Here is a 50,433-nt window from a genome sequence, read left to right as displayed (position 1 = left end):
CACACGACCGGCGTGGTGTCCCACGAAGGAATCCTCGCGCTTCAGCGCGGGGAGGATGTCAACGACGCTCTTCCGTCGGGAAAGCGATTATACCCGCGCGTCGCCCACGTCCACGCATGAGTCTCTCCCTCGATTCCACGCAGCTCGACCGGTACTCCAGACACATCATCATGGAGGAGGTCGGCCCGGAGGGCCAGAAACGACTCCTCGAGGGTAGCGCGCTCGTCCTGGGGGCGGGCGGGCTCGGCGCGCCCGTCATCCAGTACCTCGCGGCCGCGGGCGTCGGAACCCTCGGGATCGTCGACGACGACGTGGTGGAGCGCTCGAACCTCCAGCGACAGGTGATCCACGGGGACGACGACGTCGGCGAGCCGAAAGTCGAGTCGGCCGAGCGGTTCGTCGACCGGCTCAACCCCGATATCGAGGTGGAGACCCACGAGGTGCGCCTCGACGTGGACAACGCCCGCGAGCTGATCGGCGCGTACGACGTCGTCGTCGACTGTGCGGACAACTTCCGGACGCGGTACGTCGTCAACGACGCCGCCCGGATCGAGGAGGTGCCGGTCGCCCACGGCGCGATCTACAAGTTCGAGGGACAGGCGACGACGCTCGTCCCCGGCGGGCCCTGCTACCGGTGTCTGTTCCCGGAGGCCCCCGAGCCGGGCACCGTCCCCGACTGTGCGACCACCGGGGTGCTCGGCGTACTCCCCGGGACGCTCGGCTGTATCCAGGCGACGGAGGCGGTCAAACTCCTGCTCGACACGGGCGAGCCGCTCGAGGGGCGACTGCTGTTTTACGACGCCATGGACATGACGTTCGAGACGGTTCCGTACCAGCGGAACCCGGACTGCCCGGTGTGTGGCGAGGGCGGGATCGAGACGATCGAGGGGGTCGACTACACCGGCGGCTGTCGGATCGAGGCGGAGTGAGCGACTTTCGGAGACGTCTCCAGCGCCCCGGCCGTTCGGTTCCGCGAAACGGGTCGGCGGTTCTTCACACCGACTACTTGATCGGTGTCGCTGAACACGCACGGGGCGGCTTCCTCGTTGAACAGGGCTACTTCACCGCCCTCGAGACGTACTTCGCGAAAACTCACGTCTGTAAGCGGGAGTACGATGGTCTCGATATCGACGATGTCGATACGGGCGTCGACGTCGATAATCCATACAGCGGGATGTAGACAGCGATCTTCGAGATGCTTGAGGAACGGGGGCGACTCTATCGATGGACCACCGAGGACGACCTCGCCGAACGTGCCGAAGAGGTCCCGTGACCCAGCAAGAAACCGGTTCGTTGAAACGCTCTTACGAATGCCCGAAGACGAGTCGGAAGCGCGCCCGTCACGTAGCCCGTCCGCCCCCTCGTCTCAGTACGAGGCGGCGCGCTTCTCGAGGCCCGCGGCCGCGATGTCCTCGCCGTCGACGGAGGTTCGGAGGGCGTCCATCCCGTCGTCGCGGTCGACGCCGAAGTTCCGCGCGTACAGCTCCTCGAGCCGGTCGTACTCGGCGTCGGAGAGCGGGGGCACGTCGCTGGCAGTGCTCCACTCCGCGATGTCCTCGCCGTCCCGGAACGTGGGCGTCACCGAGGCGACCTCGTCGTGGGCGAGCAGCCAGCGGATCGACGCCTGGCTCAGGGTGCGCGTCCCCGCGGCGTGGTCGGGCTCCTCGAGGAAGCGGATCGACTCGACCTTCTCCCAGCCGGTCTCGTACCACTCCTTCGGGCGGTGGGCGCGGTGGTCGCCGTCCTCCAACACGGTGTTGGGCGTCACCTGCTCGTTGAGCAGCCCGGACGAGTGTGGGACCCGCGCGATGACGGACGTGTCGGACCCCGTCTCGCGGATCGTGTCGACGAAGTGGCGACCGGGCTCCTGCTCGAAGAGGTTGAAGACGGTCTGGACCGCGTCGAACTCGTCGTACTCGACGGCAGCGTCGCCCTCCGCCAGCCAGCCGATGGAGGGACCGAGCGCCCAGCCGAGCGCCCGGACGCGCCCCTCCGATTTCCACTCGCGGAGGAGGTCGCGGACCTCGGGCGTGACCTCGTCGACGTTGGCGTTGTGTAACTGGAGGAGGTCGACGTAGTCCGTGTCGAGCCGGTCGAGCGAGGCCTCGAGCGCCTCGCGGAGGTACTCCTCGTTCAGCTCCTTCGGGAGTTCGCCGTGGCCCGCCTGCGGGTTGTCGTAGAAGTCGTAGCCGACCTTCGTCGCCAGCGTGACTTCCTCGCGGCGGTCAGCGATCGCCTCGCCGACGATCCGCTCGGACTCGCCGTGGCCGTACACGTCGCCGGTGTCGACGTAGGTGATGCCCGCGTCGAGGGCGTCCCGGACCATCCCGACCGCCTGCTCGTCCGAGCGGTCGCCCCACCAGTCCGTCCCGACGACCCACGCGCCGAAGCCGATCTCCGACACCTCGACGCCGGAGGTCCCGAGTTCTCGGTGTTGCATGAACCGTCGTTGGACGCGGGGACACTTATCGGGCGCGGTCGTCCTCGGGAACTGAGACCGCCGGACGTGCCGGAGTCGTCGCTGTGTCTCGAACCGGTCGGTGCCGCCCGCGTCGTGGCGGTCGCGTCGCACAACCGAACCCATTTGAGGCTTCCCGGCGAACGTTCGACGATGACAAAGCGACACGTGTCCCTGCCGACCGACGCGGAGGCGTCGATTCAGGGGTTCATCGACGAGGTGGACGACCGGCTCTCCTCGACGGAGGACACCTGCGACGTCGTTCGGGACACGCTGATCGACCTCCACGGCGACCGCGAGCGCTGGGAGGCCTGGCAGGACGGCGCGGACGTCTCGAAGGCCGAGCGCGTCCGACTCCAGGGGTACGACCCGTGTAACGCCACGCTCGAGTCCGAGTACTACGCGGAAAAGGACGAGGAGCGGTTCCGGCGGTCGAAACACCTCCAGTGGCTCTGGCGGCAGTTCGACGCCACGCCCATGGCCGACAACGTCGAGTTCGCCCTGCGGTTCCGCCGGATGCTCGGGAAACACCTCTTCGCGGAGTGTGGCGACGGCTGTCGCTTCTTCAAGGGGATATCGTTCACGTACGGCCACAACATCGAGATCGGCGACAACGTCGTGATCCACGACGACGTCCACCTCGACGATCGTGGCAGGCTGACGGTCGGCGACCGCGCGTCCATCTCGGACGGCGTCCACGTCTACAGCCACGACCACGACCTCGTCGACCAGACCGCGGTCCGGAACTTCCACACCGTCGTCGGCGACGACGCTCGCGTCACCTACGACGCGATGGTGCGCGCCGGCTGTCGTATCGGCGAGAACAGCGTCGTCGGGGCACGCGCGGTCGTCCAGGGCGACGTCCCGGACCATCACGTCGTGGTCGGAACGCCCGCGCGTAGCATCCGCGTGAAACCCGGCTGGGAGGAGACTGCCGAGGCGCTCGAGGACGGCCGGCTCCCCGACCGGAGCGACGAGCGGGAGATCCCGTACGAACTCCCCGAGGATCTCGACCGCTTCGACGAGTTCGATCGTGACCTCCGCCCGCCGGGAACGCCGGAGTAGCCGTCTCGGGATCCCTCCCAATGACCCGCGCCGTCGCCGTCAACGTCGCCGCCAACACCAACGAGCCGGGGTTTCGCGGGCCGGTGTACCCCGACGGATCGTTCGCGTACGTCCCGATCCCGGAGTCGGCCGTGACGCTCCCGCCGGACCGCTTCCCGGTCGACGAGCCGATGCCGACGTACGCCGACCTCGACCTTCCCTTCTCGCTTCCCGAGCCGCTCCGCGACCGGCCGGTCCACATGGACCCGGAGTTCCCCGGCGTTCACGGCCGCGAGCACGCGACCTACGGAGACCCCTACGCGATCAAGGCCGCGCCGATCGCCGACCTCGAGCCGGGCGACTGGCTGCTGTTCTACGCGACGCTCGCGCTCCGACCCCATGGCTGGCGTGGGCCGGGGGCGGACGACCCCAACGACGATTCGACGGTCGCCGACGCGTCGGCCGTCGCGGACGACCTCGCGCCCGACTGGGGCGCGTACCTGTTCGCCGGGATCCGGGTCGGTCGCGTTCTCGACGCTCCCGACCGTGAGACGGCCGCCGACGTCGTCCCGACGAACGCCCACCTCAAACGCGACCCCTTCGACGCCCGGGTCGCCGTCGCGGGCGACCCGGACGAGTCGGGACTCTTCGACCGCGTGATCCCACTGAGCACGCCGACAGCGGGGTCGGACGCGAACGGGCTCGTCACCGAGCTGTCGAGCGACTCGGGGAAGGGACCCTGGTGGCGACGGCCCATGCGGTTCGACGAGGCGGCGACGGCGACGGTGCTGGACCGGGTCCGGCGGTCGTGACCGCGGCCGGTCGTCGCCTCCCGTTCACTCGTAGTCGTCGTAGGTCGGCAGGCCGGACTCGGGCGGGAACTCGTCGACCGGGGCGGTCGTCTCGTCGCCGCTCTCCATGTCCTTCACGGTCACCTCGCCGTTCGCGAGGTCGCGCTCGCCGACGACGACCACGGTCTCCGCGTTGATCGAGTCGGCGTAGCCGAGCTGTGCGCCGAACGAGCGGTCCGAGACGTCGCCTTCGACAACCACGTCGTCGGCGAGCGCCCGGAGGTCGCGGGCGATCTCGGCGGCTTTCCGGCGGGTGTCGCCCACGGAGAGGACGTAGTAGTCGGTCGAGAGCGCCTCGTCGGGCCAGACGCCGGCGCGCTGACACAGCAGCTTGAGCGTCGCGTGGCCGGGTGCGACCCCGACCGCGGGGGTGGGCTGACCGCCGAAGCTCTCGATCAGGTCGTCGTAGCGGCCGCCGCCGAAGACGGAGCGGGAGACCTCGCCGGTGGAGTCGAAACACTCGAAGACGACGCCGGTGTAGTAGTCGAGCCCGCGGGCGGTCGTGAGCGATATCTCACAGAACTCGCCCGCGCCGAAGTCGGCGGCGGCGGCGAGCACGCTCCGGAGGTTCTCGACGGCGGCCTCCACGTCCTCCCCGCCTGCCTCGGCGACAGCGTCGAGGTCCTCGGGCGCGTCCACGTCCGTGATCAGGTCGTCGAACTCGCGGGCGGTCGCGCGGTCGAGCCCGGCGTCGGAAAGCAGGCCGAAGTACTCGCCGTCGTCCACCTTCGCGCGCTTGTCGACCGCGCGGATCGCGGCCGGCGTGTCCACCTCGTCGGGGTCGTCGGCGAGCGCACGGACGAGCCCGCCGAGCACGTCGCGGTGGGAGACACGGAACTCGAAGTCGTCGCCGGTGAGCCCCAGCTCCGTCAGGGCGTCGGCGGCGACCGCGAGTACCTCGGCGTCCGCCTCCGGCGCGGACGACCCGAAGATATCGATGTTGGTCTGGTAGAACTCGCGGAACCGCCCCTGCTGGACCTGCTCGTAGCGCCAGAACGGCCGGGTGGAGACCCACTTGATCGGCTTCGAGAGCTCCTGGCCCTTCGCGACGACCATCCGGGCGACCGTCGGCGTGAGTTCGGGCGTGAGCGACACCTCGCGGCCACCCCTGTCCTCGAAGGCGTACAGCTCCTCGACTATCTCCTCGCCGGACTTGTCGACGTACATCTCCGTCCGCTCGAGCGCGGGCGTCGCGACCTCGCGGAAGCCGTACCGCGCGGCTGCCCCTTCGATCGCGTCGGTCACTTCCCGGCGGGCAGACTGCTCTCCCGGATAGAAGTCGCGAAACCCTTTGAGTCCCTCGTACATGGAGGCGGGTTCGGCGAGCGGCCGCTTGAAACCATCCTTTCGGGAGCGGGTGGGACTGGCGACGGCGACCCGCGACCGCTCAGACGGGGACTCGACTACTCTGTCCGGTACTCCTTCTGGAACCCGCGGAACTCGGTTCGGTGGGCCTCCTCGTCGGAGAGGAGCGTCACGGCGAGGTCCTCGGTCACGGGGTCGTTCGCCGCCTCCGCGGCGTCGATCAGGTCCCGGTAGGTCGCGATCGCTCCCTCCTCGGCGTCGAGGACGCCCTCGATGACCGCGAGCACGTCGGTCGAGTCCTCGGGCGGCTGAAGCGAGTCCTGTCGGGCGGTGAACTCCGCGGAGCCCGGCGGCCGCGCGTCGAGCTGTTTGAGCCGCTGGCCGAGCTGCTCAGCGTGGCCGAGCTCCTCCTGGATGTCCGTCTTGAGGCTCTCTTTGATCTCCTCGGCTCGGACCCCATCGAGGACGATCGCGTTCGTCTGGTAGTTCATCACGGTCTCGATCTCGTCGGCGTACGCCCTGCGGAGCAGGTCGATGACGCGGTCGGATCCCATGTCACAACGTTGTCGTCCCAGACCGAAAGCCGTTCCGACTCTCTTCGTCGGGGGGGCCTCGGCTTTCGTCCGAACCCGAGCTCTCGGCTGTCGTTCCTCCCCGCCGGCCGCGTTCAGTCGTTCCGCCCGTGTACGTACGTCTGGTCGTGGTCGGGGAACACGTCCTCCACCGTCTGCTCGCCGTGTTCCTCGGCGATGAGCGCCCGTAGCTCGTCCTCGTAGTCGGCCTTCGGGACTTCCTCGCTCGGCCCCTGTTCGACCTCGAAGGTGGCCTCGACGAGCCGGTCGACCGCGTGCCGCCCGAACCCCGAGAGCGGCGAGATGTAGTCGACCCCGTGGCGGTCCTCCAGGCTCTGTGCCTGTGCGCGCGAGACCGTCGGGACCCGGTCGTCCCGGCGGCTCCCGTCGGCGATCGCGTCGACCTCGCGTTCGGCGATGGTCTCCAAGGCGTGCTCGTGAACCCGCTGGATCCCGTTTCGGGGGTAGCCGTCGGCGATCATGCGCTCGACGGCCTCCTCGGCGACCGCGCGGTCCAGTTCGATCCGCTCGAACGGGAAGCCGATCTCCGCGGCCGCGCGCTCGGCGTGCTCCCAGTCGTCGGTGAGCCCGAAGCTGCCGGTCACACACCGAACGTCGTAAAACCGGTCGAGCAGGGCGGCAGCGAGCGAGGAGTCCTTTCCCCCGCTGTACAGCAGCGCGAGCTCCATCTACCGTCGCCGGATGTCGAAGCTCTTCTGCTCGGGTTGGAGCTCCTTGAGCAGGTCGCGCATCTGGTCCTCGTCGATTCGCCCCTGGACGCGGCCGCTCTGTGCCAGCGCCGCGACCTGCTGTTTGACCTTCTTCGCGAACTCCGGTTTCGACATCTCGACCGCGTTGAGTCGCTGGCGCGCGCCGTCGGTCAAGTGCTGTTTGAGCACCGCCTCCTGTTGGGCCTCCGCCCGCTGTTGGGCCTCCTGTTGGGCCTCGGCGTCGCCGCCGCCCTCGCCAGCCCGGTCCTGGAGCTCCTGGAGCTTCTTCTCGCGCAGTTCCTCGAGCCGTTCGTCGTCGGGGTTGCCGCTCATACCCGTCCTTCTCGGTCCGGGCGAAAAACGATTTCGGAGGATCGACCGCGTTCCCCCCCGACCGAGCGATCTCGGAAGCCGGTTCGGGCTGTTTAAACGGGTCACCGTCGTATCCGCGGTCATGAGCGAATCGCGGGAGTTCTGTCCCCGGTGTGGCGACGCCGTCCCCGAGCGTCGCGACCCCTTACCCGGCGATCCGGCGGGGCGGGACGCGCTGTTGTGTGACGACTGCTACTTCGAGGACTTCGAGCTCGTGGACGCGCCGGACCGGATCGAGGTGCTCGTCTGCTCGGGTTGCGGGGCGGTCCGCCGCGGGGAGTCCTGGCGGGACGTGGGCGCGCGCGACTACACCGACGTCGCGGTCGACGAGGTCGCGGAGGCGCTCGGCGTTCACGTCGCTGCCGAGGACGTCCAGTGGAGCGTCGAGCCCGAGCAGGTCGACGAGAACACGGTCCGGATGCACTGCCGCTTTTCGGGTGTCGTCCGCGGAACGCTCCGTTCGGCGGCGGTCACGGTCCCGGTGAAGGTGTCGCGGGGGACCTGCGACCGGTGTGGTCGGATCGCCGGCGGCTACTACGCCGGGGTGATACAGGTTCGTGCGGACGGCCGCGACCTCACCGCCGAGGAGCGTGCCGAGGCGCTCGACATCGCCGAGTCGTACGTCGCCGACCAGGAGGCGAAGGGCGACCGGGAGGCGTTCATCACGGAGGTGAACGAGACCGACGAGGGCCCCGACGTGAAGGTCTCATCGAACCGGCTCGCGGAAAACGTCGCGGCGCGGGTCACGACGGAGTTGGGGGGGAGCTTCGAGTCGTACCCGACGCTCGTCACCGAGGACGGCGACGGCAACGAGGTGTACCGCGTGACGTTCGCAGTCCGGCTCCCGCGGTACGCCCCGGGCGAGATACTCGATCCCGGGGACGGCGACGGTCCGGTGCTCGTCACCGGCGTCTCCGGTCGGATCCAAGGGATCCGGCTCGCCACCGGCGAGGAGTACACCTCCGCGTTCGACGAGGGCGGGACGCCCGACGCGACCCGGCTCGGCACTCGGGACGACGCCGCGGAGACGACCGTGGTGACCGTCGAGGACGAACACGCGATCCAGGTGCTCGACCCGGAGACCTACGAGGCGCGGACGGTTCCGAACCCCGCGTTCGTCGACGACGACGCGGACACGGTGTTGGCGTTCAAACACGGCGGCGACGTCCACCTGGTTCCCCGAGAGTAGGCCGTCACGGTCGTCGTTCGGAAGACGCCGGGAACCGTCGAGAGTCGCCGGGAGGCGGCGACCGTGACGGCCGTAGGAGTGGAGAGACGCACGATCGAAGGGAGGGAACGGAGGCTCCGTTGGAATCTTCAGCCGGTGATAGTGGTACGTATCCTCTATTTATGACTCGTCACTCCGTGTTGGTGGTCGATTTTCGCCGCCGTCCGTGGCACTGACCGGCTGCGTCGCGCTCGATGTGTCGGGAGACATCGCGTCGGCCGTTGCCGTAGTGTCGAGTTCGAACGCTGCGACCTGCTCCCGGAGCGTCTCCGACGCCGCCGAGAGCTGCTCCGCAGTCGACGTATCCGAGAGGTTCGACAGGTGTTCAGCCGTTTCTGCGACCTCCGACAGCGACGAAGTCTGTTCCTCCGTGGCCGCCGAAACCGTACTCGCTTCGTTTGCGGCCTGATCGCTTACGCTCGCTATCTCCTCGACCGTCGAAACGACCTCCTCGGTCGAGGCAGCCTGATCGTCGGTCGCACTGCTGATCTCCTGGACACCCGATTCAGCTTCGTCGACTGCCTGTGCGATCTCGTCGAACATGTCGATCGCGTTCTCGATCGTTTCCGAGCCCCGATCGACGCGTTCGGTCATCGTCTCCATTCCCTCAACCGTCTCGGTCGTCGTCGATTGGATGTCTTCGATCTGGGTTTCGATCTCGGTCGTCGCCTCCCCGACCTCTTCCGCAAGCGTTTTGATCTCGTCCGCGACGACGGCGAATCCTTCGCCGGCTTCGCCGGCGCGAGCTGCCTCGATCGAGGCGTTCAGCGCGAGCAGGTTCGTCTGCTCGGCGATATCCGTGATGAGATCGACGATTTCGTTTATCTCGGTAATCTTGTCATCAAGTGCCTCGACCTGTGTGGCTGCTTCATCCGCCTGTGATTCGATCGCGGCGATCTCTTCGGTTGCCTCGGAGGCCGCCGCTTGCCCCTCCAGACCCCGCTCGACAGCATTCTGTGCGGTTACACCCACTTCTTCGGCCGAGGAGGCGACTTCTTCGACGGCCGCCGACAGATCGCTCATCTCGTTGGCCACACGCTGGAGGTCGTCGCTTTGCTCGTTGGCTCCGGTGTTGATCTCCTGAACCGATCTTGCGATGTCCTCGCTCGCCTGCTGGAGCTCTTCGACGGAGGTCGCGACTTCAGCACTCGCCTCGTCGAGTTCGGTCGCGGTCGTTGCCGTCTCCTCGCTGGCCGCTGCGACCTCATCGGTGATCCGTTGGACGGCCACGAGACTCTCGTTGAGTTGGTCGATTCCGGTGTCGAGTGAGACCAGTATCTGACCGTAGCTGCCGGGCTTGTCGGCGTCGATGTCCTGATCGAGCCGACCGTTCTGGAGGTTCTCGCTGGCCGTCCGTATCTCTTCGAACCCGGTGACCACTTGGTTGGCACCGCGATCAAGATTGGTCATGATGTCGCCGTACCGTCCCGGAAAGTCCGTGTCCCGCTCGCGAGTTCGAAGCTCGTCGTCGCCAGTTGCTAGGTTGTTACTGAACGTGTCGATTTCACCGAACACCGATTTGAGATTCGCCTGCATCTCCCTGAACGAATCGACCATTCGACCGAGCTCGTCGTTTTCGACGTGGTCGTCGATATCGGTATCGAAGTCGCCGTCGCTGGCGGCGACGGCGGCCTCGGAGAGTTGAGAGACCGGTGCTGTGATCCGCTTCGTGACGAACAGCCCGATCACGACCGCGACGACGAACGCACCGATCGTGAGTCCGATGATCTCCATCTGTGCCGTCTGCGTCGTGCTATCGGCGATCGCAACTTGGGACTCCAGATCGGCTTGGGCCGATTCCTCGATCGAGTGCGCATTTTCCTCCATTGGGGCTCTCAGTGACTCCATCTCTTCGGCCTTCTCAGTAGCCAGTTCGGCGTCACCTTCTTGTTGTGCTTCGAAAAACTCGCTTCCGAGCGCGTTGTACTCCTCGTGTTGAGATTCGAGGGTTTCGAACTGTTCTTCTTGCTCTGGGCTCAACTCCGTTTCTTCGAGATGCTGTGCCTGTTCGGTGAAGAGTTGGTTGGCCTCCTCGAATTCTTGCTGGGCGTTTTCGTCACCGAGTTGGGCGGCCTGTATCGCCGCACGCTGCTGTTCGATGCCTACAATCATCACCGCGCTCGCGTCCATCTTCTGTCCATCCTCCGCGATAAGATGTGCTTCCTCGTCGACTGCGGCAACCGAGGTGTAGCCGACCGCCCCGGTGACGGCAACCAGGGCAGCGACGAGGACGAACGCGAGTATGATTTTCGGTCGAAGGTCGGTGTTGCTTAGTCGAATCTTGTTGAGCATACACACGAGCCCGTCCCATATATTATATAACTGTCTCCGAAATTATCGAAATCAATATTTGAACACGTGGCTCCGTTGAAAACCTCAGAGAGTTACTGATCCGATAAAACGGGGGTGAACGCGAGTCGGCGTGGGGGTTCTTCGTCGGGTCGGTACCGGGTCGGGAACCCGCTCGGCTGCGGTTGGGGGTCCGGTCAGTCCGCGCGCGCGGTGTGGTCGCTTCCGGACGCTGCCGAGCGCTCGGCTTCGGTTACCTCGATGCCACGCCGTTCCAGTTGCCGGATGAACTCGGCCTCGCTGACGCCCGCCTGCGTCGCCGCCTGCTCGAGCGTCAGCGTTCGCGCACCGTACAGCGTCAGCGCACTCGACAGCGCGTTCGTTGGCATACACACCCGTCTTGCGTGAACGATTATGAACCTTACTACTTCATTCAGGACCCTGATACACCTTATACGATATAATGTATCACTGAACTGCGGTCGACATGTATAATGGACGGTCGTGGCGAACGCTCGTCGACGACGGCCCGGAGGAATTATGAGTCTCTACGGTCGAGTTCGGGTATGGACAGACAGCAGGCCATCGCGCTGTTCTTCGCGTTCCTCATGGTGAGCTCCATGGTCGCCTGGGGGATCAGCTTTCTGTGACCCCGCTCGGACCGTTCCTGGCGCACGGTCCGTAGCGATCGTCACCCACCAGCCGTTCGTCCGTTCACCCGTCGCCCCAGACGTCGGAGAGCGGGTGATCCTCCCGCCGTTCCTCGTCGGCTTCCGACCGGGTTCGCGTCGTCCCCCCGTCCCCGGTCGACCCGGGACGGCCCGCCGTTCCATCGCCGATCGCCTCGCCCGTCCGCCCGGACGACGTGGCGTTCCGCGACCCACCTTGGCGACGTCCGGCACGGCCGGGGCCGGACGGCTCGGCGTCGATCCCGGCGAGCGCGGCCGACGGGTCGAACGCGGGGAGATCGGGGGTCGTCATCGCGTCGATCTGGTCGCGGAACCACGACGGGGTGTCGGCTACTGCCCGGTCGAACAGGTCGAGGAGCGAGTCGTCCGCGAGGTACGTCGCCCCGTAGTCGTCGGGCGCGCGGACGACGCGGCCACACGCCTGTATCACGGTGCGTAGCGCGGTCCGATGGTACCACGCCCACTGGCCGTCGGCCAGCCGCCGAGCGACCCGCGAGTCGTTGGTGTTTCGGTACGGCGCTTTACACACCACCTGCCAGCGGCAGAGGTCGCCCTCCAGGTCGAGCGCCTCCTCCATCTTCACGGCGACGAACACCTCGGGGTCCGGACTCGCCTTCCACGCCTCGAGTTCGGCGTCGCGGTTCGCCCGCGTGTGCCGGCGGACGCGCGCTGTGACGCCGAACTCGCCGAGACGCTCGACGAGCCGTCCCGCGATGTCGTAGGAGTGTGCGTGGATCAACCCCTTCTCGTCGGGGTGTTCGGCCATCAGCCGGACGAGCAGTCGGGCGATCTTCGGCACGGTCTCGTCGCGGTGCTCGTAGGTCATCGACCCCTGCGTCACGTCGAAGAGCGGCCGGTTCGCGAGCGGGAAGGTGTGCTCGACGTCGACGAGCGCGACCTTCCCGGGGTCGAGGCCGACACCCCGACAGAACGCCTCCTTCGAGAGGATGGTCGCCGACAGCAGGGCGAACTTCTCGCCGCGGTCCCAGACGGTGTGTCTGAGGTAGCGCGCGGGGTCGAGCGGCTTGATCGCGATGGCGGACCCCTCGCCGTCGGGCTGGTCGACGACCCAGGTCGTCGGCGAGTCGAGGTCGCGGTAGTCCTCGAGGAACCAGCCGAGCTCCGAGATCAGCTCCCCGAGCCGGTCGCGTCTCGCGACCTCCTCGCGGCTCAACTCGGGTCGTCCCGTCAGCTCGTCTTTCGCCCGTTTCGCCACGTCGCGGAGGCTCTCGACGAACCGGGCGGTTCGGTCGAGCGCGTCCTCGTCCGTGCCGGCGTCGCGTTCGACGTCCGGGACGCCCACGTCGTCCCAGACCGGGACGCGCTCTGGCGAGAGGTCGATGGTCGCGTACATCTCCGCCCACTCGGCGAGCCCGTGAGCCTCGTCTATCACGACCACGTCGCGTTTGCGGAACACCTCCGACCCCGCGGTCCGCATGAAGTACGCGAGCGTCATGGCGGCGAACCGACCCGACGAGGCGATCGCTCGGTCCGAGAAGTACGGACAGCGGTGTTTGATGCTGCAGTCGAACCCCTGCTCGCGGGCGCAGGGCGCACGGTCGACCGGCGTGTCGTGCTCGCCGGGGAGGACGCAGTCGTAGTTCGACTTCCCGCGGATCACTTTCAGGTCCTCGAGGAGGTCGTCGCTCGCGACGTCGTCGAGCTGGGAGACCTGCGGGGTGGTGTAGTACGCGTCGGTCGGCTCGCTCGGCGCGGCGTCGGCCACCTCGCGGGCCGACCCCATGACGGCGCGCGCGAGCAGGGACTTGCCGCTGCCGGTCGGCGCGCGCACCAACACCACGTCGTTGCCGGCAGCGAAGGCGTCGCGGACGTCCGCGAGCGCGCGCTCCTGTGCGCCGCGAAAGCTCGGGGCCGGGAACTCCGCGGGGATCCGGTCGGGGTCCACACGACCCCCTCGCGCGCTCCGGGAATTAAACCCTCGGAGTGGAGGGTCAACTCGGAGCGGATAATCGAGTTAGAGCGGGCAATCGAGTTAGAGCGGGACAGTCGAGTTAGAGCGGGACAGTCGAGCGAAAGAAACGAACAACTACCGGATCGTTTATGCCACGTCCGCGAGTCGGTGTGGTATGAGTTGGCAGGAAGCCGAGCGGCGGTTCGCGGACGACGTGGTCGCCCGCGAGACCCTCCCTCGAACGTTCGAGCGCTCCGCTGTGCGCAACGCCGACCGGGTCGCCCAGCGCTACAAGGGCGGGGTGTACGACCGGTCGCTCGTCTCGGCGGACGTCCTCGACCCCGCGCCCGTCGGCGACTACGCCGACCTCACCTACGCAGCGATGCGGGACGTGGTCCGGAACCTCACGGCGGGGTTCCGCGAGGTCGGCGTCGCGGACGACACCCGGCTCGCGGTCTACGCGGGAACGCGCATGGAGTGGGCGCAGGTCGACTTCGCGGCGCTCGCGGCCGGCGCGGTCGTCACGACGGTGTACGCCTCCTCGTCGCCGTCGCAGGTCCGCTACCTGCTCGAGGACCCCAAGGCGACGGTCGTCGTCGTCGAGAACCGCGGCCTCCTCGAGGAGGTGCTCGGCGTTCGCGACGACCTCGCTCACGACCTGGACGCGATCGTGACGATGGACGAGGTAGCCGTCGCCGACGCGGACGAGGCGACGGACCTCGACGTCGACCCGGCGAACGCGGACGACGTGTACACGCTCGGCGAGCTCCACGAACTCGGCGCGGACGCATTCGAGGAGGCGACCTACGAGTCGTGGCTCGATTCGACCGCCGTCGACGACCTGGCGAGCCTCATCTACACCTCCGGGACGACCGGGCAGCCGAAGGGCGTCCGGCTCACTCACGGGAACTTCCGCTCGAACGTGAACCAGTGTTATCGGCGGTTCGCGGACCGGCCCGACCGCGACGCGGGGATCCCCGGTATCTCCGTGGCGACGACGACCCTCTCGTTTCTCCCCCTCGCGCACGTCTTCGAGCGGCTGGCGGGCCACTACATGATGTTCGCGGCCGGCGCGACCGTCGGCTACGCGGAGAGTCCCGACACGCTCCGGGAGGACTTCGGGCTCGTCCGGCCGACGACGACGACCAGCGTCCCGCGGGTCTACGAGAAGCTCTACGACGCGATCCGCGAGGAGGCGAGCCAGTCCCCGGTGAAAGAGCGAATCTTCGAGTGGGCCGTCGCGGTCGGACGGGCACACCACGAGGCCGACGACCCCGGCCCGATCCTCGACGCGAAGCGCGCGCTCGCCGACCGACTCGTCTTCTCGTCGGTGCGGGAGGCGCTCGGCGGGAACGTCGACTTCTTCATCTCCGGCGGGGGGTCGCTCTCGGCGGAGCTGTGTGCGCTGTATCACGCGATGGACCTCCCGATACTGGAGGGGTACGGGCTCACGGAGACGTCGCCGGTGATCACGGTCAACCCGCCCGAGGATCCGAAGGTGGGAACCATCGGGCCGCCGGTCGTCGACACCGAGATCGCGCTCGACGGCCGGCTCGTCGGCGAGGAGGCTGTGGACGTCCCGGGCGACGTCGGCGAACTGCTCGTGCGGGGCCCGCAGGTGACCGACGGGTACTGGAACCGCCCCGACGCGACCAGGGAGGCGTTCTCGGCACACGACGCGCTTCCCGCCGAGGCAGTCGTGGCCGGCACCCCGCCCGAAGCGCGCGACGGCGACCCGGAGGAGCCGTGGTTCCACACCGGCGACGTCGTCCAGCTTCGTCCCGACGGCTACGTGGCCTTTCGTGAACGCGCCAAACAGTTGCTCGTGCTCTCGACGGGGAAGAACGTCGCGCCCGGACCGATCGAGGAGCGCTTCGCCGCCAACGAGTTCGTCGAGCAGTGCGTCGTGCTCGGCGACGGCCGCAAGTTCGTCTCGGCGCTCCTCGTCCCGAACTTCGGGGCGGTCGAGGCGTGGGCGGACGCGGAGGGGATCGACCTCCCCGCGGACCGACGGGCGATCTGCCGTGACGAGCGCGTTCTCGAGCGGTTTCAACGGGAGGTCGACGCGGTGAACGAGGCGTTCGAACCGTACGAGCGGATCAAACGGTTCAGGCTTGTCGAAGAGGAGTTCTCCGTGGAGAACGATCTGCTCACGCCGACGATGAAGAAGAAGCGCCGAAACGTCCTGGAGCGGTTCGCCGACCAGATCGAGATGATATACGAGGAGACGTAGGAACGCCGATCCGACGCCGTGGACCGCCTCTCTTCTGAGCCGACGCTACGGGCCACCTCCCGGCAGGTTACACCTCAATTTTAAATAGTTATAGATAACTGGTAACGTGTAACATGTCGATAGACCCCAATTTCGAGGAGAACAGGGAGATCGTCGACGAACACGAGGGACACGACGTCTGGGGGCCCGTGGACGAACCGGAGCAGCTGGGGATACACGGCACACACGTCGCGGTCGACTTCGACATCTGTCTCGCCGACGGGGCCTGTATCGAGGACTGCCCCGTCGACGTGTTCGAGTGGGTGGATACGCCCGGCCATCCCGAGAGCGAAATAAAGGCCGACCCGGCCAACGAACCGCAGTGTATCGACTGTATGATCTGCGTCGACGTCTGCCCCGTCGACGCTATCGACGTCGACGCGGGCCGGGCCGGTCGGACGTGAGCCGGGCGACAGAACTCACGAATTCAACACGATCAACAAACACGGAAACACTCGTCGGATCGAACACGAGAGGATGTAACAATGAACACGATCGTTCTAACGAAAGGCGTACCGGATTTCCGGGAGGGACAGGTCTCCTTCGACGAGGACGGACACCTCGAACGAGGAGAAACACCGACGGTGATGAACCCGAACGACGAGCACGCGCTCGAAGCCGCGCTACAGACGAAGGTTCGGCAGGGCGGCACCGTGAGCGTGATGAGCATGGGACCGCCGGGCTACGGGGACGTCCTCCGCGAGGCGATGGAGTCGGTTTACGCCGACGACCTCTACCTGCTGTCGGACCGCGAGATGGCGGCCGCGGACACGTGGGCGACGGCGATCACGATCGCGACCGCCCTCGAAGGGATGGACCCCTCGCCCGACCTCGTCTTCGCGGGCTTCAAGACCGCCGACGGGGAGACCGGCCACACCGGGCCACAGACCTGCTGGGCGTACGGGATGCCGATCGTCACCCACGTCGTCTCCCTGGAGATCGACCCGGACGAGGAGCGCCTGCGGGCAAAGCGGCTCGTCGAGGGCGACATCGCGGAGATAGAGACCGTCGAGACCTCGCTTCCGGCGTTCGTTGTCGCGGACCCCGAGTTCGAGCCGTCCTACCGGCGGGCCGAACACCGCCTGCGACACAGGGACCTCCGCGAGGAGACGCGGGAGCGCGCCGCGAACTACGAGGAGCACATGACGGTGTGGGACCACACCGACCTCAACCTCGACCCGGACTACATCGGCCTGGACGGCTCTCCGACGGTCGTCTCCTCGGTCGATCCCATCCCGAAAGCCCCCGCCGAGCGCGAGGCCACGATGGTCGACCCCGAGAGCGACGAGGAGATGCGGCAGGTGTTCGAGGAGATGGCACCGCTCGCGGGAGGTGAGTGAGCATGGCGGAACCTCCGCTCGACCCCAACGAGTACACGATCCAGGAGCTGGGTCCCGAGATCCGGACCATCGAGGACGTCGACGGACTGCGGGCGGTCCTGGCGGCCGAGGAGGCGGGTGAGAACCGCGCGGGTGCGAAGACGCTCATCGAGAGCCGGATCGAGAAGTTCAGCGAGGACGAGGGGGAGGCCGGCGAGGTCGACCCGGCCGAGATGACGGCTGCCGAGGTGGGTAACGCGCTCCAGGACATCGAGGACCCGGACGAGCTGGAACGGATCCGCGACGCCGAGACGGCCGGCGAGAACCGCGACAGCGTGCTCACGCTCGTCGACAACCGCCTCGACTCGGTGCGCGGCAGCGACGAGGAGGCGGCGGCGGTCGTCCCGCCGGAGGAGAAACACCCCGACCTCGACCACCCGACCGCGGACAAGAGACACGTCCGTGCGCTGGAGGACGGTACCTACGGCGACATGTGGGTGTACTGCGAGACGCAGGCCGGCGATCTGATCGACGTCTCCCTGGAGATGCTCGGGAAGGCGCGCGAGCTGATGGACGGCTACAACGACGAGTACGACGCCGAGGAGAAGGTCGTCGCGGTGCTCGTCGGCGACGACGTCGCGGGCCTCGCCGAGGCGTGTATCGAGCACGGTGCCGACGTGGTCGTCTACCACGAGGACGCCCGACTGAGTCGGTTCCGACACGAGCCCTACACTCGCGTGTTCTGTGACATGGCGCGCTGGGGCGGCGATCCGGGAGCGGGGGATCCCGACCCTGCGGAGTGGCGCGACTACGACGAGCCCCGGTACGTCCTGTTCCCGGCGACGCACAACGGCCGCGACCTCTCGGCGCTGGTACAGGCCGAACTCGACTCGGGGCTCGCGAGCGACTGCTCCGGGCTCTACATCGAGAACGCGGTCATCTCGAACCCCGCGAAGACGGGCGGCGAGGACCGGGAGTTCGAGCGCGTCCTCCACATGAAGCGGCCGGACTTCAGCGGTTTCGAGTACTCGACGATCCTCTGTCTCGACAATCCGAGCCGCGAGTTCCACCCGCAGGGTGCCTCGGTCATCCCCGGGAGCTTCGAGATTCCCGAGCCGGACCCCGAGCGGGAGGGCGAGGTCGTCGAACACGAGTTCACCCTCGACGAGGAGTGGTTCCGCGTCGACGTTGAGGAGTTCGACCGCCTGGAGGGCGGCGTCGACCTGACGGGTCACGAGGTGGTCGTCGCGCTCGGTCGCGGGATCGGCGCGGACCCGACGCGAGGGATGGAGCTCGGTCTCGATCTCGCCGACGCGTTCGAGGACGCGGCTCTAGGGATCTCCCGTGGGATCGTCACCTCCTCCTACCAGTTCGAGGGCCACGTCGAGCGGTACGCCGCCGAGGATCGACAGATCGGCGAGACCGGCCAGGAGGTGGAGCCCGACCTCTACGTCGCCGCCGGCATCAGCGGCGCGATCCAGCACAAGGTCGGGATGGACGAGTCCGACACCATCGTCGCGATCAACACCGACCCCGAGGCGGATATCCGTGAGTTCTCGGACTACTTCATCGACGGCGATCTCTTCGAGGTCCTACCGCGACTGACCGAGGCGCTCGAAAGCGGAGAGCTGAACGCCGAGGCCGTCGCCGACGGGGGTGAGAGCGAATGACCGAACGCGAACACTACGAGGCCGTCGTCGTGGGCGCGGGCCCCGGCGGCGCGGCAGCCGCGGCCGCGCTCGCCCGTAACGACGTGGAGACCCTCGTGTTGGAGCGGGGCGTCGAGGCCGGGTCGAAGAACGTCTCCGGGGGTCTCCTCTACGCTGAGGAGTCGGCTCCCTACACCATGGACGACCTGTTCGCCGGGTTCCGGGAGGCCGCCACCGAGCGTCCCGTCACGGACTACTACCTCCACAACCTCGCCGGCGATCGGGTCGAGACCTTCGACATCACCGACCTCCACGAGCACGACACCGAGTGGTCCGACGCCGTCCTTCGCCGGAAGATGGACTCCTGGCTCGCCGAACGGGTCCACGAACTGACCCGCGAGACCGGCGGCGGGCTACTCACCGACGTCCGGGTGAACGGCCTGCTCCGGGAGGAAGGCGAGATCGTCGGCGTCACCTGCGACGAGCTCGACCCCATCGAGGCCGACTTCGTCGTCGCCGCCGACGGCGTGAACAGCGAACTCGCTCGCGATGCCGGGCTGATGGACTGGGAGGAGCCGGAGGAGTGGTTCCAGGGCGTGAAGGCGGTCGTGGACATGCCCGAGGGAGCGATCGACGACCGGTTCGGCCTCGACGGCGAGGCGGGCGAGGCCCACCTGTTCTCCGGCGACCTCTTCGAGGGCGTCCGCGGCGGCGGGTTCCTCTACACCAACGAGGACACCCTCTCGATCGGCACGGTGTTCCACCTCGACAGCCTCGTCGCGGAGGAGGCCGAGCCCCACGAGCTGCTCGACGCGCTGCTCACGCATCCGCTTCTGGCCCGCTGGCTCGACGACGGGTACGAGGAGCTGGAGTACGCCGCGAAACTCGTCCCCGACTCGAAGAAGGTCGCCCACCCCTCGCCACACGAGGGCCGCCTCGTCCTCGTCGGCGACGCCGGCGGGCAGATGCAGGCACAGGGCCCGATCATCAAGGGAATGAACCACGCCGTCACGGCCGGCGCGCTCGCCGGCGAGGCGTTCACGGAGGCGCGTTCGCGGAACGACCCGGACGCGGCGGGCGACCTCTACGAGCGGAAGCTCCGCGACGAGGGAGTGATGAAGAAGCTCCGTCCCCCGCGGTACCGCGCGGTGCGGGCGCTCGCGGAACACGGTCCGGTCACGGGCGCGCTGGACGCAGTGCTGGAATCACCGGTCGGGCGGTTCGGCGTGCGGGCGCTCGGCGACCGCTTCGAGACGCTGTACGGCTCGCCGTTCCTCTCGATGATGGTGCCGGACACCCGGACGCCGTACGTGACCCTACCGACGGTCATCGCGGAGGAGCTCGGCGAGCGGATCGGCGGAGAAAACGACGTGACTCCGCCGGACCTCGCCGATCGGATCGGCGACCTCACCTACGACGTCGACGTGGGCAACCCGCACATCGAGGTCGTCGACGACTCCTTCGCAGTCAGCGGCGACGCCGTGACCGCCTGTCCGGTCAGCGCCCGCGATTTCGGCGGCGGTTGCTACCGCGAGGAGACGGTCCGCACGAACGGCGAGGAGCGGACCGTCGTGAGCCTCGACACTCAGCCATGCGTCGAGTGCGGCACCTGTGCCATCGTCGCGGACACCGACTGGGAACATCCCCGCGGCGGGAAGGGCGTCGAGTTCCGGCAGGGATGAGATGACGACCTCACAGTACGCCGAGCGGATCGCCGACCTGGCCGATCGGGCTCGCGAAGAGCGGGAGTCGTTCGACCCGCCGACGTCGCCGCCGGCCGAAGAGCGTGGTCTCGAGTATCTGCGGGAGGGGCTCGGTCCGACGATCGCGGTGTACCTCCGCGCCCGTACGGGCGACGAACACGTCCGGCTCTCCGAGGTCGAGCTGTCGATGCTACAGGCGGCGGTGAACGACTGGCTGGCGCTGTATCTCCGGTATTACGGCTCGTCTCGCGACCCCGACGTGACCGTTCGGGAGGCCGCGGAGTTGCTGGTCGAGACGCACAACGTCCGCGATACCGCCCAGTTGCTCACCCACGTCCCGCCGCGATCGGGTACTAGTATCGGATATTAAATATAATTTATAATTAAACATAAGTGGTGGTGAGTGGTAGTGTCTAGCATGATCCGGCAAGTAGAACACAAGGACCGTCGAGACATCTACGAGTACGTCCAGGAGCGGGGTCGCGTGGATTACGAGACGGCCCGGGAGGATCTGGGGTTCGATCCGACGCAGTTCGGACACCACGTCACGATCCTGAAGCGTGACGGGCTGTTGCGGGAGGCGGGTGACGACCTCGTGCCCGGCATCGAGGACGACTTCGGGGGCGGAGCCGAGGAGGAGTTCACCGGCGAGGAGGTGTCGTTCAACATCCGACCGGCGCGACAGTCCGACCTCTCCGGACTCCTCGGGGTGATACGCGACGCCGTCGAGGACGGCAACGACGTCGTCGCGGAGACCATCGCGGACATCCTCGACGAGGAGCAGGTCCTCTACCAGCGGGGCGGGGTGAAATCCCGCGTGTTCTTCGTCGCGACCGTGAACGGCGACGTGATCGGCTGGGTCAACATCAGCCATCCGGAGCTGGAGAAGCTGAGCCACACCGCGGAGCTCACGGTCGGCGTCCTCCCCGAATACCGGCGAAACGGGATCGGAAGCCACCTCGTCGAACGCGGTCTCGAGTGGGCGGTCGAGGAGGGATACGAGCGGATCTACAACAGCGTTCCCTCGACGAACGGGGAGGCGATCGCGTTCCTCGAAGCACACGGCTGGGAGGAGGAGGCAACCCGTGAGGACCACTACCGGATCGACGGCGAGTACGTCGACGAAGTGATGATGGCCGTCACGGTTTGACGGGAAGTAGGCGCTAGGTCCCCTCCCTCGAGGATCGAACGGTGCCAGCCGTGACCGAGTAGGGTGGGGTAGTTGAGGTGCTCGCGTGACGTCGTGATGTATTCATGGGGATAGAAACTCCGTCCCGCCGGCGAAACGACGGTGGCCGCCGCGGACCCGCGGTGTCCGCCGACGGCAGATTCAACCGTTCGGCCCGCGGAGGGGTCCCCAGTGATCCGGGACCTCCTCGTCGTGCTCTTCGGCGACCCGTTCGCAGTCATGAACACCGTCGGGCTCGTCGCGTTCGCGCTCGTCGGCTCCACGAAGGCGATCCGCGAGGACTTCGACCTCTTCGGGATCGTCGTCGTCGGGCTGGCGATGGCGTTCGCCGGCGGGGTGACGCGTGACGTCCTCGTGACGCGAACGCCGTTGGCGCTCCAGTCGCCGGTCGAGATCGGGCTCGGACTCTTCGGCGTCGCGCTGGCGATGGCGTTACGGCTCGTGCTCGTGTCGCCGGACACCCACCCGATCACGCTCGTGGCCGACGCGATCGGGCTCGCCGCGTTCGCCACCGCGGGGGCGATCGTCGCCACGGAGGCGGGCGTCTCCGCGTTCGGCGTCATCGCGCTCGCGGCGATAAACGCGGTGGGTGGCGGCGCGTTCGCCGACCTCCTCCTCGACCGCGCGCCGTTCGTCCTCTTCGAGGACTTCTACGCCACCTGTGCCGTGTCCGGCGGGCTCACCTACGTCGTGGCCGGAACCGTCGGCGTCGCCGGGGGCACCGCAGCCGCGCTCTGTGCGGCGGTCACCGTCGCGACGCGGCTCGCGGCCGTCACCTACGGGTGGGAGCTTCCCACGGCCGAGGACCTGGAACCGCCGACGCGGTGACCCGCGCCGGTCGGCTCGCCGAACGCGTAGACGGTGTTGTGGCCGGTCACCTCGACGGTCAGGAAGTCGCCGACCTCGACCCCGTGGTCCGACGCCCGCTGGACGATGATCTGTCGGTAGGCGGAGTCGCGACACTTCACGGAGTCGCCGGTACCCTCCTCGACGACGAGGACCTCGAACGTCTCGCCGACCATCGACTCGTACGCCTCGCCGACGACGTCCATCTTCAGCTCGGACATCGCCTTCGAGCGCTCCTTCTTTACGGTCCCGCCGAGCCCCTTCATCTCCGCGGCGTCGGTGCCGGGGCGCTTCGAGAAGCGAGTGACGTTGACCTTCTCGGGGCGGACCTCCCGGAGGAGGTCCATCGACCGTTCGTGGTCCGCGTCGCTCTCGGTCGGGAAGCCGACGATGAAGTCGGTCGAGAGCGTCCAGTGGTCGAGCCGGCCGTCGAAGGTCTCGACGACCTCCCGGAACTTCTCGACGCGGTGTTGCCGGCGCATGTCGGCGAGCACGTCGTCGGAGCCCGACTGTACGGGGGCGTGGATGAAGTCGTACAGCTCCTCGTTCCGCGCGAAGACGTCCGCCAGCTCCTCGTGGATGCCGTGTATCCCGCCGGGGTTCGCCATCCCGAGCCGCACCCGGAACTCGCCGTCGATGGCGCAGATCCGGTCGAGCAGTTCGGGCAGTTTTCGATCGCCGGTGTCCCAGCCGTAGACGCCCGTGTCCTGGCCGGTCACGCGGATCTCCTTCGCGCCGGCGTGGACCAGCGCACGGGCCTTCTCGACGTTCTCCCCGATCGACGGGGAGTCGACGCGCCCGGTCGCGAACTTGGTGATACAGTACGAGCAGTTGCTCATACAACCGCGCGCGATGGGGAGGATGCCGATCACGCCGTCGAGGACCGGCTCCGTGTCGGGGGTGTGTGTCGGGCACTCGCCGTTGAGCACGTGCTCCGGGACCGCGTCCCAGTGGAGCACCTCGGCATCGATCCCGGCCTCGCGGAACTCCTCGCCCTGTGCCAGCGCCATACAGCCGGTGACGACGAGCTCGGCGGTCGTCGCTTCGAGCTCTTCGGCGCGGCGGAGCATGTTGCGCTCGGTCTTCTCGACGACGGTACAGCTGTTGAGGATGGCGACGTCGGCGTCCTCGGGGCCGTCGGCCGGCCGGTGGCCGCCGTCCCGGAGGGCGCGTTCGATCGCGCGGCTCTCGCCCCGGTTGGACGTACAGCCGTACGTCTCGATGTGGTACGTCGCCATCGGTTACCGGTCATACCCGGCGGGCGGGCAAAAGGCCCCCGGATCGGGATCGGATCTCCCCCGGATCGGGATCGGATCTCCACCCGAACTCGACCGGTCTCGGCGCGGTGGCTGGGAGGATCGGAACCTCGGGGACCTCGCGGCTCCTGCGCTTCGGGCACCGTCGTCGGCCCGCGTCTCAGAGCGACCTCCCCGAACTCGACGGGCGCAGACGCGTCTCCGGTCGCGGTCGGTCCGCGAGCCCGCCAGGACGTCTCATAGTGATTATTGCGACTCTTTACCGCTATACTGGAACGAGACGACTGTCAAACGGCCTGAAACACCGATATTTGTGACGTGGTCAGGAAAATAATCGCAATAATCACTATCAGTCGTCGTCGACGAGCTCGAAGAGGTTGCCCCAGTTCTCCGTGGTCTCGCTCCCGGGAAGCATATCACGGAGCTGCTGGAAGTCGGACTCCGGGACCTCCTCGTGGACGAGGTCGAGGACGACACGGGCGTGATAGGCCGCGTCGGCCGGCTCCGACCCCTCGATCTCGCTCACTCTCTCGACGAACTCCTGCCAGTCGAAGCGCTGTCCGTGTTCGTCGACTGCCCCGGTCAGATACCACTTGATCTCGATGGGAAGCGACGCCGCGAGGTCCGCCGCGTTCCCCTCGGGAATGCGCTGACCGAGCGTCATGAGTGTCGCCCGTATCGCTCGGACCGTTTCGCCCGTTCCGGGCGTTTCGAGTCGGTGCTGGGCTTGGCCAGTGAACTCGTCGAAGTTCATACGTTCTTGTTGTCGCTCATGGCATATCAATATACTTGTACTTCCTCGGCGGGCAAACACGGCTTCGGCGTCCCGCCGGTCGTGACACGTCGATGCGAAGCGTCCCCGACTACTGGGTCGACTCGTAGATAGCCACCCCGGACGAGGCTCCGATACGGGTCGCTCCCGCCGCGACCATTTCGAGCGCCTGCTCGAAGGTGTCGATCCCACCCGATGCCTTGATCTGGGTGTCCGGGCCGATCCCCTCCCGGATCGCCGCCACCTCGTCGGGGTCCGTCGGACCGTCGTATCCGACGGCGGTCTTAACGAAGTCCGCACCGCCGCGTTCGACGAGTTCGGCGGCTCGCCGGATCTCCGACCGGTTCAACGCGGGCGATTCGATGATACACTTCAGCGTCTTCTCGCCGACCGCGTCCTTTACTGCTTTGACGTCGTCGACCACGGTCTCGTCGTCGCCGTTCGCGAACGCCGTTCTGTTCAGCACCATGTCGAGTTCGTCGACGTGTTCGAGGAGCTCCTCGACTTCGGCCCGCTTCGCGTTCGAGTGCTGTATCCCGTAGGGAAAGCCGATAACTGCGACGACGTTGGCCCGGTCGCCGACGAGTTCGCTCGCGAGTTCGGCGTGATACGGCACGACCACGGCGGAACAGAAGCCGTACTCGAGGACCGCTTCACAGAGGTCGTGGATCTCCGCCTCTGTCGCCGTCGGATCGACGTTGGTGTGATCGATTATCGAGACGATCTGCCCGGGATCGGTTTCTAACGTATCCTGTAGGGACATACCGACGGTTCTCGGTCGATTCAGGTAAACACGCCGGTCGTTCGAGACGATCGCGGTCGGCTCGAGGAGGTCGATCCCCACAGCCGGTGCGGGTCGCGACGGCCGGCGGGGAGCGAGTCAGTCCTCGGCAACGACCGCGGACGGCACGACTCCACGGGCGGACTCCGCGTCCACGGGGTCGGCCGGTTCGTACACGGAGCGGCGCGCGTCGGTGGGACAGAACCCCTCCTCGACGAGGTCGACGTCGACGAGCTTCTCGATCGCGAACCGGACCGTGCGCGTCGAGAGCCGAGTCTCCGCCGCGAGCCCCGTCTGGTCGAACCGTCCCTCGGCGTCGAGCACGTAGTACACGAGCTTGGCACTCGGCGGGAGCGGTTCGAGCCGTTCGCGTACGTCGTCGTCCATATGGATCGATGGGGTGACCCGGGCATAACCGTGGTCCGGGTGTGCGCGGACTACGCACTTCCGAGGGCGCGTTGGCACCTGTATTCGCGGACGTTCGGGGACGCGTACGGCGTCCGTACTCGGGGACGGAGGGGTCGTCCGCTCGTCGCCGTCGTTCCCAGGTCCCGCGGACGAACCGGGGCCGGTACGTTCGGCGGGGGAGACCGGTCGCCCCTAGAGGAAGCTCTCGACGTGGTCGGCGACTTCCTCGGGGGTGTCGCCGACGGGGACGCCCGCGTCGTTGAGCGCGTCGATCTTCGACTGGGCGGTGCCCGTCCCCGACCCGGAGACGATGGCGCCCGCGTGGCCCATGCGCTTGCCCGGCGGGGCGGTGCGGCCGGCGATGAAGCCGGCGACCGGCGTGTCCATGTGCTCGCCGATGAACGCCGCGGCCTCCTCCTCGTCCTCGCCGCCGATCTCGCCGCACATCACGACCGCCTCGGTCTCGGCGTCGGCCTCGAACGCCTCGAGGGCGTCGATGAAGGAGGTGCCGATGATCGGGTCGCCGCCGATGCCGATGGCGGTCGTCTGGCCGATGCCGCGCTCCGTGAGGTTGTCGACGACCTGGTAGGTCAGCGTGCCCGAGCGGGAGACGAGCCCGACGTTGCCGTCGGCGAAGATGTTGCCCGGCAGGATGCCGAGTTTCGCCTCGCCCGGCGTGATGATGCCCGGACAGTTCGGTCCGAGCAGGCGGGTGTCGACCTCGCCCAGCCGCTTGTTCACCTTCGCCATGTCCTGGGTCGGGATCCCCTCCGTGATCGCCACGACGAGGTCGAGGTCGGTGTCGAGCGCCTCGAAGACCGCGTCGGCGGCGAACGCCGGCGGCACGAAGACCACGGAGGCGTCCGCGTCCTCCGCCTCGACGGCCTCGTCGACCGTGTCGTACACCGGGACGCCGGCGGCCTCCTGGCCGCCCTTGCCGGGCACCGCGCCCGCGACTACGTTCGTCCCGTACTGGATCATCTGTTCGGCGTGGAAGTTCCCCTCCCCGCCGGTGATCCCCTGGACCACCACGCGCGTGTCGTCGTCGACGAAAATGCTCACGCGAACCACCCCGTGGTGAGCGTGAGGTTATGCTTCGTGAACGAGCGACCGTCGGGAGCGAGTGAACGTACGATAGAACTCATTGGGCCACCTCCTCCGCGTTCTTCACCGCACGCTGGACCGCGGCCTCCAGCGTCTCTTCGACCTCGATCAGGTCGGTGTTCAGGATCTCCATCCCCTCCTCGGCGTTGGTCCCCGCGAGCCGGACGACGACCGGTTTCGGGATCTCGTCGAACTCGGCGAGCGCCTCGTTGATCCCCTTGGCGACCTCGTCGCCGCGAGTGATCCCGCCGAAGATGTTGAACACGACGCTGTCGACGTTTGGGTCGGAGAAGACCATGTCGAGCGCCTTGGTGACGCGCTCGGCCTTCGCGCCGCCGCCGATGTCGAGGAAGTTGGCGGGTTTCCCGCCGTAGTAGTCCACCAGGTCGAGCGTCGTCATCACCAGCCCCGCGCCGTTGCCGATGATGCCGACGTTCCCCGACAGGCGGACGTAATCGAAGCCGTACTCGCCGGCCTTGCGTTCGAGGTCGTCCTCGTAGGACGCCTCCGCCAGCTCCGCGAGGTCGGGCTGGCGGAACAGCGCGTCCTCGTCTATGTTCATGACGGCGTCGGCGGCGACCACGTCGCGGTCGCTCGTGACCATCACCGGGTTGACCTCGATCTCGGAGGCGTCGCTGTCCTCGTAGAGGTCGTACAGCGTCGAGAGGATCGACGCCACGTCCAGCGCGACGTCGGCGTCGACGCCGGCCTCGTAGACGACCTTGCGGGCCTGATACGGGTGGAGCCCGAACGCGGGGTCGACGTGCTCGCGCGCGATCGCGTCGGGGGTCTCCGCCGCGACCTCCTCGATGTCGACGCCGCCCTCCGTCGACACCATCAGGACCGGTTTTCCCTCACTGCGGTCCATCGTCACGCCGACGTACAGCTCGTCGACGAAGTCGACGCCGGCCTCGACGAGGACCTGGTCGACGGTGTACCCCTTGAGGTCCATCCCGAGGATCCGTTCGGCGTACGCCTCTGCCTCCTCGCGGTCGGTCGCGATCTCGATCCCGCCGGCCTTCCCGCGACCTCCGACGTGGACCTGCGCCTTGATCGCGGCCGGGTAGCCGATCTCGTCGACGGCGTCGAGCGCCTCCTCGACGGACGTCGCGAGCCGGGAGTCCGGCACCGGGATCCCGGCGTCCGCGAAGATAGACTTCGCTTGATACTCGTGAAGTTTCATCCGTTTCGAAGGGCGTTCGACGGCGGCTTAAATGGTGCCGATCCGGCGCGAGCGACGGATACGACGGAAGACGGGCACGAGGAGGGGGCGTCATCGTCGGCGACACGTCGGACGGGTCGGCTGATCGATCGCCTCGTCGACGCCGGATCGATCGCCTCGTTGACGCCTGATCGAGGCGACGGATCCGTCGAGGTACCGTTCGGCGATCGGCTCGACGGTCGATCACAGCGGAACACGGAGGAAGCCCACGACTTCAGTCGTGGGAGAAGTCACTGACGGGCCGTCCGTCGGATTTATCCTCTCGTACGGACTCTTGTCACTAGCTACCAGTTCGCAGATAATGAACGGCTCAATCAGCGTCCTTCACGTCGATGACGAGGCGGAGTTCGCGGAGCTGACCGCCACCTTCCTCGAACGGGAGGACGATCGCCTGGCGGTCGAAACGGCGACGAGCGCGGACCAGGGACTCGATCTCCTCGAGGACACGGAGTACCAGTGCGTCGTCTCGGACTACGACATGCCGGGAAGAAACGGGATCGAGTTCCTGCGTCGCATACGCGAGCGGTGGTCCGACCTGCCGGTCATCCTGTTCACCGGCAAGGGCAACGAGGAGGTCGCCAGCGACGCGATCTCCGCGGGGGTCACCGACTACCTCCAGAAGGGTTCGGGTACGGACCAGTACGAGCTCTTAGCCAATCGTGTCACCAACGCCGTGAGCAAGCTCCGGGCCGAACGGCAGGCCGAAGAGGAGCGCCGACGGTTTCGGACGCTCTTCGATCGGCTCTCACAGCCGACGGTGGAGGTCGAATACGAGGCCGACGTCCCCGTCGTCAAACGGGTCAACCCGGCCTTCGAGGAGACGTTCGGCTACGACGCCGACGAGATCGTCGGCGACTCGCTCGACAGCTACATCGTCCCCGAGGGCGACGCCGACGAAGCGAAACGGATCAACCGGCACGTCCGGTCCGGCGGGCTTCTCAACTCGGAGGAGGTCACGCGTCGAACCGCCGACGGCCTCCGGCCGTTCCTCATTCAGAACGCCGTCTATGACGACGGCTCGGGCGGGTTCGCGATCTACTCCGATATCAGCGAACGGAGGGAGCGCGAAGCGGAGCTCGAACGGAGACGCGAGCTGTTGCGGCAAACGGAACAGCTAGCGGGCGTCGGCGGCTGGGAGAGCGACGCCGAGCGTGACGAGCTACGGTGGACGCGGGGAACGTACGACGTTCACGACCTCGATCCCGACGGTCCGTTCCGCCCGACGATCGAGGCGGCGATCGATTTCTACCATCCCGACGACCGGGCGACGATCGAGACCGCGCTGGAGGACTGCTACGACGCGGGCGAGCCGTACGAGCTCGACCTCCGGCTGATCACTGCCGAGAACGAACGGAAGTGGGTTCGCGCGAGCGGCGAACCCGTGTACGACGACGACGACGAGATCGTCAAGCTACGGGGCGCGATACGCGACGTCACCGAGCGGAAGCGCCGCGAAGAGGAGCTCCGACGCTACGAACGGCTCGTCGAGTACTCTCCCGAGATACTGGTCGTCATGAACGAGGACATGACGGTCGAATATCAGAGTCCTCCGTCACCCCTCTTCGAGTGGGATCCGCTGGCCATCACCGGTGACAACCCCCTGGAACACGTCCACCCGGACGATCGGGACGAGATCCGCCGACAGTTCGAACGGTTGAAGAGGTCTCCCGGTCGGATCTCGACCGCCGGGTTCCGGGCTGAGGACGCCGCCGGCGACTGGCGCTGGATCGAGAGTCGCGCGCAGAACTTCACCGACGACGATACGATCGACGGGATCCTCGTCGCGATGCGTGAGATAACCCCACGGAAACGCCAGGAACGGCGACTCGCGCGACACAACGCTAGCTTGGAGCAACTCCAGGCGACGACGCGGACGCTACTGGAGACGACGGACCCGGAGGAGGCGGCTCGGAAGGGTCTGGAGGCGTTCGAATCCGTCCTGGAGTTCGACATCGCTGGCATCTGGCTGAGCACGGAGGACCGGGACGCGCTCGAACCGGTGGCCGTCTCCGATCGCGGGCGGGATCTCGTCTCGGAGCCACCGACGTACACGGCGGATGCCCGGTCGCTCTCGTGGGAGGCGTACCGGGAACGGGAGCTCCGATACGTCAGCGACGTCTCCGCACGCGACGACCGGTTCAACGAGGACACGCCGATCGAGAGCGAAGTGATCGTGCCGCTCGGTCGACACGGGTTGGTGAACGTCGGCGCCACCGAGCCGGACGCGTTCACCGAACGGGAGATCGCGCTCATCGAACTGTGGAGCGACACGCTGACCGTCGCGCTCGCACGCGCCGCACAGCTCGAGGTGTTACGGGAGCGGGAAGCGGAACTCACGCGCGAACGCGATCGACTCGACGAGTTCACCGGCGTCGTCTCACACGACCTGCGGAGCCCCCTGAACGTCGCCAAGGGTCGAGCCGAACTCGCTGCCACGGAGTGTGACAGCGAGCACCTCGATGACCTGATGCGGGCTCTGGCTCGAATGGAGGAGCTCCTCGACGACTCGCTCGCACTGGCTCGACGGGGCCAGGTGGTCGGTGAGACCGTTCCTCTCGAACTCGAGGAGGTAGCGACTCGGTCCTGGCGGACCGTTGCGACGAGCGACGCGACGCTCGAGACCGATGGAAAGGTACCGATACGGGGGGACGAGGACCGGCTGCCGGAGGTCTTCGAGAACCTCTTCGCTAACGCCATCGAGCACGGAGGCGATTCGGTGACGGTCACCGTCGGCCGTCTGCCGGACGGCTTCTACGTGGCCGACGACGGACCCGGGATCCCGACCGCGGAACGGTCGCGCGTCCTCGAGAGTGGATTCACGACGAGCGAGGACGGGGGCGGATTCGGACTGGCGATCGTCGAACAGATCTGTACAGCACACGGCTGGGAGATCTCCGTCACTGAGAGTGAGACCGGGGGAGCGCGGTTCGAGGTGTCCGGCGTCGAACTGATCGAGTGATCGATCCAGACCCGATTCACCGCCGTACCGATCCCCGAGAGTCCCGTCGGAGGCGTCGTCGACGCCTCGTGCGTTCGGAGGCGGACCCGGGCGGCGTGAACGAACGCGCCCGCTTCACCGGCCCGGTCGACTCAGTCGTCGCCGAGGATGACGCGGCGGGTCATCGCCTCGGGGTCGAGGACCTCGTCGGCCTCCGCCTCGGTGAGGTACCCCTCGCTCACGGCGACCTCGCGGACGCTCCTGTCCTCCGCGAGCGCCTGCTTGGCCACCTTCGAGGCCTTGTCGTAGCCGATCGCGGGGTTCAGCGCGGTCGCGAGCGCCATCGACTGCTCGACGCGGGTCTCACAGTGCTCCTCGTTGGCCTCCAGCTTCGCGACGAAGCGCTCGCCGAACGTCTCGGCCGTGTTCGAGAGCAGTTCGGTCGACTGGAGGAAGTTGTGCGCGACTACGGGCTTGTAGAGGTTCAAGTCGAGCTCGCCGCGAGCCGCGCCCGCCGAGACCGCGGCGTCGTTGCCGACGACCTGCTTGTGGACCTGGTTGACCGACTCGGCGACGACCGGGTTGATCTTGCCGGGCATGATCGACGACCCCGGCTGGTTCTCGGGCTGTTCGATCTCGCCGAGGCCGTTTCGTGGGCCCGACGCGAGGAGCCGGAGGTCGTTGGCGATCTTGTTCATGCTCCCGGCGACGGTGCGGAGCGCGCCGTGTGCCTCCGCCATCGCGTCGTGGGCGGCCTGCGCCTCGAAGTGGTTCTCCGCCTCGCGGAACTCCGTGCCCGTCGCCTCCGAGATGTACTCGGCGGCGAGCCCCGGGAACTCCGGATGCGTGTTGAGCCCGGTCCCGACCGCCGTCCCGCCCAGCGCGAGCTCGCGCAGGTTCGGCTGGACGGCCTCGACGCGCTCTATCCCCTTCGCGATCTGGGTGCGATAGCCGCCGAACTCCTGTCCGAGCCGGACCGGCGTGGCGTCCTGGAGGTGGGTTCTGCCCGTCTTGACGACGCCGTCGAACGCCGCCTCCTTGGCCTCCAGTTCGGCGTGGAGCGTCTCGAGGGCGGGCACGAGGTCCTTCTCGACCGCCTCGAGGGCGGCCACGTGCATCGCCGTCGGGATCACGTCGTTCGACGACTGGCCGTAGTTGACGTGGTCGTTGGGGTGGACGACCCGGTCGCCGACCTCCGCGCCCGCGATCTCGGCGGCGCGGTTGGCGATCACTTCGTTGGCGTTCATGTTCGAGGAGGTGCCCGACCCGGTCTGGAACACGTCGACGGGGAACTGGTCGTCGTGGTCGCCCGCGATCACCTCGTCGGCGGCGGCGACGACGGCGTCCGCGGTCTCCTCGTCGATCAACCCCAGGTCCCGGTTCGCCTGCGCGGCCGCCTTCTTCACGACGCCGAGGGCGCGGACGAACCGCCGCCCGAACGCGATCCCCGAGATCGGGAAGTTCTCGACGGCCCGCTGGGTCTGTGCGCCCCAGTAGGCGTCCGCTGGCACCCGCATCTCCCCGAGGCTGTCCTCCTCCGTGCGGTAGTCTTCACCCATGTCCGGGCCTTCCCCGGAGACGGAGTAAAAACTACCTTTCCCGTCGCGGCCGCATCGCTTTTATCGTCCGCCGTGGAAGGGAAAGCATGCGAGCCCACCTACTCCTCGCCGTCGGGATATTCGGCCTGATCGAGGCGGTCGCCCCCGGCCCGCTCGTTCGGGTGCTCACCCGCGTCGCCTACCGGAACGCCGACGACGCGGAGGCGAAGCCGTGGGTCCTCACAGCCGCCCGGATCGAGGGAGCAGTCATCGTCGTCGGCGCGCTCGTGGGACTCTTCCGGCTCGCCCGCGCCGACGGTTCGACACCCGATCGGCGGGACGACGGCGGCCCTACGCCCGAGCCCGGAGCCGAATAGACTGTCCGGGATCGACAGCGTTCGTTTCCCGACCCGAAGACATATTTCGTGCGACCGTCTCGCGTACTCTCATGGTCGACCCCCTCCATCGATCGAGAGCGCATCGGGACGGACGGATCCGGGTCCTCCACGTCGACGACGATCGGGCGTTCACCGAGCTCGTCGCCACGTACCTCGAGCGCGTCGACGGCGTGCTCTCGGTTCGTTCCGAGACCACTGCTGCCGACGCGTTGCAGGCACTCTCAGCGGACGACGAGCGGATCGACTGCGTCGTCAGCGACTACGACATGTCCGGAACGGACGGGTTGGAACTGCTCGAGACGGTCCGTGACCGTGAGATCGACGTCCCGTTCGTGTTGTTCACGGGCAAGGGGTCGGAGGAGATCGCGAGCGAGGCGATCTCAGCCGGCGTCACCGATTACCTCCAGAAGGGTGGCGGCACGGACCAGTACACCGTGCTCGCGAACCGGGTACGAAACGTCGTCGACCAGCATCGCTCGAGACGGGCGCTGGCAGCGAGCCAGGACCGGCTCTCGCGGTTCATCGAGCAGTCACCCCTCGCGACGATCGAGTACGACGAGACGTTCGAGATCGTTCGGGTGAACCCCGCTGCGGAGACGGTCACGGGATACGACGCCGACGAACTGATCGGCGGGACGTGGATGCCGATCGTCCCCGACGACCAGCGGCGGGTCGTCGCCGAGATAGAGCGCCGCCTGCTCGCGGACCGCGGCGGCTACCGGAGCGTCAACGAGAACGTCACTCGGGACGGCGAGCGGATCCGGTGTGTCTGGCACAACCAGGTGGTGACGGACGACGACGGCGAGGTCATCCGCGTCTTCTCGCAGTTCGAGGACGTCACCGAACGCGAAGAACGGAAACGCGAACTCGAGCGCACGAACGCCGTGTTGTCGACCGTGTTCGACACGCTCCCGCACGGCGTGCTCGTCGAGGACGCCGACCGATGCGTCCTCGCCGTGAACGACCGCCTGTTCGAGCTGTTCGAGATGGACGGGGACCCCGAGGAGGCGGTGGGTGCCGACTGCGAGCGGTTCGCAGTCGAGGTGAGCGACCGGTTCGCCGACCCGGAGGGGTTCGTGAGCCGGCTGAACGCGGTCGTCGAGACCCGAGAGCCGGTCCACGACGAACGACTGGGGCTCGCCGACGGACGGACGCTCCGGCGTACCTACTGCCCGATCGACCTTCCGCGTGGCGACGGCCACCTCTGGTTGTATCGGGCGGGCGGGAACGGGGATATCGGGGAATGACGACCCGCGGCGGTTCGCCTCGCTACAGGTCCGAGAGCCGGATCCCGTCGTCGACGAGTCGGAAGTTGCGCTCGCGGTCGAGTTCGCCGGCGAGCCACTCGTGGTCGTACAGCTGGCCGATCAGCTCGACGTAGAGGTTCCGCCAGGCGATCGCGTAGATCGGCGACTGCCCCCACGCGCGGAGTTCGGGGACGAACTCGTGGTAGGTGCTCGCCTGCTCCTCCATGCGTTCGATCGCGTCGACAACGACCGCCGCCGCCTCCGCCGGATCGCTCCCGTCGATCTCCTCGTTCAATCGGGACTGGATCCCGGCGATGGCCCGCCGCATGTCCCGTTCGGCGGTGTCTTCGCCCTCCGGCAACGACTCGATGACCCCTCGCGGGACGCCTAACTCGATCTCCGGCATGTCACCGGATCCGCCGCCGACGGACAAAAAGACACGTCACTCGGTCGGTTCGCGCCTTCGGGTCGCGGGCGAGCCGTGCCGTCCGAGACTTACGGCGTCGGCGCGGCCTTCTGGAGGGCGGTCTCGGCGACGTTCCCCCCGTAATCGGCCGACCGGAGGACGGAGTCGACCACGAGACCCAAAAGCTGTGCGCGCGTCGGGTCCAGCCCGCGGAGCAGTTCGTCGATGGCCCGCACGCGCTCGTCGATGGCCCGTACGCCGGTACGCGCCTCGTTCGCCAGCCGGGTGGCCTCGTCGTTGTCCTCGGCGAAGAGCGCGTCCATCGCCGTGTCGACCACCTCGACGGCGTCGTCGTGGAGGTCGTCGACGGCACCGATGACGTCCTCGGGAAGCGGCTCCTCGATTTTCAGCGTCAGGTGGGCGATCTTGGTGGCGTGGTCGCCGACCCGCTCCAGTTGGCGGGCGCTCGAGTGGTAGTCGAAACACTCCTCGCGGGGGAGCCCGAGCTCCTCCGCGGCCTTCGGCGTCCGGAGCGTGGCACGGAAGATTCGCGAGACGACGAGCCACAGCCGGTCGAGGTCGTCGTCGCGGCCGATGACGTCGCGTGCGAGGTCGTGATCGAGCTCCGAGAGCGCCGTGATCGCGTCCTCCAGCATCGAAAGCGAGATCAGTCGCATCCGGGTGACGGCGTTGTGGATGGACAGCTCGGAGGAGTCCAGCAGGTCCCGGATCACGACGCGGTCCTGCGTCTCTTCCAGTACCTCGAGGCCGACGAGGCTCTGAACAGCCTCCCGGACCGTCGAGCGCTGTTCCGTGGTGATGTCGCCGCCGGTCAGTTCGATCACGTCGAACCCGCTGACGTACATCGTCGTCACCGCGCGGGTGAGGTCTTGCCCGGTCAGGTCGGTGATCTCCAGGGTGCCCCGAGTGCGCTCCTCCTCCGAGCGCGGCGTGAGGAAGAGCGAGTCGCCGTCGGGGTAGAACTCGACCTCGCTTCCCGCCCCGACGTCGTTCTCGGTCGCCCAGGACTTCGGGATCGAGACCGTGTACGTCGAGCCGCCGGTGACTTGCACCTTCCGCGTTTCCATGTGATCGGGTCGTCGTCGATCCGACTTAAGTCTGTGCTAAAATATATAGATATCCACTGTATCGAGAACCATCCTATGGCCCGGTGTGTTTCGCTAGCGGAACGATCGACGGGTACTCGGGACGGGATCCGATCGAATACATAGGGTACTACTGGAATATATAGCCTCGTTCACGGTTCGTGACCGTCCCCGTCGTCCGCCTGCGACCGTCCCCGTCGTCCGCCCGCGACCGTCCCCGTCGTCCGACCCCATGTGAAGACGTGGCCCGGCGAGCGGAGTTGAGAAGAGTTAAATCGGCCCCGTCGTAACGGGCGAACGCGCTCGGTTGGTGTAGTCCGGCCAATCATGTTGGCCTTTCGACGAACGCGGCACCTCGCCGTGCCGGTTCGGAAGTCAGCCGACGACCAGGGTTCAAATCCCTGACCGAGCACTTCTCGCGGAATCGACTTCGAAGCAGCCGGCTTCGCCACCGTCACCGACCGGAAGGACAAGAGTGACGACCCCGGCCGCCGACGGCCCGTACATGAGTGACCACGACCAGGCGGACGAGGAGAGCGGCTCCGAACCCGACGACTTCCGGTTCGAGACGCGGGCGATCCACGCCGGCCAGGAGCCGGACCCGGAGACGGGCGCGTTGATGACGCCCATCCACGCCAACTCGACGTACGAGCAGGACGCCCCCGGCGAGCACCGGGGGTACGAGTACTCCCGGACCGGGAACCCCACGCGCACCGACCTCGAGGAGAACCTCGCGGCGCTGGAGTCGGGCAGCCACGCCCGCTGTTTCTCCTCCGGCATGGGCGCGATAAACACCGTCCTCAACCTGCTGTCCGCGGGCGACCACGTCGTCGCCGGCGACGACGTCTACGGTGGCACCCACCGGATCCTCACGCAGGTGTACGACAAGTACGACCTCGAGACCACCTTCGTCGACACCACCGACCACGACGCGGTCCGCGAGGCGATGCGACCGAACACCGAACTCGTCTGGGTCGAGACGCCCACGAACCCGCTGATGAACGTGAACGACATCGGCGCGCTCGCGGACATCGCCCACGAGGGCGACGCGCTGTGTGCGGTCGACAACACGTTCGCGACGCCGTACCTCCAGCGGCCGCTCGAACACGGCGCGGACGTTGTCTGTCAGTCGCTCACGAAGTACCTCGGTGGCCACTCCGACACCATCGGCGGCGCGCTGATCGTCGACGACGCCGACCTCGACGAGGAGATCGGCTTCTATCAGAACTCGGTTGGCGCGACCCCCGGCCCGTTCGACGCGTTCCTCGTGCTCCGGGGCACGAAGACGCTCCCGGTGCGCATGGACCGCCACTGCGAGAACGCGGCGGCGCTCGCGGAGTGGCTGGACGCACACGACGACGTGAGCCGCGTCTACTACCCCGGCTTAGCGTCGCACCCGCACCACGACCTCGCCGCGGAACAGATGGACGACTTCGGCGGGATGCTCTCCTTCGAGTTCGACGGCACCCTGGAGCAGGCCTCGACCGTCGTCGAGGAGACCGAGGTGTTCGCGCTCGCGGAGTCGCTCGGTGGCGTCGAGAGCCTCATCGAGCAGCCGGCCGCGATGACCCACGCCGCCATCCCGCGCGAGGAGCGGCTCGCCGCCGGCCTCACCGACGGCCTGATCCGCGTCTCCGTCGGCATCGAACACGTCGACGACATGAAAGCGGACCTCCAGCGCGCGTTCGACGTTGCCTCGGAGTGAGCGGTCCGTCGCCGCGTTCCCGCGGATCTACAGATAATCAAAGCGAGTGCCTCGGGGCTTGACCCCGAGGTACTTCACTCGATGTCGACGCCGTCCGGGACGTCGATCGCCGAGTCGAGCGCGTCGGTGTGGTTCTGTGCGATCGCCGACCCGAGCGCCCCGAGCCCGCCGGTCGACCCGTCGAGCCAGGTGACCGAGCCGTTCGCCTCGAGGAACCCGGCCCGTCCGCGTTCGTCGTCGATGACGAGGACGCCGGCGAAGAGCCCGCCGACCCCCTCCGCGAAGGCGAGTTCGTAGCCGTTCCCCTCCAGTCCGTCGCGGTATCGTTCCATTCGCGCGCGCAACGACTCGCGTTGGCTCGCCGTCAGCGGCCCGAAGTACTCCCGGACGGTGTCGTCACTCATCGTTTCCTCCCCGCCTCGTCGTCCTCGGTGGTCCCGCCCGTCCGCCGGAGGGGCCAGCCCTCCGGGAGGTCGACGCCGACGAACCGTCGTTTCGAGCGGCCCCGCTCGGGGGTCCGCCGTTCGTCTCCGCTCTCCTCCCCGCTCCGCCCGGTCTCCTCGTTTTCGGTCTCATCGTTTCCGGTCTCCTCGTTTTCGGTCCCATGGTCCCTCGTCTCCTCGCCTCCCGTCTCCGACCGATCGTCTCCGCCCTCCGCCCGTCCCTCGCGTTCCCGATCGTGAGCCTCCTTCGGGTCCATGGGCTCTTCGGGATCGTTCACGGAGACGCCCGGATCGACTCCGGCTGGCGGGTCCCGCAGCGGGACGTGGACGTCGACCGCCTCGTGTGGCGGTTTCCGTCGGTCACCGCCCTCGTGGAGGTCCGTCGCCTCCAGGAAGTCGTACACTTCGAGGTCGAACTCGAGGGCCGTCTCGTCGCCCTCGCCGGGCTCCGTGACGAACAGCTCGATCCCGGTCTTCGTGTGTTTGGCCTCGAGTCCGACGTCGAGCGACACCGTGAGCTCGTTCGCATGGTAGACGGGCAGGCTCACGTCGTCGGGGAACCGTCCCGATTCGACCATCCGTTCGAGCCGCGTCCGACCGTTGAGAAGCGCTTGCGTCTCCGCCTCCGAGACGGCGTCGAAGAGCGACGTGAGGAAGTGTCTGAGTTCGGTCATCCGTCCGCCTCCTCGGTCGCCGATCGCTCGTCTTCGGTCTCCCGGCGGGTCGGCTCCCTCTCGGCATCCGCCGCTTTCCGGATCTCCGCTTCCTTCGTTCTCGGTCGGTCGGCTTTCGTCCGGTCGGCTTCTGTCCGGTCGGCTTCCGTCAGGTCGGCTTCCGTCCGGTCGGTCTCCATCTGTTCCGTCGGCGCCCCCGCCCGCCGATCGTCCGAGTCGCCGTCCGTGACGGTCGTCATCAGCGACCGCTCGAGCAGGTCGGTCCCGGTCGAGCGGTTCTCCACCTCGGCGCGCATGGTGATGTCGAGGTCGAACGTCGTCTTCGTCCGCCGCGCGAACGTCTCCGACCGACCGGCGGGCGCGACGTAGAGCCGGCGCGGGCGGAGCGACGGGGACTTCGTGTGGTCTCCCGCGTCGTCGCCGTCGCCCTCCCGTTCGACGTCCTCGATGTCCACGATCCGCGCGGAGAACGTCTGTTCGACCTCGTGAACGACGAGCTCCGGCAACGAGAGGAACAACAACAGCGGGACGTCGAGCGTTTTCGGGCGCTGCCGCTGTTCTCCCGTTGTGGGATCGACGTCCGTCGTCGCGTACTCGAACGACACGGTTGCCGGGGTGCCGTCCGGTTCGAACCCGACTTCTCGGAGGAGGTCGACCGTCTCCGACTGGGCCTGCGCGCTGGCGTCGATCGCCGCGATCAGCGGCGCGGAGAACAGCGTCGAAAGCGGGAGGTCAGCGAGCGTGTCGGTCGGGCTCACGCCGGGTCACTCCTCTTCGCCGGCGTCGTCGCCGTCGCCCGTCACGTCGGTGATCGTCGTCTCCAGCGCGCTGAACAGCTTGGAGACGCCCTCCGGCGGGTCGATCGACCCGGCCTCGACGTGGACGCGCTGGTCGTAGGTTCGCTCGACCTCGTGACCCCGGCGGGTCGACGACTGGTAGCTCATGTTGACCGACGTCTTCGTTTTGCCGTCGATGAACCCGAGGTCGAACCCGCCTTCGGTCTCGTTGTCGACGCCGAACTCGAACTCGGTCGAGCGCGAGAACGCCTCCACCGAGTTCAACTTCACGTTGAAATCGATCGAGACGGTCTCCACTTCGAAGTACGGCACGTGGATCAAAAGGAGCAACGGCACGGTCATCGTGTGGCTCTCGATCCGCTCGCTGCCGGTTTCCGGGTCGACCTCCCTGCGCTCGTAGGCGAAGTCCACCGTCACCGGCTCCGCCTCGCCGACGACCGGTTCGGTGAACCCGACCTCCCGGATGAACTCCGCCGCCGTCATCGACGCGCTCGCGTTCGCCTCGACGGCGGCACGCAACGGCGTCCCAATGACCTCCTCGTACGGGATCGATGCGAGCTCTGCCGGGAAGTTTGGGCTAGGCATGGTACCAACACACAATGTGCGCCGGATAGCATATACCTTCCTATAGTATTGAGGATAATTAAACTATATATTTCAGAAAGTTTCTTTGGACGAGGGCGGAGAGTCCGTTCGGCTGCCGGCCGGTCCCGGTAGTCGAGGCCGCTGTACAGACCCTTTTGGTCCCCCTGGGCGTTCTCCCGATATGACCGAACCCGACGTCGTCGTCCTCCGACAGAAGATCCACGGTATCGAGGGAAGCGAGTACGCCGAGGTGCTCTCCGAACGGCTCCCCGAAAGGGACGTCGCGCTCGCGCGGACGCCCGCCGAGGAGCGGGAGTACCTGCGGACCGCCCGCGTCGCGACCGGCTTCGCGCTCGACGAGGGCGACCTCGACGTCGCCGAGAACCTGGAACTGTTCGCCTGCGTCTTCGCCGGAACCGGCCATCTCCCCCGCGAGGCGTTCGAGGACCGCGGCGTCGCGGTGACGAACGCCTCCGGCGTCCACGGCCCGAACATCGCTGAGTACGTCGTCGGCGCGATGATCGGCCACGCCCGCGAGTTCCATCGCGCCCGGCGCCAACAGGCGCGTCGCGAGTGGCACACGTATCCGACGACCGAGGTGTACGGCTCCCGCGTCGCCGTCGTCGGCCTCGGCGCCATCGGCGAGACGGTCGTCGACCGTCTCTCCGCGTTCGACGTCGAGACGGTCGGCGTCCGCTACACGCCCGAGAAGGGCGGCCCGACCGACGAGGTCGTCGGCTTCGACCGGATCCACGAGGCCGTCACCGACGCCGAGTACGTCGTGCTCGCCTGCCCGCTCTCGGACGCGACGGAAGGCCTGATCGACGCCGACGTGTTCCGCACGATGCGGTCGGACGCCGTCCTCGTGAACATCGCGCGCGGGCCCGTCGTCGACACCGACGCGCTCGTCTCCGCGCTCCGCAACAACCGGATCCGCGGGGCCGCACTCGACGTGACCGACCCCGAGCCGCTCCCCGAAGAGCACCCGCTTTGGGGGCTCTCGAACGTCACGATCACGCCGCACAACGCCGGCCACACCCCCGAGTACTTCGACCGCGTCGCCGACATCCTCGCGACGAACTTAGAGCGGCTGGACACCGGCGACGACCTCCGGAACAGGGTGTTCTGAAGCTCGGAGGAACTATGTTGCGGTGCGACCGTTCCCCACGCGAGGCGGGGAAACCCGATCCACCATGAGCCAGGATCGATCCGCGGACGACACGGGCTCGTCAGGGGCGCTCGACGCGTTCCGGCGATTCTTCGCGCTGGAGCGCGACGTGCTCGTTTTGTCGCTGGCGATGTTCGCGTTCAGCCTCGGCTTCCAGATGACGAGCCGCTACCTCCCGGAGTACATGGCCGCGCTCGGCGCCTCCGGGTTCGTCGTCGGCCTGTACGGGACCGCGGGCAACCTCATCTCCGCGGTGTACCCGTACCCCGGCGGCGCCGTCTCCGACCGCATCGGGTCCCGATACGCGCTCACGCTGTTCGGCCTGCTCTCGACGCTCGGGTTCGCCGTCTGGCTCGTCGCGCCCTCGATCGGGACGGTCGCGGTCGGCGGTGTCGCGGTCCCGCCGTGGGCGTGGATCTTCGTCGGCCTGTTCCTCGCGCAGGCGTGGAAGTCGTTCGGGCTGGGGGCGACGTTCGCGGTCGTCAAGCAGGCGACCGACCCCTCCAAGTTGGCGGCCGGCTTCGCCAGCACCGAGACGTTCCGCCGGACCGCGTTCCTCGTCGGTCCCGTCCTCGCGGCCGTCCTCATCGGGCTCCACCCGGCGTTCACGATGAGTTTCCGATACGTGCTCGCCGTCGCGGTCGTCTTCGGGGCCGTCGGCACGGTCGTTCAGCACGTCCTCTACGACGCGAGCGAGGACAGCTTCGGCGACAGCTTCGAGGGGATCGCCCGGATCCGAACGGACCTCCGGGAGATGCCCGACACGCTGTGGCCGCTCCTGATCGGGGACACGCTCGTCCGGTTCGCGAACGGGATGGTGTACGTGTTCTTCGTGCTGGTGATCACCCAGTTCTACGAGGTCGGGTTCGACGCGACGCTCGGGGCGGGCGGGGTCTCCTACGCGGTCGACCTCTCCCCGGAGGCGTTCTTCGGCTACCTGCTCGGCGTCGAGATGCTGGTCGCGCTGGCGACGATGGCGCCGGCCGCGAAGCTCGCGGAACGCGTCGGGCTCAAGCCGATCGTCGCGGTCGGCTTCCTCGTGTACGGCACCTTCCCGGTCGTCCTCATCGCGGGCCCCGACGTCCTCGAACCGGTGTTCTCCCTCCAGTGGGCATTGGTGTTCGTCTTCGCGTTCTCGGGGCTTCGGTTCGCGGGACTGCCCTCGCATAAGGCGCTCATCGTCGGGCCCGCCGAGCGGGACGCGGGCGGGCGCGTCACGGGGACGTACTACCTCCTCCGGAACACGATCGTCATCCCCAGCGCGGCGATCGGGGGGTACCTCTGGGACTTCGTCAGCCCGGAGGTCGCCTTCACGATCGCGGCGGTCATCGGCGTCGTCGGAACGGGGTACTTCTTCGCTTTCGGCGAGGAGTTCGAGGCGTACCGGTGACTCCGACGACGAAGCCGGTCAGAACGTGACGCGCCGCGGGTCCTCGTCCGTGAGTCGCCGGACCGTCAACACGGGCACCTTGCACATCCTGACGACGTTCTCGGCGACCGAGCCGATGAGGAACCGGTTCTCGCCGTGTCGCCCGCGCGTCCCGGTGACGACGAGGTCGGCGTCGATCGACTCGGCGTACGCGATGACCTCCTTAGCCGGCCGTCCCTCGCGCACTTCGGTCGTGACCTCGAGCCGTTCGTCGCGCTCCTTGCCCGCCTCGACGACGGCCGCGAGCGCGCGCTCGCCGTGGTCGTCGAGCGCGTCGCGGAGGTCCGATCGCACCTCGTCCGGCGACGACTCGACCTCGCCGGTGTCGAGGACGTACAGCGCGTGAACCGCCGCGTCGAAGCGGGCGGCCAGGTCGACCGCGACGTCGACCGCCCGACCCACGCTGTCGGAGCCGTCCGTCGCGACCACGATCGTGTCGAACATGGCCGATCGTTCGCCGACCCGGAAGTTAAAACGGGGCGGTCGCCGTCGACGCCGGCCCGCTACGCCAAAAAGACGTGTCGCGGCCGATCGGCGAGGACCTCGCGACCCCACTGGACGGTCTCGCGGAAGTCGTCCGAGCCGAAGAAGGCCATCGCGTCGTCCTTCGCGCGCCACTGACTGGCGATGAACATGTCGTTGTCGTCCTCGACGTTCACCATGAGATCCGTCTCGAGGTGGCCGTCCATCCCGGCGAGCGCCTCGCCGACCTCGTCGAAGGTGTCGGTGAAGTCCTCGCGGTGTTCGGGTTTGACCGTGTAGAACATCCCCATCGTTCCGAACCCGGACTCCTCGCCGGCACGACCCACGACCCCCGGGAGCTCCGAGAGGAACCCCGCGGCGGTCTCGGCCGCGGAGCCGGTCTCCCAGAGGGAGACGACGGCGGCGCGGTCGACGGAGCGCCCCTCGTAGACCGCGGTCTTCACGTGGGTGCCGTAGTGGTCGAAGTTGGCGCGGAGCCCCTCGACCTCCCCGAACAGCTCGTCGACGTCGGCCTCGCTGTACAGCACCGTCGCGAACACGTCCTCGCCGTGGGGCTTGCCGGCGTAGACGCCCAGGTCGGCGAGTTCGCCGCGGATCCCGTCGTCGTCCTCGTGGGCTCCGGCGTCGTGGGAGCCGGTATCGCCGCCGTGGGGGCCGTCACCGTCCCCGCCGTCGTCCGCTCCGTGTGAGTGACCGCCGTGTGCCGAGCCGTCCCCGCTGTGGTGCCCGCTCGCGCCGCTTTCGCCGTGGTGCCCGCTCGCGCCGCTTTCGCCGTGGTGCCCGCTCGCATCGCCGGTCGGGACCGTCTCGCCGGCGAGGTACGCGCCGATGTCGCTCGGGGGGAACCGGCGGCCGACGTAGAACCGCCCGAACTCGCCGTACCGCGAGGAAACCTCGTCGAACCGCATCTCGTAGACGATGTCCTTGATGTCGGTCGGGTCCGACCCGAACAGGGTCACGCCCCACTCGTGGTCGTCGAAGCCGACGGAGGAGGCGATCACCTGTTTGATCCGCCCGGCGTACTCCCTGCCGGTGTCGCCGTGGCCGGACATCAGCTCGGCGCGCTCCTCGAAGGAGAGGTCGTACCAGTTGTACTCCTCGTCGCGGCGCTTGCTCATCGGGTAGAAGGAGACGTACTCGTCGTCCGGGATCTCCGGTTTCAGCTTCCCCTCGATATACCGGCGGAGCCCCTCGTCGACCTCGTCCTCGTCGCCCTCGAAGTAGGCGTCCGAGACGTATCCCGACACCTCCGTGACCGAGACGTACGACGACTCCGTGGTCGTGAACTCGGCGAGGGCGGTGTTCTCGAAGCTCCGCTCGATCGCCGACAGCTCGTCGAGCGTCGGACGGAAGTGGATCGTCAAGAGGTCCGCCTTGTGTCCGAGCACGGAGAAGAGCGCGGACTCGCCGGCGTCGGCGGTCGCGAGATCCTCGCGGTGCTGTAGGTACGATCGACCCTCTTCGATGGCCCGCTCCCGCTTCCGGTCGGGCGCGTCCCGCCACGCGTCCCAGTCGATCGACCGGAACTCGTGTAGCGCGAACCACCCTTCCTCCGTCGCTGGTGCCTCGACCATACACGGACTTGGGTCGCCGTGACTTAGGCGTTTTCGAGTCGTCGGCGACTCGGCCCGTTCCCGTCAGGTGCGCCGTGTCCCCGAAGGCATATACCGACCACCGACCACCCTTCGAGCGATGTCTTCCGAGGAGCCGACCGTCCCGATCGTGTGTACCGACTGCGAGACGGAGACGCGGGTCCCCCTCTCGGACGTGGCTGACGCCCTCTCCCGGCACAACGAGGGAACACACGACGGCGAGGAGGTGGCCGAGGTCGACCCGGGGCTCAAAGACCGGTTGGCCGACCTCGTCGCCGCCGACCTCGGCCTGTTCGAGGAGGAGTAGGGGAGTCGTGGCGTCTCAGTCGTCGTTCGCCAGCGCGCCCTTCGGGTGGCCCTTGTGCTGGAGGTTTCGGTTGTCGCGCTTCTCGACCGCGGTCGCGGGGATCACGTCGTCGACCGCCGACCGCGGCCGGCCGGTGTACCCGTGGTCGGGGTTCTCCTCGCAGTGGGCCATCGCGTCGTGAGCCCCCTCCCACGGTCCGGCGTCACACCCCTCCGCCGTGCAGACGAAGACTATCTCCTCTGACATTCTATCCGGTCGTTCCCTACATGGGCATAAAAAATTCACACGGGAATTATCAACGGTGAGATCCGAGAGACCCGACGGACGGAACCGACTCCGACCCCGTCCCGTCCTCGACGACCCGCCGGAGGTATCGCCGGACGCGGCCGCATGTCTCCTCCCAGGTCGGGTGCGCCCGGAAGGTGTCGCGTGCCGCCTCGCTCACCCGGCGGAGGCGGTCGCGGTCGCGCGCCAGCGGCCCGATCGCGGCGGCAACGGCCTCGTCGTCGCCCGGCGGGACGAGCGCGCCGTTGTGCTCGCCCACGAAGTCGCTCGCCCCGCCGTTCGCCGAGGCGATCGCCGGCAGCCCGAACGCCATCCCTTCCAGGTAGACGATCCCGAACGGCTCGTACCGGGACGGCACCGCGAGGACGTGCGCCGAGCGCAGTTCCTCCCGGAGGGCGTCGTCGTCGACGCGACCGGCGAACGCGACCCCGTCCGCGACGCCGAGACGGTCGGCGAGCGCCCGCAACGAGGCGACGTGGTCGGGTGCGACCGCGGTGTCGCCGACGATCCGGAGTCGCCAGTCGATCCCCGCCTCGAGGCGTGACAGCCCCCGGATCAGGGTCGAGATCCCCTTCCGTGGGGTGACGTTTCCGACGGCGACCACCCGGAACGGGTTCCGGGTCAGCCGGTCGCCAGAGAGCGCGGGGGCCGTCCCGAGTCGGTCCCCGGCGGGGGGTGCGACGACGCCGGGAAGCGACGCCTCCTCCCCCGCCCCGCCGGGCCGTTCGTCGCCGTCGACCCCGCACAGCTCGGCGACCGCCTCCCGCGTCGGCCAGCTGTTGAACACGTACGCGTCCGCGGTTCGGAGGTAGTTGCGCTCGATCGTCCGGACCACCCGGCCGTCGACGCCCTCGCCGACGACTGCCGACCGGAGGTAGTGGACCAACGCGACCACGGGCGTCTCGAGCCGGCGGTTCGCGAGGAACAGCGACGGGCCGCAGTAGGCGTCCTCGACGACGACGTCGAAGCGCTCCAGCCGACGGACGAGCCCGGGTGTGAGGTTCGTGAGGATCGAGCGGCGATACGGCCGTTCCGGGAGCGAGACGACCTCGACCGCCCAGCCGCGCTCCAAGAGGTGGTCGGCGAGACGTCTGTCGTAGAGGAACCCCCCGGACCGGGTATCGAGGTCGCCGTAGACCACGATCCCGACGTGCGGATCTCCTCCGTTGCCGTCGTCGGGAGAGTGGTCGTCGGGGGAGTGGTCGTCGGGGGAGTGGTCGTCGGGGGAGTGGTCGTCGTGATCGGGACCGTGCGAGTGGGGAGTACCGGGACCGGAACCGCCGTCCCGATCTCCCATCTCAGTCGCCCCCCATCTCAATCGCTCGCGGTCGGCGCGCCGAACAGCTCGACCGCGGTCCCGGCGTGTCGGCAGTCCTCCAAGGCGTGTTTGGCGGCGAACCCCGCCTCGTGGGCGGAGGCCCCGCGACCGACGCCGACCTGGAGCTCCACGTCGACGTCGGCGACGACGTGGTCGACCGCGTCCGCGAACGCGGACTCGGGCATGTCCGGGCAGACGGCGATCACGTTGTCGCCGCCGACGAAGAAGGCGAGCGCGCCGTGTTCCCGCCGGAGGTGCCGCATCAGGGACGCGTACGCCCGCTCGATGTCGATGAACGTGTCGAACTCGTTGAGCCGGTCGGTGTACTTGCCGGTCACGTTCACCACGTCGAAGTGGGCGATCTGGACGTCCCCGGGGCTCGTCTCGGTCAGGTACTCGCCGGCGAGCACCTCGGTCCGGCCCTCGTCCTGTGCGCTTCCGACGGTCTGAAGCCGGCCGTTGGCCGCCTCGAGGGCGTCGATCGGCCGGTCGCTCACGGCGGTCCCGAGGCTGACGGTCACCGGGTAGCGGTTGCCGATCGATTCCTGGAGTGTGGCGAGCGCGTCGCCGTCGACCCCGTTCGTCACCGCGATCATGTTGTCGAACCGGGTGAAGAACGCGTATCCGTCGCGGTGACCGAGGAACTCGGCGATGTCGGCGAAGAGTCGGGACTGGAGGCTCTGGAGGTCCATCTCCCGGCGGGGTTCCGGCGTCACCGTCCACGGCCCGTAGTTGTCGATCTGGACGAGGGTCACCTGGGTCGTCGTCACAGTACCCGTCGGTTCGGACCGCCGCCGCTTTACCCTTCCGTTATCCCGAAGATGCGACCCGTCCCGATATTGGAACGTTCGCGACGCGTCGAGCGCAACCCATACGACGACGGCGACCCGAGGGAGGGTATGGACTTCTCCGGTGCCGTCCTCGACGTCGACGGGACGGTGGTGCGCGGTGACGACCCGATCCCCGGCGCGCCGTCGGGATACCGCCGGTTGCGCGAGGCCGGCGTCGAGACGCTGTTCGTCTCGAACAACCCGACGAAGACACCGCCGGCGTACGTCGACCGGCTGGGTACGGCGGGCTACGACGTCACCGCCGCGGACGTGATCACTGCCGGGAGCGTGACCACGGCGTACCTCCGGGAACACCACCCCGACGACGACCTGTTCTGTCTGGGCGCGCCCGGCCTCTTCGAACAGTTCACCGACGCGGGCCTCTCGACCACGGATGACGTCGACACTGCGGACGCGTTCGTCGCCTCGATCGACCGCTCGTTCGACTACGACGACCTGTGTTCGGCGCTGTGGGCGCTCGACCGCGGGATCCCGTTCATCGGGACGGACCCCGACGTGGTCATCCCCGCAGCGGAACGCGACGTCCCCGGCTCCGGCGCGGTGATCCGGGCGGTCGCGGCGGTCGCCGAGCGCGATCCCGACGTCGTCCTCGGGAAGCCCTCCGACCCCGCGATCGGGATGGTCCGTGAACGGCTTCCGTACCCGCCGGACGAGTGTCTCGTCGTCGGCGACCGCCTCGACACCGACATCGCGCTCGGCGCGCGCGCCGGGATGACCACCGTCCTCGTACTGTCGGGCGTCACCGACGAGAGCGACCTCGCCGAGAGCGACCTCGACCCCGACCACGTCATCGACCACCTCGGCGAGATCGATCGCCTGCTCGACTGACCGCCCCGACCTCGGACGCCTGCTCGACTGACCGGACCGGTCCCTGCCGCCGTTTTCACGTCCGGGGACGGACACCCTCCCCGCGTGCGGATCCGGAGGTTCTTACCGCATAGTTTATATAGGAGTGCTTCGACTACCGAAGTATGACAGCGGTTGACTCACACGACACGACTGCGGACGACGACGCCGACCCCGAGCGGACGGTCCCGGTCATCGAGGGTCACGCGGTCCAATTCAACGAGTACCGGTACTGAATCGCGACGGACTGGTTCAGCTACCGTCACGGGCGCCGTCGAGCCTGCCTCGTCGCCGTGGCCTCCGTTCCCTTTTATCGTCGCTTCCGGCCGTCAGTCGAGCGGCTTCGTTGACCCGTTGTCGGGAGGGTTAAGTGGTCGTCGGGGGTACCCGTGGGTGTGTATCGGAGGGTCAAACGCGCGAGCGTGTTCGCCGCAGTGGCCGCGCTCGCGGCGTTCGCGCCGGCACTCGGCTACGCTGCGGCCGCCCCTTTCCTGCTCGCTGCCGGCGTGTTTCTCCTCGGGATCCGCGACGGGGAGTGGTTCGAGACCCTCGCGCTGCCGGGCGACAGGGAGGAGGAGCGCCTCTTCGGCGTCGGCGCGTTCGCGCTCGCGCTCGCGGGGCTCGCGGTCGTCGCCACCGTCCCACCCGTGCCGCTCCCCGCGGGCGCGTTCGCGGCGGCCGCGCTCGCGGTCGGCGCCGGCCGGTTCGGGCGTGAACTCGTCCGAACGCGCTCGGACGACGAGTTCCGGCTCGTCGCCGGCTACCTCGCGGTCGGCGGGCTCGCCGCGGTGGCGGGACAGGCGGTCGCCGTCGCGGTCGCCTCCGACGTCGGCCCCGGCGCCGTCGTCGCCGGGCTCCCCGGGTTCGCGTTCCACGGGGCCCTCGCCGTCCTGACTGCCGCGCTCGTCCGCTCGCTCGTGTACGCACGCGACGCCCACATCACGGTCGTCGTCGTCGCGCTGGTCGCGTGGGGGTTCACGGCGCTCGACCCGACCGTGACCGCCCTCGGCGTCGCCGTGGCGCTCGCCGTCACCGCCGCGCTCGGCTACGCCTCGTACGCGCTCGGGGCGGCCTCGGTTCCGGGGATGCTCACCGGGGTGTTGCTCTCGCTCCTCACCGTCGTGCTCGGCGGCGTGGCCTGGTTCCTCACGCTGATGGCGTTCTACGCCGTCGGCGGGCTCGCCTCGAAGTACCGCTTCGAGGAGAAGGCGGACCGCGGCGTCGCCCAGGAGAACCAGGGCGCGCGCGGCACGGGAAACGTCCTCGCCAACTCCGCGGTCGCACTCGTCGCGCTCGTCGGCTACGCCGCCACCGCCCACGTCGGCGTGCCCGAGTCGGTCTTCCGGCTCGCGTTCGCCGGCGCGGTCGCCACCGCGATGGCGGACACGCTCTCTTCGGAGATCGGCGGCCTCTTCGACTCTCCACGACTGATCACGACCCTCCGGCCCGTCGACCCCGGCACCGACGGGGCCGTCACCTGGCAGGGTGAGGTCGCCGGGCTCGCCGGGGCCGCGCTCGTCGCCCTCCTCGCTGTAGTCCCGTTGCCGATCGGCGATCCGGTCGTCGCCGGCGGCCCCCTCCTCGGCGGCGGGGTCGTGGTCGTCGCCGGCGTCGGGGGGATGACCGCCGATAGCGTCCTTGGCGCGCTGATCGAAGGGGAGCGGATCGGCAACCAGGCGGTGAACTTCCTCGCGACCCTCTCCGGCGCGGTCCTCGCGGTCGCCGTCGGCGTCGCGGTGGGGTGATCCGATGACCGACCTCGAGGTCGTCTCGGACCCGCGCGTCCGACCGATCGATCCCGCGGACGCCGACCGGGTCCGAACGCTCCAGACGCACCTCCGCCAGCCGAGCCCGGATTTACTCGAATACGGGATCGCGGTCGGGACGGGGTTCGTGAGCGTCGCCGAGGCCGGTCCCGACGACGGGCGGTCCCGACACGGCGCGGACCGCGTCGTCGGCTACGCGCTCCCGGTAGACGCGCCGACCCGGCCCGGCAGTCACCTCGCCGAGCTCGTGGTCGCCCCCGACTTCCGTCGGCAGGGCCGTGCCCGGGGGCTCCTCGCGGCGGTCGTCGCCGACGCGGACGGACCGGTGACCCTCCAGGCACACCCCGACAACGACGCCGCGCTCGCGCTCTACGAGGCGTGCGGGTTCGACGTCGTGGACCGCCGACCCGACGCGTACGCCGACGGCGACGCGCTCGTGTTGCGCCGGGAGTAGAGGGGTGGTAACCGTGTCGCATGACCGGGCACGGGAGCGAACGGATGTCCGCTTTATTTATTTTCTGTGATAGTGAATCACCCGTGAGAGTCGGCGTGCTAATAGTACAGTTGTTTCGTGAGAGATCGACTTGATAGGAACGAGAT

50 protein-coding genes and 1 tRNA gene are annotated in these 50,433 nt (G+C 68.0%); 25 read left to right on the top strand and 26 right to left on the bottom strand.

What is annotated here, in order from left to right; translation table 11 throughout:
• Positions 1 to 116: 116 nt before the first annotated feature.
• The gene (locus DQW50_RS14735) at positions 117 to 929 is read left to right on the top strand and encodes a molybdopterin-synthase adenylyltransferase MoeB (RefSeq protein WP_112080023.1); all 813 of its coding nucleotides are present in this window, start codon (positions 117 to 119) and stop codon (positions 927 to 929) included.
• Complete coding sequence (locus DQW50_RS14730; RefSeq protein ID WP_198664692.1) at positions 926 to 1,180, top strand: hypothetical protein; 255 nt, start codon at positions 926 to 928, stop codon at positions 1,178 to 1,180. The genes DQW50_RS14735 and DQW50_RS14730 overlap by 4 nt, the downstream gene beginning before the upstream one ends.
• A 186-nt stretch (positions 1,181 to 1,366) precedes the next feature.
• On the opposite strand, the gene DQW50_RS14725 is transcribed toward DQW50_RS14730, so the two are convergent.
• Positions 1,367 to 2,440, bottom strand: a complete 1,074-nt coding sequence (locus tag DQW50_RS14725) for an aldo/keto reductase (protein WP_112080029.1) — start codon at positions 2,438 to 2,440, stop codon at positions 1,367 to 1,369.
• 171 nt (positions 2,441 to 2,611) lie between these two features.
• On the opposite strand from DQW50_RS14725, the gene DQW50_RS14720 reads away from it, so the two are divergent.
• Together DQW50_RS14720 and DQW50_RS14715 are read left to right on the top strand one after the other, a co-directional pair.
• On the top strand, positions 2,612 to 3,523 hold the full coding sequence (locus tag DQW50_RS14720) for an acyltransferase (RefSeq protein WP_112080022.1): 912 nt from the start codon (positions 2,612 to 2,614) through the stop codon (positions 3,521 to 3,523).
• Between the two features lie 20 nt (positions 3,524 to 3,543).
• The gene (locus DQW50_RS14715; protein ID WP_112080021.1) at positions 3,544 to 4,314 is read left to right on the top strand and encodes a hypothetical protein; all 771 of its coding nucleotides are present in this window, start codon (positions 3,544 to 3,546) and stop codon (positions 4,312 to 4,314) included.
• Positions 4,315 to 4,338: 24 nt separating this feature from the next.
• Here DQW50_RS14715 and hisS read toward each other — a convergent pair whose 3' ends face one another.
• The 4 genes from hisS to DQW50_RS14695 form a co-directional block, all read right to left on the bottom strand.
• Positions 4,339 to 5,661 carry a histidine--tRNA ligase gene (gene hisS / locus DQW50_RS14710; protein WP_112080020.1) on the bottom strand — a complete coding sequence of 441 codons (1,323 nt, stop codon included), beginning with the start codon at positions 5,659 to 5,661 and terminating at the stop codon, positions 4,339 to 4,341.
• A gap of 95 nt (positions 5,662 to 5,756) precedes the next feature.
• Complete coding sequence (locus tag DQW50_RS14705) at positions 5,757 to 6,212, bottom strand: ferritin-like domain-containing protein (RefSeq protein WP_112080019.1); 456 nt, start codon at positions 6,210 to 6,212, stop codon at positions 5,757 to 5,759.
• Positions 6,213 to 6,325: 113 nt separating this feature from the next.
• Positions 6,326 to 6,919, bottom strand: coding sequence for an asparagine synthase-related protein (locus DQW50_RS14700; RefSeq protein ID WP_112080018.1), 594 nt, complete (start codon positions 6,917 to 6,919; stop codon positions 6,326 to 6,328).
• On the bottom strand, positions 6,920 to 7,273 hold the full coding sequence (locus DQW50_RS14695) for a DNA-binding protein (RefSeq protein ID WP_112080017.1): 354 nt from the start codon (positions 7,271 to 7,273) through the stop codon (positions 6,920 to 6,922).
• A 121-nt stretch (positions 7,274 to 7,394) separates the two neighbouring features.
• On the opposite strand from DQW50_RS14695, the gene DQW50_RS14690 reads away from it, so the two are divergent.
• Complete coding sequence (locus DQW50_RS14690) at positions 7,395 to 8,501, top strand: 60S ribosomal export protein NMD3 (RefSeq protein WP_112080016.1); 1,107 nt, start codon at positions 7,395 to 7,397, stop codon at positions 8,499 to 8,501.
• Positions 8,502 to 8,660: 159 nt separating this feature from the next.
• On the opposite strand, the gene DQW50_RS14685 is transcribed toward DQW50_RS14690, so the two are convergent.
• Positions 8,661 to 10,832, bottom strand: coding sequence for a methyl-accepting chemotaxis protein (locus DQW50_RS14685; protein ID WP_112080015.1), 2,172 nt, complete (start codon positions 10,830 to 10,832; stop codon positions 8,661 to 8,663).
• Positions 10,833 to 11,026: 194 nt separating this feature from the next.
• The gene (locus DQW50_RS14680; protein WP_112080014.1) at positions 11,027 to 11,218 is read right to left on the bottom strand and encodes a UPF0175 family protein; all 192 of its coding nucleotides are present in this window, start codon (positions 11,216 to 11,218) and stop codon (positions 11,027 to 11,029) included.
• Between the two features lie 105 nt (positions 11,219 to 11,323).
• On the opposite strand from DQW50_RS14680, the gene DQW50_RS17920 reads away from it, so the two are divergent.
• A complete protein-coding gene (locus tag DQW50_RS17920) occupies positions 11,324 to 11,479 on the top strand; it encodes a hypothetical protein (RefSeq protein ID WP_157964877.1) in 156 nt (51 codons plus the stop codon).
• Positions 11,480 to 11,543: 64 nt separating this feature from the next.
• On the opposite strand, the gene DQW50_RS14675 is transcribed toward DQW50_RS17920, so the two are convergent.
• The gene (locus DQW50_RS14675; protein ID WP_112080013.1) at positions 11,544 to 13,424 is read right to left on the bottom strand and encodes a helicase C-terminal domain-containing protein; all 1,881 of its coding nucleotides are present in this window, start codon (positions 13,422 to 13,424) and stop codon (positions 11,544 to 11,546) included.
• Positions 13,425 to 13,605: 181 nt separating this feature from the next.
• Between DQW50_RS14675 and DQW50_RS14670 the strand changes: the two genes are divergently transcribed.
• The 8 genes from DQW50_RS14670 (at position 13,606) to DQW50_RS14635 (ending at position 22,390) form a co-directional block, all read left to right on the top strand.
• Positions 13,606 to 15,663 carry a long-chain fatty acid--CoA ligase gene (locus DQW50_RS14670; RefSeq protein ID WP_112080012.1) on the top strand — a complete coding sequence of 686 codons (2,058 nt, stop codon included), beginning with the start codon at positions 13,606 to 13,608 and terminating at the stop codon, positions 15,661 to 15,663.
• Positions 15,664 to 15,776: 113 nt separating this feature from the next.
• Positions 15,777 to 16,106 carry a ferredoxin family protein gene (locus DQW50_RS14665; protein WP_112080011.1) on the top strand — a complete coding sequence of 110 codons (330 nt, stop codon included), beginning with the start codon at positions 15,777 to 15,779 and terminating at the stop codon, positions 16,104 to 16,106.
• Between the two features lie 81 nt (positions 16,107 to 16,187).
• Positions 16,188 to 17,042, top strand: a complete 855-nt coding sequence (locus DQW50_RS14660) for an electron transfer flavoprotein subunit beta/FixA family protein (RefSeq protein WP_112080010.1) — start codon at positions 16,188 to 16,190, stop codon at positions 17,040 to 17,042.
• Positions 17,043 to 17,044: 2 nt separating this feature from the next.
• The gene (locus DQW50_RS14655) at positions 17,045 to 18,691 is read left to right on the top strand and encodes an electron transfer flavoprotein subunit alpha/FixB family protein (RefSeq protein ID WP_112080009.1); all 1,647 of its coding nucleotides are present in this window, start codon (positions 17,045 to 17,047) and stop codon (positions 18,689 to 18,691) included.
• Positions 18,688 to 20,352, top strand: a complete 1,665-nt coding sequence (locus DQW50_RS14650; RefSeq protein WP_112080008.1) for an FAD-dependent monooxygenase — start codon at positions 18,688 to 18,690, stop codon at positions 20,350 to 20,352. The genes DQW50_RS14655 and DQW50_RS14650 overlap by 4 nt, the downstream gene beginning before the upstream one ends.
• A 1-nt stretch (position 20,353) precedes the next feature.
• A complete protein-coding gene (locus DQW50_RS14645) occupies positions 20,354 to 20,743 on the top strand; it encodes a hypothetical protein (protein WP_112080007.1) in 390 nt (129 codons plus the stop codon).
• A 48-nt stretch (positions 20,744 to 20,791) separates the two neighbouring features.
• Positions 20,792 to 21,523, top strand: coding sequence for a GNAT family N-acetyltransferase (locus DQW50_RS14640; protein WP_112080006.1), 732 nt, complete (start codon positions 20,792 to 20,794; stop codon positions 21,521 to 21,523).
• Positions 21,524 to 21,781: 258 nt separating this feature from the next.
• Complete coding sequence (locus DQW50_RS14635) at positions 21,782 to 22,390, top strand: trimeric intracellular cation channel family protein (protein ID WP_394338594.1); 609 nt, start codon at positions 21,782 to 21,784, stop codon at positions 22,388 to 22,390.
• Here the strand turns inward: DQW50_RS14635 and DQW50_RS14630 are convergent.
• From DQW50_RS14630 to sucC, 6 genes are all read right to left on the bottom strand, one after another.
• Positions 22,339 to 23,646 (bottom strand): tRNA (N(6)-L-threonylcarbamoyladenosine(37)-C(2))-methylthiotransferase, encoded by a 1,308-nt coding sequence (locus DQW50_RS14630; protein WP_112080004.1) that lies wholly within the window; start codon positions 23,644 to 23,646, stop codon positions 22,339 to 22,341. The two genes, DQW50_RS14635 and DQW50_RS14630, sit on opposite strands and share 52 nt — an antisense overlap.
• Positions 23,647 to 24,013: 367 nt before the next feature.
• Positions 24,014 to 24,418, bottom strand: a complete 405-nt coding sequence (locus tag DQW50_RS14625; RefSeq protein ID WP_112080003.1) for a DUF2267 domain-containing protein — start codon at positions 24,416 to 24,418, stop codon at positions 24,014 to 24,016.
• A gap of 109 nt (positions 24,419 to 24,527) precedes the next feature.
• Entirely contained in the window at positions 24,528 to 25,199 is a 672-nt protein-coding gene (deoC, locus tag DQW50_RS14620) for a deoxyribose-phosphate aldolase (RefSeq protein ID WP_112080028.1), read from the bottom strand.
• Positions 25,200 to 25,316: 117 nt separating this feature from the next.
• Positions 25,317 to 25,604, bottom strand: coding sequence for an ArsR family transcriptional regulator (locus DQW50_RS14615; protein ID WP_112080002.1), 288 nt, complete (start codon positions 25,602 to 25,604; stop codon positions 25,317 to 25,319).
• A gap of 213 nt (positions 25,605 to 25,817) precedes the next feature.
• Positions 25,818 to 26,687, bottom strand: a complete 870-nt coding sequence (gene sucD, locus DQW50_RS14610) for a succinate--CoA ligase subunit alpha (protein ID WP_112080027.1) — start codon at positions 26,685 to 26,687, stop codon at positions 25,818 to 25,820.
• A gap of 79 nt (positions 26,688 to 26,766) precedes the next feature.
• A complete protein-coding gene (gene sucC, locus DQW50_RS14605) occupies positions 26,767 to 27,912 on the bottom strand; it encodes an ADP-forming succinate--CoA ligase subunit beta (protein WP_112080001.1) in 1,146 nt (381 codons plus the stop codon).
• Positions 27,913 to 28,252: 340 nt separating this feature from the next.
• Here sucC and DQW50_RS14600 point away from each other — a divergent pair, with 340 nt between their 5' ends.
• Positions 28,253 to 30,910, top strand: a complete 2,658-nt coding sequence (locus tag DQW50_RS14600) for a PAS domain S-box protein (protein WP_112080000.1) — start codon at positions 28,253 to 28,255, stop codon at positions 30,908 to 30,910.
• 131 nt (positions 30,911 to 31,041) lie between these two features.
• Here DQW50_RS14600 and DQW50_RS14595 read toward each other — a convergent pair whose 3' ends face one another.
• Entirely contained in the window at positions 31,042 to 32,448 is a 1,407-nt protein-coding gene (locus DQW50_RS14595; RefSeq protein ID WP_112079999.1) for an aspartate ammonia-lyase, read from the bottom strand.
• 86 nt (positions 32,449 to 32,534) lie between these two features.
• Between DQW50_RS14595 and DQW50_RS14590 the strand changes: the two genes are divergently transcribed.
• Both DQW50_RS14590 and DQW50_RS14585 read left to right on the top strand, forming a co-directional pair.
• A complete protein-coding gene (locus DQW50_RS14590; protein WP_112079998.1) occupies positions 32,535 to 32,804 on the top strand; it encodes a hypothetical protein in 270 nt (89 codons plus the stop codon).
• A gap of 71 nt (positions 32,805 to 32,875) precedes the next feature.
• On the top strand, positions 32,876 to 34,072 hold the full coding sequence (locus tag DQW50_RS14585; protein WP_112079997.1) for a PAS domain S-box protein: 1,197 nt from the start codon (positions 32,876 to 32,878) through the stop codon (positions 34,070 to 34,072).
• Positions 34,073 to 34,094: 22 nt separating this feature from the next.
• Here DQW50_RS14585 and DQW50_RS14580 read toward each other — a convergent pair whose 3' ends face one another.
• A complete protein-coding gene (locus DQW50_RS14580; RefSeq protein ID WP_112079996.1) occupies positions 34,095 to 34,478 on the bottom strand; it encodes a hypothetical protein in 384 nt (127 codons plus the stop codon).
• Positions 34,479 to 34,567: 89 nt separating this feature from the next.
• A complete protein-coding gene (locus tag DQW50_RS14575; RefSeq protein ID WP_112079995.1) occupies positions 34,568 to 35,566 on the bottom strand; it encodes a phosphate uptake regulator PhoU in 999 nt (332 codons plus the stop codon).
• Between the two features lie 319 nt (positions 35,567 to 35,885).
• On the opposite strand from DQW50_RS14575, the gene DQW50_RS14570 reads away from it, so the two are divergent.
• Positions 35,886 to 35,996: transfer RNA gene (locus DQW50_RS14570), tRNA-Glu, on the top strand.
• Between the two features lie 93 nt (positions 35,997 to 36,089).
• The gene (locus DQW50_RS14565) at positions 36,090 to 37,289 is read left to right on the top strand and encodes a cystathionine gamma-synthase (protein WP_112080026.1); all 1,200 of its coding nucleotides are present in this window, start codon (positions 36,090 to 36,092) and stop codon (positions 37,287 to 37,289) included.
• Positions 37,290 to 37,363: 74 nt separating this feature from the next.
• Here the strand turns inward: DQW50_RS14565 and DQW50_RS14560 are convergent, their stop codons facing one another.
• Genes DQW50_RS14560 through DQW50_RS14545 form a run of 4 tightly spaced genes read right to left on the bottom strand, consistent with a single transcriptional unit; the run spans position 37,364 to position 39,788 of the window.
• A complete protein-coding gene (locus DQW50_RS14560) occupies positions 37,364 to 37,693 on the bottom strand; it encodes a hypothetical protein (protein WP_112079994.1) in 330 nt (109 codons plus the stop codon).
• Positions 37,690 to 38,406, bottom strand: a complete 717-nt coding sequence (locus DQW50_RS14555) for a hypothetical protein (RefSeq protein ID WP_112079993.1) — start codon at positions 38,404 to 38,406, stop codon at positions 37,690 to 37,692. Before DQW50_RS14555 ends, DQW50_RS14560 begins: the two co-directional genes overlap by 4 nt.
• On the bottom strand, positions 38,403 to 39,164 hold the full coding sequence (locus DQW50_RS14550) for a DUF2589 domain-containing protein (RefSeq protein ID WP_112079992.1): 762 nt from the start codon (positions 39,162 to 39,164) through the stop codon (positions 38,403 to 38,405). Before DQW50_RS14550 ends, DQW50_RS14555 begins: the two co-directional genes overlap by 4 nt.
• Positions 39,165 to 39,170: 6 nt before the next feature.
• Positions 39,171 to 39,788, bottom strand: a complete 618-nt coding sequence (locus tag DQW50_RS14545; protein WP_112079991.1) for a DUF2589 domain-containing protein — start codon at positions 39,786 to 39,788, stop codon at positions 39,171 to 39,173.
• A 181-nt stretch (positions 39,789 to 39,969) separates the two neighbouring features.
• Here DQW50_RS14545 and DQW50_RS14540 point away from each other — a divergent pair, with 181 nt between their 5' ends.
• Together DQW50_RS14540 and DQW50_RS14535 are read left to right on the top strand one after the other, a co-directional pair.
• Positions 39,970 to 40,917, top strand: coding sequence for a D-2-hydroxyacid dehydrogenase (locus tag DQW50_RS14540; RefSeq protein WP_112079990.1), 948 nt, complete (start codon positions 39,970 to 39,972; stop codon positions 40,915 to 40,917).
• A 64-nt stretch (positions 40,918 to 40,981) separates the two neighbouring features.
• Positions 40,982 to 42,346 (top strand): MFS transporter, encoded by a 1,365-nt coding sequence (locus tag DQW50_RS14535; RefSeq protein ID WP_112079989.1) that lies wholly within the window; start codon positions 40,982 to 40,984, stop codon positions 42,344 to 42,346.
• An 18-nt stretch (positions 42,347 to 42,364) separates the two neighbouring features.
• On the opposite strand, the gene DQW50_RS14530 is transcribed toward DQW50_RS14535, so the two are convergent.
• Together DQW50_RS14530 and DQW50_RS14525 are read right to left on the bottom strand one after the other, a co-directional pair.
• Positions 42,365 to 42,829 carry a universal stress protein gene (locus tag DQW50_RS14530; RefSeq protein ID WP_112079988.1) on the bottom strand — a complete coding sequence of 155 codons (465 nt, stop codon included), beginning with the start codon at positions 42,827 to 42,829 and terminating at the stop codon, positions 42,365 to 42,367.
• Between the two features lie 59 nt (positions 42,830 to 42,888).
• The gene (locus tag DQW50_RS14525; RefSeq protein WP_112079987.1) at positions 42,889 to 44,442 is read right to left on the bottom strand and encodes a heme-binding protein; all 1,554 of its coding nucleotides are present in this window, start codon (positions 44,440 to 44,442) and stop codon (positions 42,889 to 42,891) included.
• A gap of 118 nt (positions 44,443 to 44,560) precedes the next feature.
• Between DQW50_RS14525 and DQW50_RS14520 the strand changes: the two genes are divergently transcribed.
• Positions 44,561 to 44,767: a hypothetical protein gene (locus DQW50_RS14520; protein ID WP_112079986.1), complete on the top strand. Its 207-nt coding sequence runs from the start codon at positions 44,561 to 44,563 to the stop codon at positions 44,765 to 44,767.
• 15 nt (positions 44,768 to 44,782) lie between these two features.
• On the opposite strand, the gene DQW50_RS14515 is transcribed toward DQW50_RS14520, so the two are convergent.
• From DQW50_RS14515 to DQW50_RS14505, 3 genes are read right to left on the bottom strand one after another with little or no spacing between them, the layout of a single operon-like run.
• Positions 44,783 to 45,013 carry a hypothetical protein gene (locus DQW50_RS14515; RefSeq protein ID WP_112079985.1) on the bottom strand — a complete coding sequence of 77 codons (231 nt, stop codon included), beginning with the start codon at positions 45,011 to 45,013 and terminating at the stop codon, positions 44,783 to 44,785.
• Between the two features lie 49 nt (positions 45,014 to 45,062).
• Positions 45,063 to 46,349, bottom strand: a complete 1,287-nt coding sequence (locus DQW50_RS14510; RefSeq protein WP_112079984.1) for a glycosyltransferase family 4 protein — start codon at positions 46,347 to 46,349, stop codon at positions 45,063 to 45,065.
• Positions 46,350 to 46,366: 17 nt separating this feature from the next.
• Complete coding sequence (locus DQW50_RS14505) at positions 46,367 to 47,140, bottom strand: GTP cyclohydrolase III (protein ID WP_112079983.1); 774 nt, start codon at positions 47,138 to 47,140, stop codon at positions 46,367 to 46,369.
• Between the two features lie 129 nt (positions 47,141 to 47,269).
• Between DQW50_RS14505 and DQW50_RS14500 the strand changes: the two genes are divergently transcribed.
• The 3 genes from DQW50_RS14500 (at position 47,270) to DQW50_RS14490 (ending at position 50,287) form a co-directional block, all read left to right on the top strand.
• Positions 47,270 to 48,049 (top strand): HAD-IIA family hydrolase, encoded by a 780-nt coding sequence (locus tag DQW50_RS14500; protein ID WP_112080025.1) that lies wholly within the window; start codon positions 47,270 to 47,272, stop codon positions 48,047 to 48,049.
• Between the two features lie 413 nt (positions 48,050 to 48,462).
• Positions 48,463 to 49,812 carry a DUF92 domain-containing protein gene (locus tag DQW50_RS14495; RefSeq protein ID WP_198664691.1) on the top strand — a complete coding sequence of 450 codons (1,350 nt, stop codon included), beginning with the start codon at positions 48,463 to 48,465 and terminating at the stop codon, positions 49,810 to 49,812.
• A 4-nt stretch (positions 49,813 to 49,816) separates the two neighbouring features.
• Positions 49,817 to 50,287, top strand: coding sequence for an N-acetyltransferase (locus DQW50_RS14490; protein ID WP_112079982.1), 471 nt, complete (start codon positions 49,817 to 49,819; stop codon positions 50,285 to 50,287).
• Positions 50,288 to 50,433: the final 146 nt, after the last annotated feature.

The organism is Halorubrum sp. 48-1-W (assembly GCF_003287355.1).
In the GTDB taxonomy this organism is placed as follows: Archaea; Halobacteriota; Halobacteria; order Halobacteriales; family Haloferacaceae; genus Halorubrum.
The sequence above is the reverse complement of the archived record's forward strand: the minus strand, read 5'-3'. Positions and strand labels throughout refer to the sequence as shown.

Excerpts from the sequence above, each read along its gene's own strand:
- DQW50_RS14545 (WP_112079991.1), bottom strand. The coding sequence starts at position 39,788 with ATGCCTAGCCCAAACTTCCCGGCAGAGCTCGCATCGATCCCGTACGAG.
- DQW50_RS14665 (WP_112080011.1), top strand. The coding sequence starts at position 15,777 with ATGTCGATAGACCCCAATTTCGAGGAGAACAGGGAGATCGTCGACGAA.
- DQW50_RS14635 (WP_394338594.1), top strand. The coding sequence starts at position 21,782 with ATGAACACCGTCGGGCTCGTCGCGTTCGCGCTCGTCGGCTCCACGAAG.
- DQW50_RS14685 (WP_112080015.1), bottom strand. The coding sequence starts at position 10,832 with ATGCTCAACAAGATTCGACTAAGCAACACCGACCTTCGACCGAAAATC.
- DQW50_RS14555 (WP_112079993.1), bottom strand. The coding sequence starts at position 38,406 with ATGACCGAACTCAGACACTTCCTCACGTCGCTCTTCGACGCCGTCTCG.
- DQW50_RS14630 (WP_112080004.1), bottom strand. The coding sequence starts at position 23,646 with ATGGCGACGTACCACATCGAGACGTACGGCTGTACGTCCAACCGGGGC.
- DQW50_RS14590 (WP_112079998.1), top strand. The coding sequence starts at position 32,535 with ATGCGAGCCCACCTACTCCTCGCCGTCGGGATATTCGGCCTGATCGAG.
- DQW50_RS14600 (WP_112080000.1), top strand. The coding sequence starts at position 28,253 with ATGAACGGCTCAATCAGCGTCCTTCACGTCGATGACGAGGCGGAGTTC.
- DQW50_RS14565 (WP_112080026.1), top strand. The coding sequence starts at position 36,090 with ATGAGTGACCACGACCAGGCGGACGAGGAGAGCGGCTCCGAACCCGAC.
- DQW50_RS14690 (WP_112080016.1), top strand. The coding sequence starts at position 7,395 with ATGAGCGAATCGCGGGAGTTCTGTCCCCGGTGTGGCGACGCCGTCCCC.
- DQW50_RS14515 (WP_112079985.1), bottom strand. The coding sequence starts at position 45,013 with ATGTCAGAGGAGATAGTCTTCGTCTGCACGGCGGAGGGGTGTGACGCC.
- DQW50_RS14735 (WP_112080023.1), top strand. The coding sequence starts at position 117 with ATGAGTCTCTCCCTCGATTCCACGCAGCTCGACCGGTACTCCAGACAC.
- DQW50_RS14535 (WP_112079989.1), top strand. The coding sequence starts at position 40,982 with ATGAGCCAGGATCGATCCGCGGACGACACGGGCTCGTCAGGGGCGCTC.
- DQW50_RS14575 (WP_112079995.1), bottom strand. The coding sequence starts at position 35,566 with ATGGAAACGCGGAAGGTGCAAGTCACCGGCGGCTCGACGTACACGGTC.
- DQW50_RS14720 (WP_112080022.1), top strand. The coding sequence starts at position 2,612 with ATGACAAAGCGACACGTGTCCCTGCCGACCGACGCGGAGGCGTCGATT.
- DQW50_RS14725 (WP_112080029.1), bottom strand. The coding sequence starts at position 2,440 with ATGCAACACCGAGAACTCGGGACCTCCGGCGTCGAGGTGTCGGAGATC.
- DQW50_RS14640 (WP_112080006.1), top strand. The coding sequence starts at position 20,792 with ATGATCCGGCAAGTAGAACACAAGGACCGTCGAGACATCTACGAGTAC.
- DQW50_RS14525 (WP_112079987.1), bottom strand. The coding sequence starts at position 44,442 with ATGGTCGAGGCACCAGCGACGGAGGAAGGGTGGTTCGCGCTACACGAG.
- sucC (WP_112080001.1), bottom strand. The coding sequence starts at position 27,912 with ATGAAACTTCACGAGTATCAAGCGAAGTCTATCTTCGCGGACGCCGGG.
- DQW50_RS14680 (WP_112080014.1), bottom strand. The coding sequence starts at position 11,218 with ATGCCAACGAACGCGCTGTCGAGTGCGCTGACGCTGTACGGTGCGCGA.
- DQW50_RS14655 (WP_112080009.1), top strand. The coding sequence starts at position 17,045 with ATGGCGGAACCTCCGCTCGACCCCAACGAGTACACGATCCAGGAGCTG.
- DQW50_RS14695 (WP_112080017.1), bottom strand. The coding sequence starts at position 7,273 with ATGAGCGGCAACCCCGACGACGAACGGCTCGAGGAACTGCGCGAGAAG.
- DQW50_RS14700 (WP_112080018.1), bottom strand. The coding sequence starts at position 6,919 with ATGGAGCTCGCGCTGCTGTACAGCGGGGGAAAGGACTCCTCGCTCGCT.
- DQW50_RS14625 (WP_112080003.1), bottom strand. The coding sequence starts at position 24,418 with ATGAACTTCGACGAGTTCACTGGCCAAGCCCAGCACCGACTCGAAACG.
- DQW50_RS14670 (WP_112080012.1), top strand. The coding sequence starts at position 13,606 with ATGAGTTGGCAGGAAGCCGAGCGGCGGTTCGCGGACGACGTGGTCGCC.
- DQW50_RS14585 (WP_112079997.1), top strand. The coding sequence starts at position 32,876 with ATGGTCGACCCCCTCCATCGATCGAGAGCGCATCGGGACGGACGGATC.
- DQW50_RS14645 (WP_112080007.1), top strand. The coding sequence starts at position 20,354 with ATGACGACCTCACAGTACGCCGAGCGGATCGCCGACCTGGCCGATCGG.
- hisS (WP_112080020.1), bottom strand. The coding sequence starts at position 5,661 with ATGTACGAGGGACTCAAAGGGTTTCGCGACTTCTATCCGGGAGAGCAG.
- DQW50_RS14510 (WP_112079984.1), bottom strand. The coding sequence starts at position 46,349 with ATGGGAGATCGGGACGGCGGTTCCGGTCCCGGTACTCCCCACTCGCAC.
- DQW50_RS14560 (WP_112079994.1), bottom strand. The coding sequence starts at position 37,693 with ATGAGTGACGACACCGTCCGGGAGTACTTCGGGCCGCTGACGGCGAGC.
- DQW50_RS14520 (WP_112079986.1), top strand. The coding sequence starts at position 44,561 with ATGTCTTCCGAGGAGCCGACCGTCCCGATCGTGTGTACCGACTGCGAG.
- DQW50_RS14650 (WP_112080008.1), top strand. The coding sequence starts at position 18,688 with ATGACCGAACGCGAACACTACGAGGCCGTCGTCGTGGGCGCGGGCCCC.
- DQW50_RS14615 (WP_112080002.1), bottom strand. The coding sequence starts at position 25,604 with ATGGACGACGACGTACGCGAACGGCTCGAACCGCTCCCGCCGAGTGCC.
- DQW50_RS14595 (WP_112079999.1), bottom strand. The coding sequence starts at position 32,448 with ATGGGTGAAGACTACCGCACGGAGGAGGACAGCCTCGGGGAGATGCGG.
- DQW50_RS14715 (WP_112080021.1), top strand. The coding sequence starts at position 3,544 with ATGACCCGCGCCGTCGCCGTCAACGTCGCCGCCAACACCAACGAGCCG.
- DQW50_RS14660 (WP_112080010.1), top strand. The coding sequence starts at position 16,188 with ATGAACACGATCGTTCTAACGAAAGGCGTACCGGATTTCCGGGAGGGA.
- DQW50_RS14500 (WP_112080025.1), top strand. The coding sequence starts at position 47,270 with ATGGACTTCTCCGGTGCCGTCCTCGACGTCGACGGGACGGTGGTGCGC.
- DQW50_RS17920 (WP_157964877.1), top strand. The coding sequence starts at position 11,324 with ATGGACGGTCGTGGCGAACGCTCGTCGACGACGGCCCGGAGGAATTAT.
- DQW50_RS14705 (WP_112080019.1), bottom strand. The coding sequence starts at position 6,212 with ATGGGATCCGACCGCGTCATCGACCTGCTCCGCAGGGCGTACGCCGAC.
- deoC (WP_112080028.1), bottom strand. The coding sequence starts at position 25,199 with ATGTCCCTACAGGATACGTTAGAAACCGATCCCGGGCAGATCGTCTCG.
- DQW50_RS14580 (WP_112079996.1), bottom strand. The coding sequence starts at position 34,478 with ATGCCGGAGATCGAGTTAGGCGTCCCGCGAGGGGTCATCGAGTCGTTG.
- DQW50_RS14490 (WP_112079982.1), top strand. The coding sequence starts at position 49,817 with ATGACCGACCTCGAGGTCGTCTCGGACCCGCGCGTCCGACCGATCGAT.
- DQW50_RS14540 (WP_112079990.1), top strand. The coding sequence starts at position 39,970 with ATGACCGAACCCGACGTCGTCGTCCTCCGACAGAAGATCCACGGTATC.
- DQW50_RS14530 (WP_112079988.1), bottom strand. The coding sequence starts at position 42,829 with ATGTTCGACACGATCGTGGTCGCGACGGACGGCTCCGACAGCGTGGGT.